Source organism: Bacillus sp. KICET-3, assembly GCF_033261025.1.
GTDB lineage: Bacteria > Bacillota > Bacilli > Bacillales > Bacillaceae > Bacillus > Bacillus sonorensis.
In genome coordinates this window covers 4,310,217-4,367,887 of record NZ_CP137345.1, presented here as the reverse complement: position 1 = coordinate 4,367,887, position 57,671 = coordinate 4,310,217, and the positions used below count along the sequence as shown (strand labels likewise).

Genomic DNA, 57,671 nt, shown 5'->3' with positions numbered 1-57,671 from the left:
CGCGCGCTCGAACTGCTCGGCCATCAAAAAGGGGAATACATTCACTTAAGTCCAAATACGCACGTCAACATGTCACAGTCGACAAATGACGTGTTCCCGACGGCCATTCACATTTCAACGCTGAAATTGCTTGAAAAACTGCTCGATACAATGGATTACATGCTGGACGCCTTTAGGAAAAAAGCACAGGAATTTGACCATGTCATCAAAATGGGGCGCACCCATCTCCAGGATGCCGTTCCGATTCGCCTCGGGCAGGAATTTGAAGCTTACAGCCGCGTGATCGAGCGCGATATCAAGCGGATTAAACAATCACGCCAGCATCTGTATGAAGTCAATATGGGCGCAACCGCGGTAGGAACAGGATTGAACGCCGATCCGCGCTATATTGAAAATGTCGTCAAGCATTTGGCGGATATCAGCGGCCTTCCGCTCGTCGGCGCTGACCATCTCGTCGATGCGACGCAAAATACAGACGCCTATACTGAAGTTTCGGCAGCATTAAAAGTCTGCATGATGAACATGTCGAAAATCGCGAACGATTTAAGATTGATGGCATCAGGTCCGCGCGCAGGACTTGCGGAGATTTCCCTGCCGGCCAGACAGCCGGGTTCATCGATTATGCCGGGGAAAGTCAATCCGGTCATGGCCGAGCTGATCAACCAGATCGCCTTCCAGGTCATTGGGAACGATCATACAATTTGCCTGGCTTCTGAAGCAGGACAGCTCGAACTGAACGTCATGGAACCTGTGCTTGTGTTTAACCTGCTCCAATCCATCAGCATCATGAATAACGGATTCCGTTCATTTACGGACCATTGCGTGACAGGCATTGAAGCAAATGAAAAACGGTTAAAAGCATATGTAGAAAAAAGCGCCGGCGTCATCACGGCTGTAAACCCGCACCTTGGCTATGAAGCGGCCGCAAGAATTGCGAGAGAAGCGATTTTAACGGGCCAATCCGTGCGTGATTTATGTCTTCAAAATGACGTGCTGACAGAAGAAGAACTCGATTTGATTTTGAATCCTTATGAAATGACAAAACCGGGTATTGCCGGGGCTGAACTGTTAAACAGGGATTAACGGCAAGCATGCGAAAACACTCTGAAACAAATTTTACCGGGATAGAAAAACAGAGTGTTTTCGCTCCCTCTAAAAACTTTAGGGAGAGAAAGATTAACAGCGGTGAAGTGCTACCATAATAATTAATTTCGTGGTATACTACTTTCAAGTTAGTTAAATTTTTAAGAAAAACTTGAACTAGATTTCATTATTTTTATGTAGCTTTTTTTGTAAGCGTTTCATTTATAAGGGGGATTTAGGTTGAAAAACGCACGGTTGCCATCAATGTTAGAAATCATTTGTGTATTAGGGGCTTTTTTAGCAATAGTTTGTTCTTTTACCGTTAAGTTTCATTTGCCGATTCAGCTGGCATTGTTCATTTCATGGTTTTTGGTGATTTTGCTCGGGCTGCGTCTCGGCCACCGATATGAAGATTTGCAAAAATCGATTACAACAGGCATTTCCAACGGACTTGAAGCGATATTGATCCTGATCGCCGTCGGCGCTCTGATCGGAACGTGGATAGCCGGCGGAGTAGTGCCGACTTTGATTTACTATGGACTTGAGTTTATTCATCCAAGCATATTCTTGCTTGCCACGCTTATTATTTGTTCGATCACATCTGTTGCAACAGGGACATCGTGGGGAACGGTTGGAACGGCCGGGATTGCGATGATGGCGATAGGGGAAGGCCTTGGAATGCCCCTTCCGCTTGTAGCCGGCGCTGTTTTATCAGGTGCGTATTTTGGGGACAAACTGTCTCCGCTGTCAGACAGCACAGTGCTTGCTTCATCTTTATCAAAAGTCGAAGTCATCACCCATGTAAGGGCGATGCTGTATTTATCGCTTCCCGCTTATGTGATCACCGCGGTGCTGTTTACCATTACGGGATTTATTTACGGGGGCAAAAATGTTGATTTGGAAAAAGTCGAGTTTTTGAAAAGTTCGCTGCGGGACACGTTTGATATTCAGATTTGGATGCTCATTCCGGCGATCATCGTCATCGCTTTATTGGCGATGCGAAAGCCTTCCATACCGACGATTGCGATCGGTGCTCTTTTGGGTGCCATCTGGGCCGCAGTATTTCAGGGGATGAATTTCGCCGATGCGATCGCTACAGCGTACAGCGGTTTTTCAATTGACACAGGCATCCAATTTATGGACAAGCTTCTGAACCGTGGAGGCATCGAGGGAATGCTCGGTTCTGTCACCGTCATTATCCTCGGACTCGGATTTGGAGGGCTCCTGGAGCATTTAGGCGTTCTCAAAGTGATTGTGTCAAAATTCCAAAAAAAGCTGACATCTGCAGGCAATGTGACGTTTTCGACCCTCATTGTCGCCTTCCTGGCTAATGTTTTTGGCTGCGCCATGTATGTCTCACTGATTTTAACGCCGAAAATCATGGAGAAAAGCTATGATAAGCTGCACATCGACCGGAGGGTGCTGTCAAGAAACGCGGAGGTTGGAGGCACGATGACATCCGGAATGGTGCCTTGGTCAGACAACGGGATTTATATGGCCGGAATTTTGGGCGTCTCTACCTTTGCTTACTTGCCGTTCATGTGGATGAGCTTTGTTTCGATCGGACTCGCAATTCTGTACGGATATACCGGAAAATTCATTTGGTACACGGATAAAAAGAAGACGCCGGCGCAGTAGCTGATATTGATTAAATCATGGGGGGGGATTCTGTGATGAATGGCAAAAATATTATTCGAAATTTGATGCTGGAAATTCCTTCAGCACCAGGAAACCTTGGAAAGGTGACCACCGCGATCGGCCTTGCCGGCGGAGATATCGGCGAGATTGAGACGATCAAGGTTGGGCCGCACTATACGATGAGAAACATCACCGTTCAAGTCGAGCATGAAGAACAGCTGACCGAGATTCTTGAAGTGATTCGCAATCTAAAGGAAGGCATTCATCTTCATACTGTTTCCGATGACGTGCTTTCCGCGCATGAGGGCGGGAAGATCCATATGAAAAGCAAAATGCCGATCCGGTCGCTCGCTGACCTGAGACGGGTATATACACCAGGGGTCGCCAACGTATGCGAAATTATTAAGGAAGAGCCGCAAAAAGCAAAAATCTACACCGGAATCGGCAATACGGTCGCCATCGTGACGGATGGAACCGCCATTCTCGGCTTGGGAGATATCGGTCCGGTTGCCGGAATGCCGGTTATGGAAGGGAAAGCCGCACTGTTTGATCAGCTGGCCGGAATCAGCGGCATCCCGATTCTGCTTGATACGAAAAATCCCGACGAAATCGTCCAAACGGTGAAGAACATCGCACCCGGATTTAATGGTATTCTACTCGAAGATATCGGCTCTCCGCATTGCTTTGAAATCGAGGAGCGCCTGAAAGAGCAGCTGAATATCCCGGTGATGCATGATGATCAGCATGGTACTGCCGTTGTTACACTGGCGGCGGCGATTTCAGCCGCAAAAAGCGCAGGTGTCGACCTGAAGCAGGCCCATGTCGGCCAAATCGGTCTTGGCGCTGCCGGCGTCGCCATCTGCCGAATGTTTATGGCTTACGGAGTAAAACGGGTAATCGGAACGGATAAATCAATGGAAGCGATGGCCCGCTTGGAGAATTACGGCGGTCATGCCGCTGAAAACATTGAGGAGCTCATGGAAAGCTGTGATATTATCATTGCGACGACAGGCGTGCCCGGACTGATCAATAAAAAATGGGTCCGCTCAGGCCAGGTGATTTTGGCACTGTCCAATCCGAAGCCTGAGATTGAGCCTGAAGAAGCGCTTCAGGCAGGTGCCGCCTATGCCGCGGACGGCCGGTCTGTCAACAATGTTCTTGGATTCCCCGGCATTTTCAGAGGCGCCTTACATGCAGGGGCTGAATCGATCACCCATCCGATGCTTGTTGCCGCAGCCGAGGCAATTGCCTCCTGTACAAAGCAGGGCGATCTGGTACCTGATCCGCTGAATCCAGATGTTCATGCGATCGTCGCTGAAGCTGTGGAAAGAGCCGCGCTTTCAAGTAAGAAATAAATGCAAACGGCTGCCGCTTTATCGCAATACAGATAAGGCAGCAGCCGTTTTTCTTGCAAATTGTAATGGCGGTTCAACAGATTGAAAATGAATATACAGCAGATTCGGTTTGGTAAAAATCCAATGATTGTGCAATGCGCTGATGATCAGGCCTTGATCGGCGAGCTTTTTCGTGAAAAGCGGAATTTCTTCCGCCATATTTAAGGCGACGCCGTTTTGATCAAGCGACTCAAACATGACCTCTTCCATCCCGACTCCCCGGCTCGGCCTCCCCTGAATGGTGACGTTTAAATTCCGGTTTACACTGACGGAACAAACGCCGTGTTCCACTTTCGCCTCTCCATTCAATATTTGTCCAAATTGCCGGCAGAGCGTTTGAAAACTTTGCATATCATACAGCCTCCATTTTAAAAGTAGTATGATTTTATGAACCGCGTCATCTTTTCATGATACTTTTATAAATGGAAGCAGGCGCTATTTGATGATTTCTTTCGCGCCGGGCTCGTTCGCATAGTAATACATAAAGCCCATCATAAATCCGCCGCCGACCAGATTTCCCAATGTTACGGGAATTAAATTGTGAACAGCGCCGTAAATAGAGATGGTGTCCGGATGTTCGGTCACCAAAGCGACGGCGAAAGTGGCCATGTTGGCGATGCTGTGCTCATATCCGGAAATAAAGAAACAAAAAACAAACAGCATCATGGAGAACATTTTTGCACCGTCGCCTTTTTGAGACATCGGAATAAAAAAGGCAAGACAGACGAGCCAATTGCAAAGAATCGCTCTGAAAAACAATTCCGGCATCGGCGTATTCATTTTATGATCGGCTGCATTCAGCAGAAAGCTGTTGACGGACGGGTCTTTAAATAAGCCGGTTGAAAAAATAAGACCTGCGAACAAGACGGCTCCCATTATATTTCCCGCATAACTGAAGATCCACAGCCTTAAAACATCAAACCAGCGCATCTTTTTGCGAAGCGCCGCAAATGTATAATAAAATGTATTTCCCGTGAATAAATCTCCCCCGCCATAAACAATAAGAATAATGGCTCCCCCAAAAGTGACCGCTGCGATTGGATATGTGAACGGAGACTGTTCAAGATAAAAAAAGTTCCCCGTTTTAAATGCGACAATAACGCCAAATCCGATGAACATGCTTGCCAGCATAGACCGCAAAAGATAGCGGAGCGGACTTTGCATAAAGATGCTGCGCTTTTTCAATGCGAGCTCTTCTACTAAAATGAGTGATTTGGTTTCCATGTTTTTCACCACCATCAAGAAAGGATCTATGATTACGGAATAAGTATAGCAGGGTATTGTGAAATATTTCACAAGATGTGTGGCTTTTATGTGAACAAAGATAAGGAAATATCATCCATAGGTATGAGAATCGTTTTGGTTTCGGGGCCTATTGAACGCTTTTCATTTCTGCGGCTTTTTTGTATAAAGTGAGGGAGGGGGTGATGGAATGGATCTGCAGAAAATCATTGATCAAGCGGTGGAATCATCAACCGGGAATTTGGCGGTTCGAAGAATAAAAGAAGTGGGAGGCGGCGACATCAACCGCTCTTTCCTTGTAGAAACAGATGAAACCCGCTTGTTCATCAAAGTCAATCATGGAGTGCCGGCCGATTTTTTTGAAAAAGAGGCCATGGGACTTGCAGAGCTGAAACAAACAAACGCCGTGAAGGTGCCGGAAGTGTTGGCGTACAACGGAAAAAGCGATGCCGGGCGTTTTCTGGTTCTCTCCTATATCAAAAGCACACTCTCTTTTCAGGCTGAGGAAAAGCTTGGCGTCCAGCTGGCCGGCATGCACCGGACGAAAAAGCCGTATTACGGTTTGGCGCATAATAATTATATCGGTACATTCCAGCAGGAAAACGGCAGATATGACAGCTGGAATACCTATTACCGGGAGAAAAGGCTGCTTACGCAAATCAAACTCGCTTGTGAAAAAGGTTTTTTGAATGAAAGACAGGCGGAGAAGCATATCAGGCTTGCAGAGTCGATCGGACGCTGGCTTCCGGACAACCCCCGCTCATCCGTGCTGCATGGAGATCTTTGGGGAGGCAATTGGATGACAGGCGGGGACGGTTCCCCATATCTTATCGACCCGGCCGTATTATATGGGGACTGCCAGATGGATTTGGCGATGACCGCATTGTTCGGCGGTTTTACTGAACGGTTTTACCGCGCTTATGAGGAAGCGTCGGGAGAAGCGCTCAATCGCGACATCTGGCCTTTATATCAGCTGTTTTATGTTTATATGCATTTGAATTCCTTTGGTGAGAGCTATTTGGCTCATACCGAAAGAATTGTCAAACAGTATATCGGATAAGTGACAGTCCAAAGGCAAAAATATCGATTTTGTGACAGAACAAACACCCTTTCAAGGGTGTTTTTTAGTTGATGGAACGGGCTTTTGCTCAACATCATGGTAAATAAAACCTATTTGTTGTCAAAAAAAGTTTGGTTTTTAGTCAAGGTTTGGTCACAAAATGATCCATTTTTTAGGTAATTAGATCTTTTTTTCTATAATCAAACGGTGTAAATTACTTATATAAGTAGTCTTTATGTTGTTTTATAAGTCTATTGTATTATTTTGAGAGCAGACGGCTTTGGGCATCTCAAAGCGTCACCTGTAAGAGCATTATTGTGAAGTGCTGAACAAATGGAGAAGCATGATTTTTGATCAAATGGAGGTAGCAGGGAATGAACGAATTAATCTTAGCCCGGTTTCAATTCGCTTCAACAACAATCTTTCACTTTATCTTTGTTCCGATGTCAATCGGACTTGTCTTTATGGTTGCTTTGATGGAAACCCTTTACGTTGTAAAGAAAAAAGACGTTTACCGGACGATGGCGAAATTTTGGGGGCACTTATTCTTAATTAACTTTGCCGTCGGTGTCGTCACCGGGATTTTACAGGAGTTTCAGTTTGGGATGAACTGGTCTGAATATTCGCGCTTTGTCGGCGACGTATTCGGAGCCCCGCTGGCTGTTGAGGCCCTTTTGGCCTTTTTTATGGAATCGACCTTCATCGGTTTATGGATATTCGGCTGGGACCGCCTTCCGAAGAAGGTTCATTTGCTCTCCATCTGGCTTGTGTCGATCGGTACGATGCTGTCTGCATTTTGGATTTTAGCCGCCAACTCGTTTATGCAGGAGCCTGTCGGCTTTGCGATTAAAAACGGCCGGGCGGAGATGACCGATTTCTTTGCGATTATTAAAAACCCGCAGCTGTGGGTGGAATTTCCGCACGTCATTTTCGGCGCGCTTGCCACGGGGGCGTTTTTTATCGCCGGTGTGAGTGCGTACAAAATGCTGAAAAAGCAGGAAATGGCCTTTTTTAAAAAGTCTTTTCAGATCGCCATGATTGTAGCGCTCGTTTCAGGAATCGGCGTTGCCTTCAGCGGTCATGAACAGGCACAGCATCTGATGAAGAGCCAGCCGATGAAAATGGCTGCAAGCGAAGCGCTTTGGGATGACAGCGGAGACCCTGCCGCATGGACGATGCTTGCCAATATTGACTCGGACAAGCAGGAAAACAAGTCTGAAATCAGCATTCCTTATGCGCTGAGCTATCTGGCTTATAAAAAATTCAGCGGCGATGTTCCGGGGATGAAAACATTGCAAAAACAATATGAAAAAAAATATGGGGAAGGAAACTATATTCCGCCGGTAAAAACGACATTTTGGAGCTTCAGGATTATGGCAGGCGCGGGAATCCTCATGATCATTGCGGCTTTGACCGGACTTTTCCTCAGCTTCCGCAAAAAGCTTGAGACTAGCAAATGGTTTTTGCGGGTGATGGTCGGACTGATCGCATTTCCGTTCATCGCCAACACGGCGGGATGGATTATGACAGAGATCGGACGGCAGCCGTGGACGGTTTTTGGAATATTGACAACCGCTCAATCTGTTTCACCGAATGTTTCAGCGGGAATGCTTCTGTTCTCGGTGATTGCGTTCACTGCGATTTATCTCATTTTGGCGCTGGTCCTTGTCTATCTGTTTGTCCGTGAGATTAAAAAAGGGGCTGGGCATCATGACCATCATCATGAGGCGCCCGTTTCGACAGACCCGTTTGATCAGGAGGTTTACCATGGTATCTCTTAATGAGCTCTGGTTTATATTAGTCGCGGTGTTGTTCATAGGTTTTTTCTTTCTCGAAGGCTTCGATTTCGGAGTCGGAATGGCGACCCGGTTTCTCGGGCGGAATGAGCTTGAACGGCGGGTGATGATCAATACGATCGGCCCTTTCTGGGATGCGAATGAAGTCTGGCTGCTGACCGGCGGCGGGGCGATTTTCGCCGCTTTTCCAAATTGGTATGCGACGATGTTCAGCGGATATTATATCCCGTTCGTGTTTGTGCTGCTTGCCTTGATTGGACGGGGTGTCGCTTTTGAGTTCAGAGGAAAAGTGGAAACGGCGAAATGGACGAAGACGTGGGATTGGGTCGTGTTTTTCGGAAGCCTTTTGCCGCCGTTTTTGTTCGGCGTTTTATTCACCAGCATTTTACGGGGGATGCCGATAGACGCCGAGATGAATATTCACGCCGGCTTCACAGATTATGTGAATGTCTATTCGGTCACCGGCGGGGTCACAGTCACGCTTTTATGCCTGCTGCACGGCCTGATATTCATTACCCTTAGAACGGAGGCGGACTTGCGTGACCGTGCGAGACAGCTGGCCGGAAAAGTTATTTTCGCCGTTTTGGCCGCGCTCGCTGCTTTTGTTGCGCTGTCCATTTTTGAAACCGATCTGTTCACAGGCCGCGGCCAGGTGACGATTCCGCTTGCCGCTTTGATTGTCGTCTGCTATGTGCTTGCCATCATGTTTATGAAACAAAAACGCGACGGCTGGACGTTTGCCATGACGGGAGCGGGGATCGCACTCACAGTGGGCACGATTTTTACGGCGCTGTTTCCGCGCGTCATGATCAGCTCTGTGAAAAGCGCATATGACTTGACGATCTATAATGCTTCCTCAGGCGACTATTCGTTAAAAGTCATGACGATTGTCGCGCTGACATTGCTGCCATTTGTGCTGGGCTACCAAATCTGGAGCTACTATGTGTTCCGGAAACGAGTCAGCAGTAAGGAGCCTATGATTTATTAATGGGAAAAGATCTCTTTCAATATAAAGGAATGAAACGGATTCTCGCGGTGCTGACCATGCTGACCTTGATGCAGGGCGCCGCGATCATCATGCAGGCGGAGTGGCTTGCGGAGGCGGTGACCCGCCTTTTTAACGGCGAACGAATCGATGCGCTGTATTCGTTGCTCACCTTCTTTCTTGCGGCGTTTCTGCTTCGCCATGCGATCACGCTTGTAAAGCAGCGGGCGGTTTATCATTACGCCGCAAAGACCGGGGCTGATATGCGGAAAAGCTTTCTGGAAAAGCTTTTTCAATCCGGACCGCTGCTTGCAAGACAAAAGGGGACAGGGCATGTGGTCACGCTCGCCATGGAAGGCATTGCCCAGTTCCGCCGCTATCTGGAGCTGTTTCTTCCGAAGATGGTCAGCATGGCTGTAATCCCGGCTGCAATTGTATGTTATGTCTTTTTCAAAGACAAATCGTCGGCAACGGTCTTAATTGTGACGATGCCGATTTTGATTGCGTTTATGATTCTGCTCGGGTATGCCGCTAAAAGAAAAGCCGACCGGCAGTGGAAAAGCTACCAGGTGCTATCCAATCATTTTACAGACTCGCTTCGCGGACTGGAAACATTGAAGTTTTTAGGTTTAAGCCGTTCACATGAGAACAATATTTTTAAGGTGAGCGAAAGATATCTGAAGGCGACGATGAGTACGCTCAAAATCGCTTTTCTGTCATCGTTTGCCCTTGATTTTTTTACGATGCTGTCCGTTGCGACTGTGGCTGTGTTTCTCGGATTGGGACTTGTAGAAGGGCATATAACACTCGGCCCGGCTCTTACGATACTCATTTTGGCTCCCGAGTTTTTTCTGCCTGTGCGCGAGGTCGGCAACGATTATCATGCAACATTGAACGGACAGGAAGCGGGAAAAGCGATCAAGAACATTTTGGATGCACCCGCTTTTCAAGAGGAGGAGCCGCTTGAGCTTGGTGTATGGTCTGATGAGGATCAACTGCAATTAAAAAACGTCTCTGTACAGCATGAGGAAGGGGAAAGCCAATCCTTAACAGATATCTCGCTTTCGTTTAAAGGAAAGAAAAAAATCGGCATCATCGGTGAAAGCGGAGCAGGGAAGTCTACGCTGATCGATGTGCTGGGCGGCTTTTTGCAAACGGCCGGCGGAACGATCGAAGTCGGCGGGGCGGAAAGAACCCACCTGCAGGCGGAGAGCTGGCAGCGGCAGCTTATCTATATTCCGCAGCATCCGTATATTTTTCCAGACACACTGAGCGCCAATATCCGTTTTTATCATCCTGATGCATCTTCAGAAGAAGTGGCACAGGCAGCAGCGGCAGCCGGACTGACGCAGCTGATTGCTGAACTTCCGTCCGGCGTTGATGAACGGATAGGCGAAGGCGGAAGAGCGCTGAGCGGCGGGCAGGCGCAGCGGACTGCCATAGCCAGGGCTTTCCTCGGAAACCGTCCGATTCTTCTGTTGGATGAACCGACGGCACACCTGGATATTGAAACAGAATACGAAATAAAAGAAACGATGCTGGAGCTGTTTGAGGACAAGCTTGTCTTTATCGCGACCCACCGGCTGCACTGGATGCCGGATATGGATGAAATCATCGTGCTGAAGGATGGGAAAGTGGCGGAAACCGGAACGCATCAACAATTGATCGAAAAACGCGGCGTCTACTACGGCCTTGTTGAGGCGCAGTCGTTTGGAGGTGCATCATGAAAAAGGAACAGTGGATACTGCCGTATATGAAGAAAAATAGAAAACTGTTGATCATTGTGGTTTTACTTGGCGGACTGACGGTATGTTCCGCCGCTTTTCTTATGTATACATCAGGCTATTTGATTTCAAAAGCGGCAACGCGGCCGGAGAATGTTTTAATGATCTATGTGCCGATCGTGGCGGTCCGCACCTTTGGTATACTGCGGGCTGTGGCAAGGTATGTCGAGCGGCTGACAGGCCATCACATGATTTTGAACATTTTATCCGATATGCGTGTCAGGCTGTACCGGCTGCTTGAACCGCAGGCTCTGAAATTGCGTTCGCGCTTTCGTACGGGCGATATGCTGGGGATATTGGCCGATGATATCGAGCATTTGCAGGATATGTATTTGAAAACGGTTTTTCCGGGCATTTCGGCGCTGCTTTTGTATATCATCTTTATCGCTGCCCTTGGCTGCTTTTCATGGCCTTTTGCCGGACTCGTCGCGATCTATGCCGCTGTTCTCGTTTTTCTTGTTCCGCTTGTTTCCCTGCTTGTCACAAGGGCGAAAAACATCGAGTTAAAAAGAGGGCGCAGCCGGCTTTACCGCCAGCTGACAGATGCTGTCATGGGTGTGAGCGACTGGATTTTCAGCGGCCGGCAAAACGACTTTATCCGCACTTATGAAGAGGCTGAAGACACATGGCTTCAAATTGAAAGAAAACGTCAGCGTTTCATCCGCTGGAGGGATTTCGCCGTCCAGTGCTTAACAGCCGGGCTCGTATTGATGATGCTGATTTGGGCCGGCGGACAAAGCGCAGAAGGCGCGTTGCCCCACACGTTCATTGCGGCGTTTGTCCTTGTGGTGTTTCCGCTGACGGAAGCGTTCTTTCCGCTTTCTGATGCAGCAGCGGCGATTCCGCAATACGAGGATTCGCTACAGCGTATGGAAGGGCTTAGGCCGGAACAGGAAAAAGATCATCCCGTTCCGTCAGAAAAGGCCGAGGCGGTCGGCTTACAAGATGTTACGCTCCGTTTTGAGGATGTTTCATTTTCATATGAATATGGACAGCCGGTATTGCAGGGTGTTTCTTTTACGGTAAGGCAAGGAGAAAAAATTGCGCTTTTAGGACCAAGCGGTGCCGGAAAGTCAACGATTTTGACCATGATTGAGGGGGTGCTTGCTCCGGATGCGGGGCATGTCATGTTTAACGGAGTCGCTGCCGCAGCCCTTCAAGATGACATTTCCCGGGTTGTCGGTGTTTTGAATCAAAAGCCGCATCTGTTTGATACGACGATTTTAAATAATATTCGGCTCGGCAATCCAGAAGCCAGTGATGAAGATGTGTACTGGGCGGCGCGACAGGTAAAGCTTCATGACTTGATTGAATCGCTCCCTGACGGATATCATACATCCGTGCAGGAAACGGGCAGCCGTTTTTCGGGAGGAGAGCGCCAGCGGATCGCATTGGCGCGCATCCTTTTACAGGGGGCACCCGTGATCGTTTTGGACGAACCGACCGTTGGACTTGATCCGATAACGGAGAGGGAGCTGCTTGTGACGATGTTTGAAGCGCTTGAAGGAAAGACCGTTCTTTGGATCACCCACCACTTGGCGGGAGCGGAAGCGGCTGACCGGATTCTTTTTCTCGAGAATGGAAGGATCGAAATGGAAGGAAGCCATCTGGAATTGTTGCAAGAAAATCAGCGCTATCAGCGGCTGTATAAGCTGGATGCGCCTGCGGTACGGCTATAGCATTCAAGGCAGCTTCAGTTGTGAAGCTGCCTTTATTTTCAGCAATATTTAAGGCGCCGGTTATCTGGGGTTAAGCTCGAACTGATACAATCAATTCATACTAAAGGCGAGGGAGAGAGAAACGATTGGACACTCAGCGGCTGCAGGTCGATAGAATGATTTGGTTGGATCAAGCGAGGGGAATCGCCCTTTTTGGCATCCTGCTTGCGAATATGCTTTTGTTTCAATATGGGATGTGGGAGGATTTAGCCTTTAAACCGCTGGCTTCTTATGATCATTGGGCTTATGAATGGACGAGGATTTTTGCTGTCGGCAGCTTTATGCCCCTGTTTGCTTTTCTATTTGGATACGGCATGGTATTAATGAGAGACAGGTTGGAACAAAGAGGAATGGTGAAATACCGTCGTGTATTCATGCGGCGCTTTCTGCTGCTGGCCGTTTTCGGCTATCTGCACAGCTACTTTATTTGGGATGGAGACATTTTGCTCAGCTACGGAATCGTCGGAATCGTCCTGCTGTTCCTGTTTATCAATCGACAACCGAAGACCATTTTGATATGGGCCGTCAGTTTATTTGCGGTTTATGTTTTGATGTGTTTTGGAAGCGGGGGAGTGGAGCCTGACTCGGAGTTAACGGCGTTTAATGAGCGGACAGCTGAGGTGATGCAAGGCGGGAGCTATTGGGAAATCGTTTCCCACCGGGCGAACGATGTCGTTCCATTATTTGATTTTGACGATTCGCTTCCAGAATGGATGGCAGGAGGATTATCCTTTTTGCTTCTTATGGTGCTTGCTCCTTTTTTTACTCTTCCACCATTCCTTATCGGTTTATATGCGGCGAAGAAAAAATGGCTCCATCAGCCCCGGCTTCATGTAAAGGGAATCCGGAGGGCTTTCTTTGCGGCGCTGACGATCGGCGCTCCATTAAAAGCACTGCCGCTTGTTTGGAGTGACCCAGCCGTTTATATGCTGAGTGAAGGCGTCGGACCGCTGGTGCTGACATGCTGCTATGTGACGGGAATCATGCTATTGACCCGGTCCGCATGGGGACAGCGCGTTTTAAAGCCTTTCGGAGCGGTTGGCAGATTGTCGCTGACAAACTATCTGATGCAAAGCATTGTGATGACCTCTGTTTTTTACGGATACGGCTTGGGGTTGTATGGAAAGCTTGGCGTATTGGCCGGCATCGGTATTGCCGTCTTGCTTTTCCTCTGTCAGATGGCCGCCAGCATGTGGTGGATCAAGAGGTTCCGGATCGGACCGTTTGAATGGCTGTGGCGGTTGGGAACATATTTGAAACCGCCGGCTTTTATCAAGAGGAACATGACAGCTAAGGGGCATTCTGTGGCAAAATAAATATATACCAAGCTTTTGTCAGTGTATGTACGAAGAAACAGGGTATATTCAGGTAGAGCTTAAATAAACGTTTGTTTAAAAGGGTGTGAAGTTAGATGGCTGAAGAAAAGCTGCCGATTTGGACGAAAGAGCGGGTAAAAGCTTCGCTGCCGAAAAGGGGAAGTGACAGCCATAAAGGAACATACGGCACAGGGTTATTGCTTGCCGGAAGCGATGATATGCCGGGGGCGGCTCTGATTGCGGGTTACGGCGCTATGAGAAGCGGCATTGGAAAGCTTGTTATTGGCACATCAGAAAGTGCTGTTCCTCTGATCGTTCCCGTTCTCCCTGAGGCAACCTATTGGCGGGATGGACTGGAAAAAGCGGCAAGGGGAGACGTTGAAGAGCATTATCGGGCGATTGCGATTGGACCGGGGCTGCTTCCTTCTGAAACGACGGAATTGGCCGTGCGCAGGGTATTGCAGGAAGAATGCCCGGTTGTGCTTGACGCCGGGGCATTGTCAAAACGGCTGTATCCCGATCGCAAAGCACCGATTATTGTGACGCCCCATCCCGGGGAATTTTCAAGAATCACCGGTCTGTCGATTCAAGAGGTGCAGACCCGACGGGCATCTCTTGCCAAAGAATGGGCGGTAAAACTCGGAGTAACCATCGTTTTGAAAGGAAATGAAACGGTCATCGCGTTTCCAGACGGAGAGTGCTGGAGAAATCAGACCGGCAATGGCGCTCTTGCGAAGGGAGGAACAGGCGATACGTTAACAGGCATGCTTCTCGGCATGCTCTGCTGCCACGAAAATCCGAAAGAAGCGGTGCTGAACGCTGTCCATCTGCATGGCGCCTGTGCAGACGCATGGATCAGCACCCGCTCGGCGCATACTTTGCTTGCACATGAGCTTTCTCATTGGCTGCCGGAGGTATGGAAGGATTATGAGGAATAAACATCGTGAAACGTCCGGGGGGAACCCGGACGTTTCCACTGACCTTTTTAAGGATTGATTTTGCCGACCCCGGCGTTTTGTGTGACGACCGCTTTGACATTGTCCACGCTGTCGAGCGAGTATTTGTAAGGCGGCTGATAGGTCGTTGTTGAGGAAGTCGGCATGCTGCCTGTCGAGTTTACAAATTTATTGTTGGACACGTCCCAATAGCCAGGTTTATCGCTGTACCAGGAGACGATCGGATCTTTGGCATTTTCAAAGAGATTGTTTTCGATTTTGATGCGTGCACCCATTCTTGAGTTGATGCCGCTTTCGATGATGTTGCTGTAGTAGTTGTTATAAATGTGGCCTTCACCGAATCTGAATGCAGGAACACGGGAATTCAAGTTTTCAAACCAATTATGGTGGAATGTAATGGTCCGATTGTTATTGTCGCTGTCAGAGTTGCCCATCAGCATCGATTTCCATGCATCATGTACATAGTTCCAAGAGAAAGTGATGTATTGGGAGTCTTTTTTGGCGTCGAATAATCCGTCATAGTGGTCTTTGTCAACATCTAAACTGTGGTAAAGCTCATTATGATCGACCCATATGTTTTTGGAAGGACCTTCAATGCTGATCGCGTCTTTATCGCCTGCGGCGACTTCATGAATTTTCAAATTGCGGATAATGATGTTGTTTGCCCGCCACACTTTAATGCCGACGCCCTTGAGTTCGCCTTTTGTCCCGGAGCCGAGAATCGATACATTAGAGACGTCTTTTACATTAATTTTTGATTCAGAGGTATTGGAGGTTGTAATTGTACCATTGACGTAAATTTTCAAAGGTGTATTCGAATTTTTGTTTTTCAAGGCGGCGTTCAGCTGGTCTCCGGTCGTGACGGTAACCGTCTGTCCGCCTTCACCGCCGGTTGTTCCCCCATTTAAAGAAGCAAAGCCGGTTAAACTGAAATCGGCAAGCGGACTGGCTTTTGGCGAATGGAGCACAGAAGCGGCTTCCGCAGAAACTGCCCCTGTTAAAGAGCCGATCAACCCGATGACAAAAATGAACATCACGCTTATTATTTTCTTCATTGTTTTCCTCCTCATTGTTTTTTTAAAACCCCTTAGAAAACGCTTACAACGGATTAAGGCGGCTGGCGGCAAATGCTCATCTCTCGACCTCCCTTTTATTGGAATTATGGAGAGCATAGCACAATGGACGGAATTATCTGAATAATCATGAAATTAGTTCAATTCGCGTATAAGCTGTTGATTATGACAAAAGACACAATTCTGAGGCAAAGCGTATGGAAGGGGAGAGCTTTTGTCATATCAATCTGCAAAAAAAAAGCAACTATGGAAATGATATTCCATAGTTGCCGGGTTCCTATATTTTGTCGGTTCAACGATTCACCTGTCCTCAGCATTGTGGCGGGCATAGGCTTTTTCGATTTGCCTGGGTGCGGTCAAGGGTGCAAACGATAAAGATTTTAAAAAGCAAAACCGGAGCGGCATTCATGTCAGCTCCGGTTTTGCTTGGCCGTTGACCTTTTGCAAGACGACGTCTGCAAGCACTTCAATCAAACGGGGATCGGTGTTGGGCATCGGCGGACGGTAATAGTTGGCGCCAAGCTCATCCGTTATCACTCTGCATTCATAGTCGTTATCATAAAGAACTTCCAGGTGGTCAGCCACAAAGCCGACTGGCGTATATATAAAGGATCTGTAGCCTTCCCGGAAAAGCTCCCGCGTTACATCCTGAACATCAGGCCCAAGCCATGGATCCGGTGTGTTCCCTTCGCTTTGCCAGGCGACTGTCACCTGATTAAATGGAAGGCGTTCAGAGATGAGCTGTGCTGTTTCCGCAAGCTGCTTCGGATAGGGATCGCCATGTTCGAGAATCTTTTCAGGCAAACTGTGGGCGGAGCAAATAACCATCGTGTTTTGCAGCTCATTCTGCGGCATCTGTCTTAATATCCTGCCGATTTCTTCCGCCCAATAGCTGATAAAGCCTTCTTCTTGATACCATTCACGAATGGAGGTGATCCGGGGACCGCCGATGTCCTGCGCCGCTTTTTTCGCCCGCCGGTTGTACACCTCTGTGCTAAAGGTAGAGTAGTGGGGGGCCAAGACGATGGAAACCGCTTCCTCGATCTGATCCTGCTTCATTTGTTCAACCGCATCCTCAATAAATGGAGAGATGTGTTTTAACCCGATATACATGATAAATTCAACATCATCTTGCCGGGCGTTCAACGCTTCTTCCAATTTTTTTGCTTGAGAGGCTGTAATTTCTGCAAGCGGAGAAATTCCGCCGATATGCTGATAGCGTTTTTTTAAATCTTCAATCATGCTGTCGCTCGGTCTCTTTCCATGGCGGATATGCGTATAATACGGGATGATATCCTCCTCCTTGTAAGGAGTGCCGTAAGCCATGACGAGTAGGCCGATTTTTTTTCTTGCCATGTTATCTTCACCTCTGCTGCTGGTCTTGGCATGCCGTACATGTTCCGTAAATCTCTAAATCATGCGTGTGAATCTTATAATTCGTTAACTGTGCAGCTGCGTGCTCGACCTCTTTTAGAAGGGGGTAGTCGAGATCAACGATTTTCCCGCACGACTTGCAGATCACATGATAATGGTGCCGTTTAACAAGCTCATACTTGCTTTTTCCGCTTCCATAGGGGAGTTCCTGTATCACTCCGAGCTTTACAAACAACTTGAGATTGCCGTATATTGTCGGCAAACTCATAAATGGAAGCTCCTGGTGGATATCCTCTGCTGATGGATGGCCATTGATCGCAATCATCGTTTTTAAGATCTGCAATCTTTGAGTTGTCACACGTAATCCGCTCTTTTTCAAAAGCGGGATGAGTTCTGTCATTTTTTCATCTTCCATAGTAAATCCCCCGCCAATGTGGATGAATGAACAGGCATCCGTATGAAACGAATGCCTTGTAATTGAGAAATGAAAGGTTGCCGTTTAAACTTCCTGTGGCACTGACAAGTTGAGCCCTTGTGCAACGCGTGTGCCATAATCAGGATCTGCTTTGTAAAAATGCTTGATCTGACGCAGTTTGATCTCGTCTTTTGTCACTTGTTTCATCGAGCCGACGATATTGCTGATCAGTCGTGAACGTTCATCTTCGCTTAACAGGCGGTACAGGTCGCCGGCCTGCGTATAATGGTCGTTGTGATCGTAGGCGACGCTGTCTGCAGACCCTGAAACAGGGTAAGCCGTTGTTTTATGTTCCGGTGTTTCCGCCGGGCCTCCGAAGCTGTTCGGTTCATAGTAGACGGAGCCGCCGCCGTTATTGTCAAAGCGCATTTGACCGTCGCGCTGATAGTTATGGACGTCAGTCTTCGGACGGTTGATCGGCAGGCTGTTGTGGTTGGCTCCGACACGATAGCGATGGGCATCGGCATATGCGAACAGCCGTCCCTGAAGCATTTTGTCAGGTGAAGGTTCGATCCCCGGCACAAGCGTTCCAGGAGAGAACGTCGCTTGCTCAACCTCAGCGAAATAGTTTTCCGGATTGCGGTTTAATACCATGCGGCCCACTTCAATCAAAGGATAATCCTTTTGAGACCATACCTTTGTGACATCAAACGGATCAAAACGGTACGTATCCGCGTCTTCTAAAGGCATGATTTGTACGTACAGTTTCCATGCCGGGAAGTCGCCCTTTTCAATGGCCTCATATAAATCTTGCGTGTGGTAATCCGGATTTTCGCCTGCAATCCGTGTGGCCACTTCTTCAGTCAAATTTTTAATGCCCTGTTCGGTTTTAAAGTGGTACTTAACCCATACGCCGTCACCTTCTGCGTTCACCCATTTGAATGTATGGCTGCCGAAGCCGTGCATGTGACGGTATGTGGCCGGAATCCCGCGGTCAGACATGAGGATTGTGACTTGATGCAGTGATTCAGGGGATAAAGACCAAAAATCCCATACGGCATCAGGGTTTTTCAAATGTGTTACCGGATGGCGCTTTTGTGTATGAATAAAATCAGGGAATTTAATCGCATCGCGAATAAAGAAAACCGGTGTGTTGTTGCCAACCAGGTCGTAATTCCCTTCCTCTGTATAAAATTTAACAGCGAATCCGCGAGGGTCGCGAACGGAATCTGCTGAACCGTTTTCGCCTGCTACAGTGGAAAAACGGACAAATAAAGGTGTGCGTTTTCCTGTTTCAGATAAAAATTTGGCTTTTGTATATTTGGAAACATCATTTGTGACTTCAAAATAACCATGTGCACCGGCGCCTTTTGCATGCACAACCCGTTCAGGCACACGCTCTCTGTTGAAGTGGGCAAGTTTTTCAAGGAGGTGGACGTCTTGAATCAGAGTCGGTCCCCGGGAACCTGCCGTCATTGAGTTTTGATTATCTCCAACCGGAGCGCCCCAGCTGGTTGTAAGGTTGTTTTTGCTTGTCGTCATAAAAGGATCACCTCGCGTAAAATTTGATTACAAAAATAATGATAACATTTCTCAAGAAAAAAACAATATTTATTTATAATAATTATAAATAAAAAAATGGAATCTTTTTTTAATGATTATTAATTAGGGTTCATCTGTATATATTTTCCTCTTTGGGATAAGTTAAAGATTATTCCAAATAAAGGAGGATTCATATGGGGTATCAAGAGCATCAGAAAAAATCGGATATGGAAACGGACGATACCTTAACCAATCGGCAAGGACATCCAATAACGAACAATCAGAGCATCAGAACCGTCGGAAACAGAGGTCCTTCAACATTGGAGAACTATGATTTTTTGGAGAAGATCAGCCACTTTGACAGGGAGAGGGTTCCGGAGCGGGTCGTTCATGCCAGGGGAGCCGGAGCGCACGGCTATTTCGAAGCTTATGGGACTGCAGGCGATGAGCCGGTCTCAAAGTATACGAGAGCAAAGCTGTTTCAGGAAAAAGGAAAAAAGACACCCGTATTTGTCCGTTTTTCAACGGTTACGCACGGAATATCCTCTCCTGAAACGCTCCGCGATCCTCGCGGTTTTGCTGTGAAATTTTATACGGAAGACGGAAACTGGGATCTGGTCGGAAATAATCTGAAGATCTTCTTTATCCGTGATGCGGTGAAGTTTCCTGATTTAATCCATGCATTTAAGCCGGACCCTGTTACGAATTTGCAGGACGGCGAAAGAATTTTTGATTTCATTTCCAACACGCCTGAAGCCATGCACATGATCACATTTTTGTTTTCGCCTTGGGGCATTCCGGCGAACTACCGGCAGATGCAGGGGTCCGGTGTCAACACGTACAAGTGGGTGAACCAAGAAGGAAAAGCCGTCCTTGTGAAATATCACTGGGAACCGAAGCAGGGAATCAAAAACTTAACGCAAAAAGAGGCGGAAGAGATTCAGGCGAAAAACTTCAATCACGCCACACAAGATTTATATGAAGCGATTGAGCGGGGAGATTTTCCGGAGTGGGAGCTGTTCGTTCAAATCATGAGTGATGATGAGCACCCTGAACTCGATTTTGACCCGCTTGACGACACAAAGCTGTGGCCTGAGGATCAATTTCCTTGGCTGCCTGTCGGCAAAATGGTATTAAACAAAAATCCGGAAGACTATTTTACAGAAGTCGAACAGGCGGCGTTTGGAACAGGAGTGCTGGTCGACGGTCTTGATTTTTCCGATGACAAAATGCTTCAGGGACGTACGTTTTCCTACTCCGATACACAGCGCTACAGAGTGGGAGCCAACTATCTGCAGCTGCCGATTAATGCGCCGAAAAAAAGGGTGGCAACCAATCAGCGGGGAGGCCAGATGCAGTACAAGGTCGATTTAGGCAAAAATCAAAGCCCGCACATCAACTATGAACCTTCAACCATCAACGGGCTGAAAGAAGCGAAGCAGGACGGCAAAGAATACACGCCGCATGTGGAAGGAAATCTGGTCCGCGAAAGTATCGACAGGCAGAATAACTTCAAGCAGGCCGGGGACACTTACAGGCATTTCGATGACTGGGAAAAGGACGAGCTGATCACGAATCTGGTCAATACTCTTGCGCCATGTGACAAAAGAATCCAAACGAAAATGATCGAGATGCTGAAGCAATGCGACAAGGAATATGGAAGCAGGGTCGAGGAAGGTTTGAAAAACGACTCAAGCCAAAATACATCCAGCCGGGAGCCGATTGGGGCAGAAGGCGCTGAAGATGCGCCAAAGCAAGCGGAAGAAAAAGGCCATTCTCAAGACCCGTATTAAAGCGGAAAACAGCGATGATCCCCGGGATTCATCGCTGTTTCACTTACAGCGGGGCTGACAGGTCCTTTGGCGGTTGAACGATTTTAAGGATTTACCCCCGTCTTCCTGCTGCAAATATACGAAACTGTTTTGAAAAGAGCATGATACATGCAGCGGCTAATGACAAAGCCGCCGCAAACCAAAATACTTCCCGCAGCCCCAATTGTTCAGCCATCTTTCCCGCCGCAATCGGGCCGAGAAAAAAACCGAGCGCATAAAAAGATTGATAGAAACCCATCACAGACATTTTGAGCTGAGGCGTACCAAGCTGAACGACTTTGCTGACCAAAAGCGGAAAAATAAATCCCAATGTCAATCCTGTCACAGTGTGGATCAAACACACCGCGAAAAGGGACTCGGCAAACGGCAGCAAGCAAAGGAAAACAGCCGTTATCACATAAGATATCCATATCAGTGCATCTGCGGCCTTTACTTTGTAAAAGATGCACCATACGGATGCAAGTGTTTGCGGAACAAAAAAAGCGCACATGACCCAAAGCAGCTGTTTCTCATCGATTCCGACCGTCTCCGCGTAAATCGGCGTGAAGCCGAACACGGTCATAAATAACACGGCGTGGGCTAAAAACGATAATGTTGTAATCGCTTTTAAATCAGGGAGGCGCACAGTCTGTTTGACATAGTCTGACAAAGCCATCCCTTTGGCCGTATGGCGGGGCCCGTTATCTTTAATGTAAAATGACAGAACCAGTCCGATGCATGATACGGCAACACCGATCCAAAACGGAAACATCCAGCCGAACAAGTGGACGAGGTATCCGCTGACAGCCATGCTGATAAATTGGGGGAGAACCGTTAAAAACTGCAGGATGCCCATCGCTTTTGACGATTGGTCTTTTGTGAAATACTGCGAGTATAATACGGTTGCCATCACCCACATCGCCGCAGTCATACCGGCAAGCAGCCTGGCCGTGATCACCATGATAAACGAATCGAATAACAGAAATATAAAGCAGCTCAACAAGGACATTGCAAAGCCGCTGATCAACAGCTGTTTTCTAAGCGGTGAAAGAACATCTGACAGGATGCCGAACGGAAACCGCAGTAATATCTGCGTGACACCGTAGCTTCCCAGCACGATTCCTATCGCTGAGTAAGAAAATCCGATGCTGTCCAAATATATTCCGAAAACCGGGACATAGATGTATGTAGCAAACCAGAAGCAAAAAACGGCACCCCAAAAAATCACATGATCTTTCCTTAAAATTTGTTTTTCTTCATAGACGAGTTGTTTTTGCAGCTCCATCCCTTTTTATTCACACCCCTTTAAATTCAAGTACATCATAAATCCTTGCCGGAAAACAAGATGATTTTTTATCTTATTGAAATAGAATTGAACGGTTTGCCTGCGGCTGTCGTCGTAGATACAGAGACAAAAAGAAAGGGGGTTGGCGTTTTAGTGGATCAAGCAGATGAAAAAGAACTGATCATGCAGGCAAAAGACGGGGAAGATGCCGCTTTTACTAAACTGTTTCAGCTTCACTACTCTTTTGTATATCAATATGTGCTGAAATTAACGCTAAACCCTGATCTCACAGAGGACTTGGTCCAGGAAACGATGCTGAAAGCGTATATCGGCCTTCAACAGTTTCAGGGTAACGCGAAATTTTCAACATGGCTGATTTCGATTGCTTCCCGGCTGTTTATCGACCATCAGCGCCGGAAAAAACGCGAAAACCGCAAAACCCAGGCCGCAGGAGAAGCGGCCGTGCGAAAAATGAAATGGGAGTCTTCCCTTCACGGCCATGAATGGAGCGAATTCTTGGAACTGTTCGCTGCACTTGAGGCTGAAATCAGAATGCCAATCTTGTTAAGACATTACTACGGGTTTACTTACCCTGAAGTGGCAAACATGCTGAAAATAAAAGAAGGTACCGTCAAATCGCGCGTGCATCACGGGTTAAAGAAAATTCGAAAGGAGTGGGAACAGTGAATGAACGAGATAAAAAAGAAACGGTTGCGCATTTGAAACACGAACTCGAAAAGCTTGATGATACTTTTGTTCCGCCGGTTCCTCAAGCATTTGAACTGAATCAGCGTTTAGCCCGGTTTAAACAAGAGCGCAAGCGGGCGCTCAAAAAGGAATTGCTTTGTTTTATCGTCATGGCGCTGGTGATTTTATCGGCTTACTTGACAATTTCCGTTCAAGTTCCGGCTGTTTTTATCATGGTGCAAGGAGCGGCGCTTATATTGCTGCCTGCGCTCGCCCTGTTAGAAAAAAGGCGGCGTACGGCTGACGGGGAGGCTGATTAAATGAATCTTGACATGACCCAGGAAAAACTGCTTTTGCTTCTTTGCATTTCGCCGCTTTTATTTGCGCAGAGCATCTTTCTGTTTCTTGATGCGAAGAAAAAGGGAACCAATGCGTGGTTCTGGGGAATATGGGGCTTGATCCAAACACCGATGCCTTTATTATTCTATTATTTGTTTGTTGTAAGGCCGTTTCATAAGAAAAGGAGGCCGTCGTCATGACTGAAAGAGCAGATATACCTTGGGCGCTGATTGCCCCTTTCATTGTGCTGTATATCATTTTAGCGGTGTCCGCGTTGGTCAGTTGCATGAAACAGGAGAAAACGAATGGCCCAAAGTGGATGTGGATTTTGATCATTTTAGGGATCAGTTTTGTCGGTCCCGTCTCTTACTTTATCATCGGTAAAAAAACATATGAGAGGAGGCGTGTGTGATGCTGTCCGTCAATGGCTTAACAAAAATATATCAGCAGCACCAAGCTGTCCAAAATGTCAGCTTTGACCTTGAATATCAGCAATGCGTTGCCCTTCTCGGGCCAAACGGAGCGGGAAAAACGACGACATTGCAAATGCTTTCCGGTTTATTGGCGCCTACATCAGGACACATCCGTTTTTTGGGGAGGGAATCGATAAACAGGCTGGAAATCGGATATTTGCCTCAGCATCCTGCGTTTTTTTCATGGATGACGGCTTTAGAATATATGTTGTTCGCCGCAAGGCTTTCCAAGCTGAAACACCGTGAAGCCATGGAAAAGAGCCGGTCCGCTTTGCGCTATGTCGGTCTGGAAAAGGAAGAAGACCTGAAAATCGGCGGTTTTTCAGGAGGGATGAAGCAAAGGCTCGGACTGGCACAGGCTTTGGTTCACGAGCCAAAGCTTTTGATTTTGGATGAACCTGTTTCCGCGCTCGATCCGGCGGGACGGCGCGAAGTACTCGAGATCATGAAGAATTTAAAAACGAAGATGACGATTCTCTTCTCGACGCATGTCCTGCATGATGCCGAAGAGGTATGCGATCAAGTGATCATGCTGAAAGAAGGGGCTGTCAAATGGTCCGGTCCGCTTCATAAATTGAAGAACCGGCATCTAAAGCCGTCTTACATTCTGACAGCTGAAGAAAGCCTTGAAGGATGGCTGGAACACCTGCCTTTTGTCAGCAAGGTTGCGTATGATAAACCTTCACAAGCTAACATTGTTTTAACTGATCGGTCTGACAGCCGCCGATTGTTGGCTGAATGCTTGAACAGACATGTATCGATTCTTCGTTTTGAACAAAAAACGCAGTCTTTGGAAGATATGTATATGAAGGTGATGGGGCTATGAATTCATTTTATATGTTATTTCAAAAAGAATGGACGGAAAGCTGGAAGGACGGCAAGCTGTTTTGGCTGCCTGCCGTTCTGATCCTTCTTGGCTTGATTCAGCCGCTCAGCCTGTATTATATGCCCCAAATCATCGATATGGCCGGGAATTTGCCTGAGGGAGCAGTGATCGATATACCAAGGCCTAGGAGTGAGGAGGTTATGGCGAGTACCTTGTCCCAGTTCAGCACGGTCGGTACTGCGATTTTCGTTTTCAGCGTGATGGGCAGCATTGTCAATGAACGAAACCAAGGATCTCTTTCATTGGTGATGGCGAGGCCTGTCAGCCCGCTGCAGTATATCGGCAGCAAGTGGCTCCAGCATGTGCTGCTCGTATTGGCTTCATTTGCTGTGAGCTACGGATTGGCTTTCTATTATACAAATCTTCTATTCGGCAAGGTTGAACTTGAACGGTTTTTATTCAGTTTATCCGTGTACAGCATATGGATTATATTTGTTATGTCGGTTGCGATGTTTTTCAGTGCTTTGTTTCGCCATATTGGGGGGATTGCCGGCATGAGCATCAGCTTCATCGCCTTCGTTTCGCTGGCGGGTTCCTTGTTCCCCCGCTTTACCGAGTGGATGCCTGATAAGGCGAAAAGCCAGGCCGATTATTTTATTATGCATGGTTCATGGGACCATGCTTTCGGCTGGATGGTGTTTTCGTCTGCGGGAATTGTGTTTCTTTTGTTCATGTGCACCGTTTTTGTTTTTAAAAAATATGAATCTTACTAATCAGCCGGGCTTGCCCGGCTTTTCTGATTGTCAACATCATGACTTAAGGTATACAATACACTGGAGGGTTTTCGGGGCGGTTTTTAATAATATGAAAAAAGGAGTGATCCAATGGGTACGGTGAACAGCCAGGCAGATCTTGCCGCACAGTCGAAAGCTAAGCCAAACAGGATATGGATCGCTGTCATATTGGGCATTTTATCGGGAATCGGTCCGGTTGTGATTGATTTGTATTTGCCTGGGCTTCCGCAGATGGCTGATGATTTACATACGAGCGCTTCCATCGTCCAGCTTAGTTTAACATCGTGTTTATTAGGGCTTGCAATCGGACAAATAGTCATCGGCCCTTTTAGTGATGTGTTGGGCAGAAGGATACCGCTGATCGTTTCATTGGCCGTTTTTGCCGCGGCATCTTTTTTATGTGCATTAACATCATCTGTCTGGGTATTGATCGCCATGCGGTTTATCCAAGGTGCGGCCGGGGCGGGCGGCATCGTGATATCGCGTGCGATTGCCCGTGATTTATATTCGGGTACGGAATTGACGAAATTCTTTTCGCTGCTGATGCTGGTAAACGGGATTGCTCCCATCGTATCCCCGGTAGCGGGCGGACAGTTGATGAAGGTTACGACCTGGAACGGCGTGTTTTTTATGATCGGCGTCTTTGGGATCATCATTATTCTGTCTGTCATAATTGGAATTAGAGAGTCGCTGTCTCCGGACAATCGGACGAGAGGCGGTTTCAAGGAGACGTTCGTATCATTCGGAAGGCTTTTCGGCCAGCGGACTTTTATGGGATACGCTTTGGCGCAGGGACTGATCACAGCGGGGATGTTCGGCTATATATCAGCTTCTCCATTTGTTTTGCAAGACATTTACGGGCTGTCTGCTCAGGCCTTCAGCTTTTGTTTTGCGGTAAACGGCCTGGGCATTATCATCGCTGCCCAGATTACGGGAAGGCTGGCCGGCCGGTTCGGTGAAGCAGCTTTATTGAGATGCGGACTGATGATATCGTTGGCCGCCAGTCTGGTCTTGTTCGTGTCCGTCGTCTTTCATGCGCCGCTCATGTTTGTTTTGATCCCGCTCTTTATCGTCGTCTCCTGCATTGGAATTGTGACGACGTCGAGCGGTTCTCTGGCCATGCAAAGCCAGGGGAAGTCAGCCGGGAGCGCATCGGCGCTTTTGGGGCTTTTGACGTTTATTTTAGGCGCAGGCGCAGCGCCGCTTGTAGGTATCGCCGGAAGTCATACGGCTTTACCGATGGCCGTCGTCATTGTATGCTGCAATATTAGTGCACTGGTTTGTTTTAAGATGTTGGTCGGGCGCCGGGCGTCCAAGTGAAAAACCTCCGGAGCTTCAAGCCTCCGGAGGTTTTTCATGCAGATGAGGATTAACGGGGAGCGATTTCCACTGTTGCTTCTGCATGGTGATAATGTCTTCCGAATTTTTGCAACTCAGCGGTGACTCTGTGGGTGCCGGCATTCGGAAGCGTTTTTCGGACCATCACCAGCTTGAATTGAGAGGAGCTGAACGCATAGACGGGAACCCGGACGGTTTGTCCGTCATTTAGAATCTGCGTATAATTTAATGTTCTGCCATTTAGTGAATCCCTTGTGTTCGCATGGAAGCGATACGGGAAGTTAAATTCCACATAGCTGGCACCGACGAAAAAATTCGGTTTGTAGGTGACTTCAATGTCAGAGGTTGTCCATTCTTTATTGCTGTCAACGGTTTCGACATGAAGAGTCGGTTCGCTTCTAAAAAAAGTCGCGTGTGCTTCCTGGGAAGGAAGAATAAATGAAAATAAAGCTGCAGAAGTTAGCAGACCAATACTGATTTTACTGATGATATTACGTTTAAGCATCTGCAAGTTCCTCCTAAATGGCGATTAAGTAGAGGACGTCCGGAAAATATCAAGAAAAGGCAAAAATACGATCGCGATCAACTAAATTCCTTTTCTTGCTCCATTAATCTATCACCATTTACCAGACAAGTAAATATTTTTAGGTAAATTTCTTGAAGAAATTTAAAATATTTAATAGTTTTCTGTCAATTAATAGACGTTTTTATAGAAAAAGAGCCGTATAACGAACAAAATGGTTAAAAAAGTATTTTTGTTGCCGTATATTGATTTCCATCCTAATATATAAAAAAGAGCATGAGGGGGATGGACGATGAAACATATGCAACTGTTTTTGGCGGGGGATTCAACAGTATCTAACTATGATGCTTCTTCTGCGCCGAGAGCCGGCTGGGGGCAGAAAATAGGAGAATTGTTAAATCCGGGCATCCTCGTCCGGAACGAAGCGGTGTCAGGAAGAAGTTCAAAAAGCTTTGTAGAGGAAGGCAGATTGCAGCGCATTTTGGAATACATACGATCCGGAGACTATTTATTTGTCCAGTTCGGACATAACGATCAAAAGCCGGATGAACGTTATACCGATCCTTATGGAACATATCAGGCTTATTTGCGCCGATATATCGATTCCGCCAGACTGAAAAACGCCCATCCGGTGCTGATCACACCCGTTCAAAGAAGGTCGTTCGATTCTGAAGGCCGGCTGCGGAATACCCATGGCGATTATCCGGATGCCGTGAGACAGCTTGCAGATGAGCTTCATGTCCCGCTCATCGACCTTACAGAAACAAGCGGCCGGCTGCTTCAGTCCATGGGAGCTGAATCGGCGAAGAAGCTGTTTTTGTGGCTTAAGCCTGGAGAGCATCCCAACTACCCGGATGGAGTTGAAGACAATACGCATTTTTGCGAATACGGCGCTGGGGAAATCGCCGGGCTCGTGGCAGAGGGAATGAGGGAAGCCGGGCTTCCTTTATGCATCGGTCAGTAGCATCCGTGCTGATTTGAGAATGTTTTTCAATTATTTTTCAAAATTTTTGCACTTCATCCTTTAAACTGTGATACGATCTATTTCATAGAGCCTTTAAAAAAGGAGTGCACATCTTAAAATGATTCGCCGCTTTTTTTCATACTACACACCACATAAACGGCTGTTTTTCATTGACTTTACCAGCGCGATTATCGTCGCCGTTTTAGAGCTTGCGTTTCCGCTGGTTGTTCAGTGGTTTATCGATACATTGATTCCGGGAGGCGATTGGACAGAAATTGTCTGGGTAAGCATCGGGCTTTTATTGATCTACCTGCTCAGCACCGGGCTTCAGTATATCGTCAATTACTTCGGCCATAAACTGGGGATCAACATTGAGACGGACATGCGCCAGGAGCTTTTCCAGCATGTACAGCGCCAATCTTTCCGCTACTTTGACAATACGAAAACAGGACACATCATCAGCCGCATCACAAACGATTTGTTTGATATCGGAGAGCTTGCCCATCACGGGCCTGAAGATCTGTTCATCGCGGTCATGACCTTTTTGGGCGCGTTTTGGATCATGCTGACGATTAATGTGAAACTGGCGCTGGTCGCGATTTTGTTCGTGCCGTTATTAATCGGGCTGATCACATATTCAAATATTAGAATGAACCGGGCCTGGAGGGAAATGTACAGCGAAATCGCGGATGTAAACGCAAGGGTTGAGGACAGCGTATCAGGTGTCCGCGTCGTACAATCCTTCACAAATGAACGCTTTGAGATTTCCCGTTTTCTGAAAAACAATCAAAAGTTCCGCAGGGCAAAGCTGAAGGGCTATAAAACAATGGCTCTGACGACTGCGGGGACATTTTTAATGACGCGCTTGATGATTCTTTCGGTTCTTGTATTCGGGGCGTGGCTCAGTTTTTCAGGAAGCCTGACATATGGGGAATTCGTCGGGTTTGTTCTGTATGTCAACGTGTTGTTTAAGCCGATTGATAAAATCAGCGCGATACTGGAGCTCTATCCAAAAGGGATGGCCGGCTTCAAGCGGTTTACCGAGTTGATCGATACAAAGCCGCAGATTGTCGACCGCAAAGATGCGATTGATGTACCAGCCTTAGAGGGAAACATCGTCTTTCACAATGTAACGTTCGGCTATGAAGAATATAAGCCTGTTTTAAACGGGATTGATTTATCGATTAAAGCGGGCGAGACGGTTGCGTTTGTCGGTCCGTCGGGAGCGGGAAAAACGACGATCAGCTCGCTGATTCCGCGTTTTTACGATGTTGACGGAGGTTCGATTACGATTGACGGCATTGACATTCGCAAGATGACAAAGCGGTCTCTGCGTTCACAAATCGGCATTGTTCAACAGGATGTGTTTCTGTTTACAGGGACACTGCGTGAAAACATTGCATACGGGAAATTGGATGCAACTGATGAAGAAATTAAACGCGCGGCAAAAATGGCTCATTTGGAGCAGCTGATTGAGTCGCTCCCCGACGGCTATGAAACACAGGTCGGCGAAAGAGGACTGAAGCTGTCCGGAGGTCAAAAGCAGCGGATTGCGATCGCGAGGATGTTTTTGAAAAACCCGCCGATTCTCATTTTGGATGAAGCGACATCCGCTCTTGATACAGAAACGGAGCAGATCATTCAAAATGCTTTGACAGAGCTTGCCAAAGACCGGACAACGCTCATCATCGCCCACAGGCTTGCCACGATCCGCAACGCCGACCGGATTGTCGTGGTGACGGAAAACGGAATTGCCGAAGAAGGCTCACACGATGAATTGGTTGAAAAGGGCGGAATATTCGCCAGCCTTCACCGTGTTCAGCACCAGTCATGATATGAAAAAAACAAGTCCATATGCGGGCTTGTTTTTTTGTCTAAAACTCTTGTAAGAGGATCTTGCTGATGATACAATATCGAAAACCGATATTGAATTTCGATATTAGGAGGTGCCGCATTGGAAGACAAAGTGCTGCGAAAATTATTTCTCGGATTTATTCAGATTCACATTTTGCATCATGCCAGTGAACATCCGATATTCGGCTTATGGATGCTTGAAGAGCTAAAGGAGCACGGGTATAACATCAGCGCGGGAACATTGTATCCAATCCTCCATTCGATGGAGTCTGACGGACTTCTGGACAAAGAGGAAAAGAATGTGGACGGAAAGATCAGGAAGTATTATTCGGCCACAGAGAAAGGGATTCGCGTGCTGAAGGAAGCGAGACTGAAAGCGTATGAATTGTTTAAAGAAATAAAAGAATAAGCGGAAAGGAGTGGAAGGGTGACCAAACATCATGCGGACAGAAGCTGGAAAACGCTGCTCGAGATTCTTATCGTATCGACGAGGCTCGGACTGACATCGTTTGGCGGGCCGATCGCCCACTTGGGATATTTTCATGCCGAATATATCAGGAAGAGAAAATGGCTCGACGAAAAAAACTATGCCGACCTGGTTGCCTTATGCCAGTTCCTCCCCGGTCCAGCCAGCAGCCAGGTCGGGATCGGGATCGGCGTGATGCGCGGAGGCCTGCTTGGCGGTATTCTCGCATTTCTCGGATTTACGCTGCCATCTGTTGTCGCCCTGATTGTATTTGCGTTGATACTTCAAGGATGGGACGCCGAAACGGCGGACTGGATTCACGGACTGAAAATCGTTGCCGTCGCAGTTGTCGCCCACGCGATCATAGGGATGGCGCAAAAACTGGCGCCGGATGTAAAAAGAAAGTCCATCGCCTTGTTTGCACTGGTCGCCGCGCTGTTGTGGCAGACGGCTTATATCCAGGTTTGCGTCATTTTAGTGGCTGCTTTTCTCGGCCTTCTTTTTTATAAGAATCAAAAAGCAGCAGAGCATTCTGTCATACAATTTCCGATATCACGGAGGTTTGCGGTATGCTGCCTGAGCTTATTTTTCGGACTGCTTATTCTTCTACCGGTATTAAGGGAGATGACGGCAAACGGCTGGATTGCGCTCTTTGACAGCTTTTACAGATCGGGTTCATTGGTGTTTGGCGGTGGACATGTCGTTTTGCCTTTGTTGGAACGGGAATTTGTACCTTCCGGATGGATGGGCGAGGAAGCGTTTTTAGCCGGTTATGGTGCGGCACAGGCTGTTCCGGGTCCTCTGTTTACTTTTGCGTCATATCTCGGCGCTGTCATTAGCGGCTGGCAGGGCGCGTTACTTGCGACTGCGGCGATCTTTCTGCCGGCATTTCTCCTTATTTTAGGAACGCTGCCTTTTTGGGATTCCCTGCGCCGCAATCCGAAAGTAAAAGGGGCGTTAATGGGAGTAAATGCAGCCGTTGTCGGAATTTTGATTTCGGCGTTTTACCATCCGATTTGGACCAGTTCGATATTGGCTCCGATTGATTTTGCGTTTGCAGCGGTTTTATTCAGCATGCTTGCCTACTGGAAGCTGCCTCCTTGGGTGGTCGTTTGTACGGGTGCTGCTGGCGGGTCGCTGATGGCGCTGATATAGGTCTGCAAAAGGCTGCCGATAAGTTCGGCAGCCTTTTGCTTTAATGGTCCGTTGCGGGATTCCCCGCCTAGCGGCTTTCTTTCCCGATTTCGGGCAGTACGGTTTTTGCAATCGATTCGTCGAGCTGCTCATAATCATAGTAATGAATGGCATCATATAGTTCTTCACGGGTTTGCATATCCTTCAGTACGCCTTTTTGCGTTCCTTTTTCATATATTTCCGCAAAGACCCGTTCATACGCTTTTGCCGCGGCACGCAGTGAAGTGACTGGATAAATCACCATGCTGAAGCCGAAAGATTGAAATTCCTCAGCCGTAAAATAAGGCGTTTTTCCGAATTCCGTCATATTAGCGAGCAAAGGCGCATTGACCGCTGAAGCCATGTCCTGAAAATCGTCTTCGCTTGTCAGAGCCTCGGGAAAAATCGCATCGGCCCCGGCCTCTGCGTATAGATTGGCCCGTCTGATTGCCGCGTCTCTGCCTTCAACCGCTTTTGCATCGGTGCGGGCCACGATGACAAGGGACGGGGCTGTCTCTTTGATTGCCTTAATTTTAGCGATCATATCTTCTGCGGGGATAAGCGATTTACCATTTAAGTGCCCGCATTTTTTGGGAAGCTGCTGATCTTCGATTTGAACAGCCGCGACTCTGCTTTCCAGCATTTCCGCCGCCGTTCGCGCAGCGTTCAGCACACCGCCGTAGCCTGTATCAATGTCGACCAAAACCGGAAGATTTGCGGCTCTGACCAGCTCGCGGGCTTTTTCCGCCATCTCTTGAGAATGAATCATCCCCAGATCAGGCAGTCCGCGGCTTGCCGTATAAGCGGCCCCTGAGAGATAAAGAGCCTTAAACCCGACGTTTTTGGCGGTGATCGCTGCCATTCCGTCATGAACGCCGGGGATTTTCAGGATATCCGGTGACCGGATAAGCTTTTTGAACGTTTCCGCCAGCTCTTCCTGACTCGTTTGTTTTGTGACAATCCACATGAATAACACCTCCTAGATCACAAACAGTTCCATAAAGTCCGGGACAGATGTGTCTTTTAAAATGTGCGGATCATTCAGCAAAGAATTGATTCTCTCCGCTTGTCTGGCCGGAAAACGGGTTTTCAAATTGTTGATGAATTTTTCTTTTAACAGCGGGATGCCTTCATTCCGCCTGCGCCGATGGCCGATCGGGTACTCGATTGAAATGTTTTCTGAATGTGTGCCGTCTTTATAAAATACTTGGACAGCGTTTGCGATGCTTCGTTTTTCCGGGTCAAGATAGTCGGCGGAATATTGTTTGTTTTCCACTGTTTTCATTTTCGCGCGGAGGCGGTCGATTTCCGGGTTTTGCGCGATTTCGTCCTCATAATGCTCAGCGGTGATCTCCCCGTAGATCAGGCCGATCGCCGTGATATACTGCAGACAGTGGTCACGGTCTGCCGGATTGTGTAATTCTCCGGTTTTGTCGATGATCCTGATGGCGGATTCATGCGTCGTAATAACGATGTGATCAATGTCATCAAGTCTGTCTTTTACTTGGCCGTGTAGCTGAATCGCCGCTTCCGCCGCCGTTTGGGCATGGAATTCAGCCGGGAACGATATTTTAAAGAGGACGTTTTCGATAACGTAAGAATCGAACGGTCTTGCAAGCGTTAATTCCTTTCCTCCAAACAATACATCCTGAAATCCCCACATCGGCGCGGATAATGCCGTTTGATACCCCATTTCGCCTTTTAAAGTCATCAGCGCGAGCCGGACGCCTCGGCTTGTGGCATCACCTGCCGCCCAGGACTTTCGCGAGCCGGTGTTCGGTGCGTGACGGTATGTCCTCAGGCTCGAGTTGTCAACCCAGGCTTGTGAAACGGCATTGATGACGTCCTGTTTTGTACCGCCTAAAAGAGAGCAGGCGACGGCCGCGGAAGCGACTTTCACAAATAGAACATGGTCAAGTCCGTTTCTGTTCAGGCTGTTGTTGAGAGCGAGAATTCCTTGAATTTCATGAGCTTTTACAATCGCTGTGAGGACATCATCCATTGTGAGCGGATCTTTTCCGGCGGCGATCCGCTGTCTGCTCAAAAAGTCCGCAGAGGATAAAATGGCCCCCAGGTTATCAGACGGATGACCCCATTCGGCTGCAAGCCATGTGTCATTATAATCGAGCCAGCGAATCATGCAGCCGATGTTAAATGCACCTTGCACAGGATCGAGTTCAAACTGGGTGCCGGGAACGCGGGCTCCGTTCGGGACAACCGTTCCAGGTGCGATCGGTCCGAGGTGTTTGGTGCATTCGGGAAATCTGAGCGCCAATATGCCGCAGCCGAGCGTATCCATTAATACGTAACGGGCCGTCTCGAACGCTTCTTCACTCGTAATGTTGGCATTTACCGCATAATCGGCAATTTCTTCAAGCAATCGATCACATGATGTTTCAGTCGCTGCGCCTTGCATGTTCATGAGTATCCCTTCCTTTCAAATAATATGGATTATGGATGAAGACCCCGCGGTCCTGTATAGTGGACCCTCGGCCGAAACAGCCGATTGTCGGCATGCTGTTCAATCACATGGGCGCCTAAGCCGACCGAACGCGCCGCAAAGAAAATAGGGGTGTAGAGCTCGATCGGAATGCCAAGCAGATAGTAGACAGGCGCGGCATAATAATCAAGGTTCGGATAAAGCCCCTTTTCTTCGCGCATCAGCGTTTCCCCGGCATCACACATTTCGTATAAATCCTGTCTGCCCGTCTTGTGGGAAAGTGTAAAAAGAGCTTTTTTCAATAAGGCGGCTCTAGGGTCCATTTTTTTCATATAGACGCGGTGGCCAAACCCCATCACCTTTTCTTTTCTCGCTAATTTCTGCTGAATCAGCTTGAGAAAGCCGGACGTTGTTTTGCCTTCGAGCAGCATATACATGACCGCTTCATTGGCCCCGCCGTGCAAGTTTCCTTTTAAAGATGCTGCTGCACCCGTAAAGGCTCCGTATATATCTGAATGGGTCGACGCGATCACCCTGGCGGTAAAAGTGGAATTCGGCATTTCGTGTTCGCTGTACAGCATTAAGGTTTGATCAAAGACAGCCGTTTCCTGTTCGCTCGGGTCATTTCCCGTCAGCATGTATAAAAAGTTCTTGCTGTAGGACATTTGTTTATCCGGTAAAATCGTCTTTTGCTGGTGTAAGATGCGGTAGCTGTTTGCGACAATATTCGGCACTTGTGCGATCAGCCGCAGCGCTTTTGCCTGATTTGCCGCTTTAGACCGGTCATTCAGCTCGGGGTCATACCCCGCCAAGGCTGAAATTCCGGTTCTGAGTGCATCCATTGGGTGAGTATCTTGTGGAAGTGTGGATAGAATCGTGTATATTCCGCTCGGAAGGCCGTAAGCATTGTTTAAAGCGCTTTCAATCCCTTTCAGTTCCATTGCATCCGGGAGTTTGTTTTGGATCAGGAGATAGACGAGATCCAAATATGTTTTTTGTTCGGCAAGCTCTATTAAATCATAGCCTTTGACAACGATTTCTTCAGCCTCGGTATCTAAATAAGAAACCCTCGTTTCAGCGGCGATCACGCCCTCTAATCCCGGTTTAAATACATCTTGTTTGCCCATTTTTCCACCCCATATTCGTTTTTTAACATGTGTGTAAAAAACGTGATGTGAAATTGGCATCGGCTTTTTGAGCATGTTAATACAAATGTTTGAGCGTTTCTTCAATCGAATGTAGGCTGCGTCTAATATGGGAACGCATGGCTGCTTCTGCCAGACAGCTGTTTTTTTCTTTTACAGCATTGAAAATCTCCACATGTTCATTAAAGGATACGGATGATTTGTAATGTGGATTTTTGTATCCGCTGATCCTTCGATACCGTTCGATTCTGCTTTCTAATTGTTCAAGAAAACGCTTTGCTGTCGCATTCGCACTAATGGAATGCAAGATGGAATGAAAGTCAGATCCGTATTTGACCGTATCTGTATGGCGGTCTTTTGCTGCAGCCATTTTCATTAATTCGAGCCGGTCTTCAAGCTGATGAAGCTGCTCTGTCGTCGCAAGCTGGGCAGCCTCTGCAGTCAGCAGTCCTTCCAGCGCTTCGCGAACCTTAAAAACCTCTTTCGCTTCTTCTGGTGAAATCGGACAAACACGAAGCCGGCCGTTTGGCTGCTTACTGACCAATCCTTCAAGCTCCAGCCGGTAAAGAGCCTGCCGCAGCGGGGTTCGGCTGATGGCCAAGTCTTGTGCGAGATTGTCCTCTACGAGCTGTTCAGAAGGTGAATATTCCAGCTCAATGATCTTTTTTCTGATTTCATTGTAAGCGTAATCACTTGCAGACTGCCTTCTGACTGGATTTGAAGAGTGCATGAAAAAATTCTCTCCCCTCCTTTTGTCTGAATATAAATATAATTGTATACAATTATACGGTTTTGTCAATGTCATCCAGATCAGCAAAAGTTTTGGACATGAAAAAACAAACACCGTCCCTCGTCTTGTAAGAGGCGGGTGTTTGTTTTTTTATTCATATTGATATAAGTACGGCCTGTCATCCATCCATTGTTTTAATTCAACAAGCATTTGTTCGTAGCCGATGGGCTGGTACGGCACATCTTCCCTTGTCATGACAAGGCTTTTATCAAACCGCATGTGATCATCGGGAATGATCGCAACACCTCTGGCAAAGATCTTATTTAGCAGGAGGAGCAGCTCGTATTTGGAGATGAAGCGATTTCCGGTGAGGTGAATCAGTCCGGTTAACCGCGATTCCAGCAGCCCCTCAATCGCTTTCGCCAGCTCGAGAGTCGTCAGCCCGTTCCAGAACACGTTGCTAAACCCGCGTATTTGTTCCTTTTGATTCATGAACCAATGGAATAAACCGATGCCGTCTTTCAGCTCGGGTCCTATAATGGACGTCCTGATGGTTAGATTTTGATCATCCAGGACTTCACCAAGACTTTTGGTTTGTGCATAGGCTGAACTCCCGTCTTTTGCATCAGTTTCCATATATTTTCCTTTTGAGCCTGAGAACACGCAGTCTGTGCTGATGTGAATCAGGTAATATTGATAATCGCCGCTCATGTCTGACAGCAGGTGGGGCAGAATGCTGTTAACATGGATCGCCTGCAGCAGGTTTTGACGTGCGGCATCATTTAAAATTCCGGTTGCATTGATAACGATGTCGGGTTTGACTTGTTGGAGCAGCTTTTTTAATTCATCTGTGTTTGTTACATCCAAAAAAAAGCAATGTGGATCATCGGACAGTGAATGGCGCTGTGTCCAGAATACTTCATATTGCGATTTCGCAGAAAAAAATTCCTTTAATACATGGCCGGCCATTCCCGTTCCGCCTAAAATCAGCAGTCTCACTGAATAAATCCTCCTTCCCTTAACAGGGCTGCAATTTCGGATTTCGACATTAACAGATCGTTTGATTGGTATTTCTGAAAGTTTGCTTTTTCGAATTTTCGATAATGCTTGCGCAGCTTTTCCGAAGGATGGGAAGGCAGTATCACATAATGCTCGGAGTCAAAGAGGTAGGTATACGGTGCTTCATGATCTGAGACCAGTACTTCATGAAGCTTCTCTCCAGGCCGGATTCCGATTTCTTTCATTCCGACGGAGCTTCCCATCTCTTCTATCAGAACCTCCGCAAGATCCACTATCTTGCACGCCTTCATTTTCATGACGAAGATCTCACCGCCTTGTGCATCTTCTGAAGCTTTAAGCAGCAAGTCTATCGCTTCGCCGACCGTTAGAAAAAACCTTGTCATTTCTTTTGACGTCAGCGTGAGGTCCTCCCCTTTTTGTATTAAATGTTTAAAGAGCGGTACGACGCTTCCGTTTGTTCCGAGTACATTTCCGCCTCTGATGCAGACAAAATCCGTATGCTCGCTGTAATCGTTGGCACGGATCATCAGTCTTTCTCCCAGCGACTTTGTCATTCCGTAAAAGTTGACCGGGTCAGCCGCTTTATCGGTTGAAACATCAATAACTTTCTTTACGCGATGGGCAAGGGCCGCACGTATGACATTCTGTGTTCCGACAACATTTGTTTTTAATGCTTCTTCAGGCTGTTCCTCACAGATCGGCACATGCTTCAATGCCGCAAGATGAAATATATAATCGACATCCCGGCAGGCAGACTCCAAAGACAGATAGTCTCTTACATCACCGATGATAAACTTTAATGCAGGATGATGATTGAACTCCCGCTGCATGCTGATTTGCGTGAATTCGTTTCTTGAAAAAATCCTGATCTCCTTTGGTTTGTATAATAATAGTTTTTTGGTAAGCTCCATACCCCAGGAACCAGTTCCTCCGGTAAGCAGTATTCGGGCGTTTTTAAACATACTTCTCCTCCTAAAACAGATCGTTTGATAGACTGTCAAAACTAGCATATAAATGTATATGTTTTGTAGAAATATTTGTGTGATAGAACAGCCTGATTGAAGAAAAATAAACCAGATTGAGAGGTTGGCCCATTCAAACTGCACACCTTTTTAGAGACGCGAATATATATATAAAGGTTTTCAGCCGTCATGATGATGGCGGAAGACGAGGTGTAGATAACAAAATAGATCTGTGCCGTCTTATGAAAAGACAGCGATTTGATCAGCAGCATAAAAGGAGTCAGATGGATGAAAATCATGACGATTATCGGGACCAGGCCGGAGATCATCCGCTTAAGTTTGATCATCGGCAAGCTTGATCAATTTGCCGATCAGCATATATTGGTCCACACCGGTCAAAATTATGATGAAAAGCTGAGTAAAATTTTTTTTGATCAATTAAAGGTAAGGATGCCGGACTATCACATTAAACTGTCGGGGCATTCAACAGGCGCTCAGATTGGTGAAATATTTACGGAAGTCGAAAAGCTGATATTAAAGCTTCAGCCTGACAAACTGCTTGTGCTCGGCGATACCAACAGTGCGCTTTGTGCTTTTCTGGGCGAAAGGTATGGAATTCCCGTCTACCACATGGAGGCCGGAAACCGCTGTTTTGACAATGCGGTCCCGGAAGAGATCAACCGCAGGGTCATCGATTCGATCGCCTCTTTTAATTTGCCCTATACAAGGATTGCCAAAGAAAATTTGGAAAGGGAAGGCATGCATCCGCAAAGAATTTGGGTGTCAGGAAATCCGATTTATGAAGTCATGAACCATTTTCGTGATGACATTTCACAAAGGAAGATGCTTGACACCTTGAATGTGAAGAGCCAATCCTTTATTTTGGTAACAGCGCACAGAGCGGAAAATGTAGATGTAAAAGAAAGGCTGCAGCATATTGTTGATGCGCTGACATCGCTTGCCGGCACACACAAAATACCGGTGATTTGCAGCATCCATCCGAGAACGAGGGATCGTTTGCAAAAATTCGGTATTCAACATCATGAAGAGCTGCTGTCATTTTGTGAACCGTTTGGTTTTTTTGACTTCATCCACCTTCAGCAGCATGCGAAATGCGTCATAACGGACAGCGGAACGGTCCAGGAAGAGAGCTGCATCCTCAAAGTTCCTTCGGTTACCATCAGGAACAGTACAGAACGGCCTGAAACAGTGATGTGCGGAAGCAATGTGGTATCAGGGCTTGAAACGGAGCGGATCGTTCAGGCGGCGGAGTTAATGATGGAGGCGAAAACGGACTGGGAGCTGCCTGAAGGGTATGCAGACCCGCATGTATCAGACAAGGTTGTCCATTTTATCTTAGGCGGCTTGAGGCATGTTTAATATGGTAAACTGAGCATTCAACTCCATGTAAAAGCCTTCTATTTCTCGCAAGGTTCTTGAAGACATGTTAAAATCATCACAATTCATATATCGTTTTTACCATCAAAAGGAGGCTTCCCCATATGAAACAAGCTTGCAAACCCCTTCCGCCCGAATTTTACCGTAAGCCGACCCTTGAGCTTGCACAGTCACTGTTAGGATGTCTGTTGGTGAAAGAAACGGATGAAGGGACTGCTTCAGGGTATATTGTAGAAACCGAAGCTTATATGGGACCAAAGGACAGGGCGGCCCACAGCTTCGGGAACCGCCGGACGAAACGGACAGAAGTGATGTATCAAGAGGCAGGCCGCGCCTATACGTATACGATGCATACGCATACGTTGTTCAATGTCGTGAGCGCCGGCATTGATGAGCCTGAAGCGGTCCTCATCAGGGCGGTTGAACCGCATGAAGGGCTCCTGCTGATGGAGAAAAGAAGAAGCGGAAAAAAACCGCGTGATTGGACGAATGGGCCGGGAAAGTTGACAAAGGCGCTCTCTATCACAATGGATGATTACGGAAGGTGGCTGACAGAGCCGCCCCTGTATATTGCAAAAGGGTATGTCCCACACGACATTTCCTGCGGGCCGAGGATCGGAATCGAGAATTCGGGAGAGGCGAGAGAATACCCTTGGCGGTTTTGGATGAAAGGAAATCGGTACGTGTCGAGGTGAAAAAGGACTGGTTTGGCTCCCTGTCTCCCCGGGTAAAGGTGATAAAAATGGGAAGGGAGTCATGCCGGTCATGAAAAAACTGTTTAAAAATGTCGTAAAGTTGACACCTGTCATTTATCCGATCGCACGGAAAATCATCAAAGACAGAAAAGCGAAAAAGACTTGACAGCCGGCTGATCCGGCTGTTTTTCCAGATTGGAGGGCTTCACGTAAAAACGCTTTTCCAAGGTGCCGCTCCGCATGTAGGCAAATTGACTTGAAAACGCAATCATAATAGAATTTACTAATATGAGAGAAATTTCACAAAATGAATGAATATATGTTAAACAGCAGGAAAGATTCTGGCTGTTTGTTCATTGGTTCAAGCGATACCTTTATGAGGGGGGCTTTTTTATGCTCAATGCTCGGCTTAGCAGTATTCTCAGCGAATTAATGACAGCGGAATCACCCTTGACCAGCACTTATTTGGCCAACGGATTGAATGTCACCTCCAGGACGATCAGATCAGACGTAAAAGAATTAGACTATCTTCTCTCTAAAAACGGGGCTTCCATCACATCCATCAGAGGCGCCGGTTACAGGTTGTCCATCCATCATAACCACCTCTTTCGCCAGTTTCTGCAAAATACGTTTCAAGAAGAATTGTCAAACCCCGTTTTTCCAAATGAACGTATTCTCTATCTATTAAAAAGACTGCTGTTAACAGACGGCTATCTCAAACTTGAAGATTTGGCTGATGAGATGTTCATCAGCAAATCGACCGTTCAAAACGATATGAGGGACGTTCGAAAAAGGCTGAAACCTTACGGCATTGAATTAGAAATCAAACCAAATTACGGCTTTAAGTTGAGGGGAGATGAAGTAAAGCTGCGCTATTGCATGGCGGAGCATATTTTTCCGAAAAGAGAGAGCGAAATGGACATCCTGAACACCCGGATTTCGATCCTTCCGAAAGAAGAGCTGGGCATGATCCGCCAGACGATTTTGGAAAGGATAAGCGAGGATGAAATTTCCCTGTCTGACATTGGCTTGAACAACCTCCTGATTCATATCGCCATCGCCTGCAAACGAATTCGCAATGGAAAGCATGTCTCGTTTTTTTCAGAAGACATAAAGGAGATTATGAATCATAAAGAATATGAAGTATCCCGGTCGATTGTCCGGACGCTGAAAGAAAAACTGAAGGTGGCGTTTCCGGAAAAAGAGACGGCTTATATTGCCATTCATCTGATGGGAGCCAAAAGAACGGCAATGGCGAAGATCCCCAGCGATAAAATGGAAGGCTTTATTGATGAAGAGACAGATAGACTGACAGATTTGGTCATGGAAACAATCGATGAAAAATTCAGGCTGGGCATTAAGAATGACAAAGAATTAAAAATCGGCCTCTGTCTTCACTTAAAGCCGGCACTGAACCGCTGCCGCTACGGAATGAACATCAGAAATCCGATGCTGGACGCCATTAAAGCAAACTATCCGCTTGCATTTGAAGCAGGAATCCAGGCCGGAGAAGTCATCAAAAAGGAAACGGGATTCGACATTCAGGAAAGTGAAGTCGGCTATCTTGCTTTACATATCGGCGCCGCGCTGGAAAGAAGGAAAATGAAAACCCCGTCAAAGCGCTGTATCATTGTCTGCGCTTCAGGAGCGGGAAGCGCCATGCTGCTTCAGGACAGACTGCGGTCAAGATTCGGCTCAAAGCTTGAAATCATTGGAACGGTTGATTATTATAAACTGAATCAAATGCCGCTCCATGCCCTCGACTTTGTCATCAGCACCATTCCGCTGCCCGACGGACTCCCAATCCCGGTTGTTAAAGTGAATGCGATATTGGGAGGAGCAGATTTAACAAAAATAGAGCACGTCCTTACGGCAGATACAGAGCTGGCTGCAAGATATACGAGAAGACAGCTTGTCTTTTTGCAGGAACACTTTCAATCGAAAGAGGAAGTGCTGCGTTTTTTGTGTCATCAAGTAACAGCGCTTGGCCTTGCGGATGAAGGTCTGGAAGCCTCAGTCTTGGAAAGAGAGGCTGTTGCGCCCACGTGCTTTGGCAATCTTGTGGCGATTCCCCATCCGATGACACCGCAAACAGATACAACATTTTGGGCGGTATGTACGCTGCAAAAGCCGATAGAATGGGAGGATAAAAGAGTCCAATTCATCTGCCTTCTTTGCGTTGAAAAAGACAATACCTCCAATCTGCAGGGGATGTACAAGTTATTGGGCAATGTGCTGGATAATCGGTCGATTGTCCGGGAACTGCTGAAATGCAAAACGTATGAAGAGTTTATGGCTGTTTTCAGAAGTCCATTTTCCGGATAAAACATGTTCCCCTGTCTTTTTTCCGGAGGGAAGAGGAAAATCATTAAGTCAATATGAAAACGGTTTCATTGTATGATGAAACTGTAAAACAGATTCGAATTCATTGCAAAAAGGGGGATATATAAACATGAACATCTTATTAGCTTGTGCAGCAGGTATGTCAACTAGTTTGCTTGTTACGAAAATGGAAAAAAGCGCAGAGGAACAAGGAAAAGACTATAAAATTTGGGCCGTCTCCGGAGGAGAAGTCCAAAATCATATTGATAAAGCCGATGTATTGCTCCTCGGCCCGCAAGTCCGTTATATGCTTCCGCAATTGAAGAAATTGGGGGAATCGAAAGGGGTGCCTGTCGACGTCATCAACACGGTCCATTACGGGACTTGTAATGGGGCAGAAGTGCTGAAATCCGCAGAACAGCTTGCCGGTGTTTGAAGGAGGGCGGAGGGGTGAATAAGTTCAACCTGTTGTTAGAGGAGAAGGTCATGCCGATCGCCGGCCGGATCGCCGCCCAGCGCCATTTGCAGGCGCTCAGAGACGGGATCATCCTGACCATGCCGCTGATTATCATCGGTTCGCTGTTTCTCATCTTAGCCAACCTGCCGATTCCAGGGTATGCGCAATTCATGGCTGGGATATTCGGCGACCAATGGGCTGAAAAGCTGAGCTACCCGGTAAACGTCAGCTTTGACATTATGGCGCTTATCGCAACGTTTGGAATCGCATACCGACTTGCCGAGAAGTACGGAATTGACGCATTGTCTTCAGGTGCGATCGCCGTAGCGGCTTTCCTGCTCGCCACTCCTTATCAGATTCCTTTTACACCTGAAGGCTCTACCCAGGAAATTATGGTCTCGGGGGGTATACCGATTTCCTTAATGGGAAGCAAGGGTCTGTTTGTCGGTATGCTGATTGCGATGTTTTCTACTGAAGTATACCGTTGGGTCGTTCACAAAGACATTGTTGTCAAAATGCCTGACGGTGTGCCTCCGGCCGTCAGCAAATCATTCATCGCCCTGATTCCGGGGTTTGCCGTCATCGGTTCGATCTGGATCGCCCGCCTTTTGATTGAAATCACGCCTTTTGAAAGCCTGCATAATGTCGTCAACGTGCTTTTGGGCACGCCGCTTTCCATTCTCGGAGGCAGTCTCGGGGGAAGCCTTGTAGCCGAAACCGTCCAACAGCTTCTGTGGTCTTGCGGTTTGCACGGGGCGAACATCGTCGGCGGGGTCATGTCGCCGATCTGGTATGGCGCAATGGATGAAAACCGTCTTGCTTTTCAAGCCGGAGAAGTTCTGCCGAACATTTTTACAATCCAGTTTTTCGAAATCTTTATCAATATCGGCGGAAGCGGAGCTACATTGGCGCTGGTCATCACCATGTTTTTCAGATCGAGAAGCAAGCAGATGAAGCAGTTGGGGAAACTTGCAATCGGACCGGCCGTTTTTAACATCAATGAACCGATTATTTTCGGGATGCCCATCGTCATGAACCCGATGCTTTTGCTTCCGTTTATCGTATCACCGCTTCTGATGATGATCGCAACCTATATCGGAATGAGCACCGGTCTCGTCGCAAAACCTGCGGGAATTGCAGTGCCTTGGACAATGCCGCCGCTTTTTTCAGGATACTTGGCGACGGGCGGAAAAATTTCCGGAGCTGTCATGCAGCTGATCAACCTGTTCATCTCGTTTGCCGTTTACTACCCGTTCTTTAGAATGTGGGATAAACAAAAGCTGAAAGAAGAAAGCGAGCTGGAAGCTGGGCCGCCTGCAAATGAAAATCAGCAGATCGGCGTATAAAAAAGGGGGTGCACTTATGACTGAGGAGTTGGAACAGACGATTTTTCAAATCATTCTCCACGGAGGAAACGGCAGAAGCTTTTGCATGGAAGCCATTGCCGAAGCCAAGAAGGGCGATTTTGCCGAAGCAAAAAAAAAGCTTCAGTCAGCGGATGAGGAATTGATAAAGGCTCACCACTTTCAAACGGCTCTCATTCAAAATGAAGCAAAGGGGACAAAAACAGAGCCGTCACTATTAATGATTCATGCGCAAGACCATTTAATGAATGCAATGACAATGAAAGATTTGGCATCGGAAATTGTTGATTTATATAAAAACATAAATATTCGCGGAGGTGTCAACTGATGAAAAAAGGCTTGAAAATCGTAACAATTGGCGGAGGTTCAAGCTATACGCCCGAATTGGTTGAAGGATTGATCAAAAGACACGAGGAGCTGCCTGTAAGCGAGCTATGGCTTGTCGATATTCCCGAAGGAGAAGAAAAGCTCAATATCGTCGGAACGCTGGCAAAACGGATGGTTGAAAAGGCGGGAGTTCCGATTAAGGTGCACCTGACGCTTGATCGCAGAGAGGCCTTGAAAGACGCTGATTTCGTCACCACTCAATTCCGCGTCGGTCTGCTTGAGGCAAGAGCGAAAGATGAAAGAATCCCATTAAAATACGGTGTCATCGGTCAGGAGACGAATGGTCCCGGGGGCTTGTTTAAAGGACTTCGCACCATTCCGGTCATACTCGATATCGCAAAAGACATTGAAGAGCTTTGTCCTGATGCCTGGCTTGTCAATTTCACAAATCCGGCCGGCATGGTGACAGAAGCGCTGCTCCGCTATTCAAATCTGAAAAAAGTCGTCGGTCTGTGCAATGTGCCGATCGGCATGAAAATGGGAGTGGCAAAAGCGCTTGATGTTGACGAAAGCCGCGTGGAAATCCAATTTGCCGGGTTGAACCATATGGTGTACGGCCTCGATGTCTTCCTTGACGGTGTCAGTGTCAAAGACAAAGTGATTGAAGCAATGGCAGATCCGGCAAATGCAATGACCATGAAAAATATTTCCGGCGAGTCATGGGAGCCCGACTTTATCCGCGGTCTTGACTTAATTCCATGCGGATATCACCGCTACTACTATAAAACCAAGGAAATGCTTGAGCATGAAATAGAGGCGTCGCAAACGGAAGGAACCCGTGCTGAGGTCGTTCAAAAAGTAGAAAAAGAGCTCTTTGAATTATATAAAGATCCAAACCTGGCCATCAAACCGCCGCAGCTTGAAAAACGCGGAGGCGCATATTACAGCGACGCGGCCTGTAACCTGATCAGCTCGATTTATAATGACAAACACGATATTCAGCCTGTCAATACGATGAACAATGGTGCAATCGCAAGCATACCGGATGATTCAGCGGTGGAAGTAAACTGCGTCATGACGAAGAACGGTCCAAAACCGATCGCAGTCGGGGACTTGCCGGTCAAAGTCAGAGGCCTTGTCCAGCAGATCAAATCGTTCGAACGAGTCGCCGCCGAAGCCGCTGTGACCGGCGACTACAACACCGCTCTTGTGGCGATGACGATCAACCCGCTCGTACCGTCCGACAAAATCGCTAAGCAAATACTGGATGATATGCTTGAAGCGCATAAAGAGCATCTTCCGCAGTTTTTTAAATCAATAGAAGCATAGATTGATTGCCAAGGTTCCGGCCGTCTCCGCCGGAACCTTTCGTTGTAGGAGGAATTGCCACTAAAGGCGGCCAATCTGAAGCGGCGGCGTCCGGTCCGGCGGCAGAGGACAAATCTGTGTCTGAAGCAGATTGCCGTCCGCAGCGTCACGCCAATTGAACAGCGGAGCCGCATGGCGGACCGCCTCTGTCAGCTGTACCCGAATATCCTGCAGCCGACGCGGTCCGAATGCTTTACCAAGGCTTGGGGTTACATATGGGCGCTTGCTTCTTTTTCCTTGATAAGATCTGAGCGGCGGGCTTTCGCAAGCTGAGTAAACAGCAAAATTCCGACGCCGGCAAGGATTTCGATGAAACCGCCGATTGCGATGACTTTGCCGGCTCCGAGCGCCTGTGCAGCATATCCGCATGCCAGCGCGCCTAAAGGAAGCGACAAATTTGTGATCATATGAATGACAGCAAACACCTGAGGCTGGTCATCCCCTTCCACAGACGTCTGAATGATCGTGAATTCTGGAACATTGATCGAGCTTATGGCCGCACCAAATGCAAAAGCGGCGAGAAATACAAGGGGCAAAAAGGTATTCAACCCCGTAATGAAATAAGCCATTCCTTCAAAAATTCCGGCCGCAATAAAGAGCAGCCCGTATCTGTTGACTTTTACTTTGGCGAGGATAAAGCCCAATAAAAAAGCCCCTCCGGCTGTCGTAGCCTTCAATAAGGAATGGATGAACGGCGTACCGTTTAAATCTTCGTCAACATACACCGCGGAAAGCGCCTCCCATGGCGATGCCGCCAAATTCATAAATATACAATAAATGGCTAGCGGGAATAAAACCTTATGATGCCTTACAAGAGTAAATCCTCTTTTTAATCTTGAAAAATATGTACCCCTCGGTTTGCCGGTATTGGATTCAGTAAGTTGCTGGGCCGTTTTACTTTTAATACAAAGGACAAATATCCCTGATATGATGTAAAGTGTGAACGACATAATCATCGTCGGCGCCGGGCCGATAAAAGTCAGAAGCACCCCGCACAATGTGACAGCACCAAGCCTTACAATTTCCGAGGAAGACTGGAGGATTGCATTTGCTTTTTGAATCAGCTCTTCGTCGACAATTTGAGGAATCAGTGTAATGGATGCGGGATTATATGTCGCTCCCGTTGCTGAATGGATAATCATCAGCCCCAGGACAAACCACATCGGTGAAAAGCCGTTATAGTAGCATATCGGGATAGCCAGTACAACCGCCGCTCTCGTTAAGTCCGAAAAATACATCCAGAATTTTAGCGCGCTTCTTTTTACCAGAGGCCCTGTCAACGGTGCCAAAAAAGCTTCTGGAAGGAAGGTGACGGCGAGCAGAAAAGCGGTGCCGATTGCGCCTTTTCCATCAAAGATCAGGAACCATAAAATAGAGTTGAAGGCGAAGCAGTCGGCTGAAATTTTAATGAGCCTGGAGAAGAAAAGAAGCGTAAAATTCTTTTTCCAGACACTCAATGCTCCATTAGTTTTCTCCATCTTCAAAGTCCTTTCTTTTACATCGCGGTAGTCGTTTTTTTGATGTCTCCTTTCATAATGTTTAATAGGAATGATTTTATATGTATATAGATGATTTTAACATAGTTTATAGAAAATGGAATCGAATCTGGTGAGTCATTTTCATGAAGGGATCTTTGAGAGGCATGCCTGCCCGGGGGTTGGCCGCCATCCGGCCCGGAAATGGGCCGGCCCTCTTGATTTTAGAGGGGCCGGATGGTTCAACATGATTGGGTGACAGTGTCGACTTCTACTGTCCAGCCGAATGGGTCTGGCAATGCGCCTTTTTGAATTCCTGTGATCGTGTCATAAAGTTTTTTAGCGATTTCTCCGGTTTCTCCGCCGTTAATGACGAGGCTTTCATCTTTCCAAATCAGCTCTCCGACCGGGGAGATGACAGCTGCGGTTCCAGTGCCAAACGCTTCTTCAAGCAGCCCGTCTTTATGGGCCTGGATCAATTCGTCAACGGAAATTTTCTTTTCGGTGACAGGAAGGCCCCATTGTTTTAAAAGGTAGAGGACGGAGTTTCTCGTAATGCCTTCCAAAATGCTGCCGTTTAGCGCAGGCGTGACGATTTCTCCGTCGATTTTGAAGAAGATATTCATGCTTCCCACTTCTTCAATGTATTTCTTCTCAACTCCGTCCAGCCATAATACTTGGGAAAATCCTTTGCTTTCGGCAACTTCCTGCGCCTTCAGGCTGGCCGCGTAGTTCCCGGCCGTTTTTGCGTTTCCTGTGCCGCCTGTCACTGCCCGGACAAATTCACTCTCAACGGCGATTTTTACAGGTTGGATGCCTTCCTTGTAATAAGAGCCGACCGGCGACAGGATAATCAGCAGTTTATATGTCTTGGATGGAGCGACACCGAGGTAAGGCTCCGTTGAAATAATGAATGGCCGGATATATAGCGATGTTCCTTCTGCGGCCGGAATCCACTCTTTTTCGATCTGAAGAAGCTGCTTAAGTCCGTCCAGCACCGTATCCGGATCGACCCGCGGAATGCAGAGGCGGTCGTTTGATTTGTTCAGCCGTTCAACGTTTTTTTCCGGTCTGAACAAAAGAACTTTTCCATCGTCTGATACATAAGCTTTTAATCCTTCAAAAACGGATTGGCCGTAGTGATATACCATTGCAGCCGGGTCCATTTCGATAGGCTGGTAAGGGACGATCCGCGGATCATGCCAGCCGTTTTCAGCCGAATAATCCATGACGAACATGTGGTCGGTAAATACACGGCCGAATTCGAGCCGGTTCGGATCAGGCTTTTGTTTTTTCGTTTGACTGAGCTGTACGCTGATGGTTTGTTTTGTCATAATCATTCTCCCTGCCGTTCTAGTCTTTTTTCCAAAAAATATTTATATTCTATTTTAAACCTTATATTCATAATCGCAATAGATTTCAGAGAAATTTGCAAAATAGAATTTTTGGAAATATTTAAAACCTATATTGTTGATAGAGGCCGTAAAATAAAAAAAGATCCCCTCGCAAGGGAATCCTTTTTCATAATTTGTTTTGATAAAAATCTTCGATTGCTTTGTCGACGTAAACCCAGCCTTTCCAGCCGAGATGGATCGTATCTTTCAGGAAATAAGGGTCGTATTCGTGATTTGTTAAATCAGCTACCTGAAAACCTTCTGCTTCAATCTGTTTTTTGATCTTAGCATAGTAATCGGTCCGCCCTTTTTTAGGGAAGCCGGTATAGTCATACCATTTGCCGTGTACAGGAACCGAAATGAACAAAGGTTCGGCGCCCGACTCCTTCAGAACATCCATCATCATCTGAAAGTCGTTGAACTCCACGGATTTTACATAAGACATATGTTTCTTGCTGTTTTTTAATTTCTTCAATTTCGGTTTTATCTTTTTAAATGCGTTATTGACCAATTTAAACTGATTTGAGCGGGATTCCTTCTCTCCGACCTGCGCCGCCATCTGCTTCAGCTCACCCCAGGATTTATTCTTCACACTTTGTGAAATGGTGCGGTCGGGGGCGGTGCCTTCAGCCATTGAATAGTATAGATCCTTTTTCTGCAGCACGTTTCGATAAGCTTTGGCAGCCGGCGTGAGAAGGGACAGTGTCATATGATCCTGCTTTAGCTCAGCTTTATATATCGCTGCGAGCAGGGCGTCATTTTTGACAGCATGGTATTTCAGCATGCGTTTGATCATTTTTTTCTTTAAATTTTGGTCGATATGTTGATTGAATAATAGATCATAGGCCTGTAAGGCTGAGAAATTCGGCGCGAAATGGGCTTCATCAGACCCTTTTTTCTGAAACCACTGCGGGGAAATGATGAATACCAGTTTCTTTCCCTTTAATTGATCCGCATGAGCTGCGAAATTGACAGCGTGGATCAGGGATTGTGAACCGCCTTTTCCGACCAGGTATGGAGTAAATCCTTTATTATTTACTTTGAAATAATTAGACGGATGAAATTGATCCAACCGGGACAGTTCGGATGATCCATAGATCGGGAGGTACTTTGGATCTTCAAGCATTTTGCTTTGAAGGTACGTTCCCTGGAACATCATCGGATTCAGCTCCGTCGCCGATGTCTCCACCCGGTCTTTAGGAACAAACGCCGCCAGCCATGAATTTGGGATCATGATCATGGTGAAAAAAAGTAAAAATGCCAAAATGATTGGCCCGAATAAAAAACGCTTTTTCATTATCTCAACTCATTCAGCTGCTTTATGATTTGATTTGGCGTGTTCCATGCATCCCGGTCAAATTCTGTAATCGGCACAGTGATGTTAAAGCGGCTTTCAAACGCGAGCAGCAGCTCTACCGTACCAAAGGAATCGAGGATTCCTTCTTCAAAAATATCGATATCAGGATTCTCCTTGACGATATCGTCCTGACAAACTTCTGCTATAACTGAAAGCACTTCTTGATTAAAGTCCATTGTAAAATTCTCCTTTTAATGAATTAGTTTTCCTGAGAAAATAAAGAATCCAAAGCACACAAAATGGAAGGTCACCACTATTGAGACTGCTGTCGTCCACTTGTTGTTTGGCCACCATTTAAACTTCTTATTCCATTTTTCAAAGAAGTTGAAGCCTACCATAAGCAGTGCGTGATAAAGTCCGTAGATGATGTACTGAAGGGCAAGGCCGTGCCATACGCCCATTAAAAGAAACAGCAGCACATATCCGATATTTGAAACCGCCATCCGGTTTTTGATCCATTTTTTCTTTGTCATCCAGAAGACAAAGCGCATAAACACGTAGTCTCTGAACCAGAATGAAAGAGACATGTGCCATCTGTTCCAGAAATCTTTAATATTGCGGCTGATAAACGGCTTATTAAAGTTTTCCGGAGACTTGATCCCCATGATATAGCTGATGCCGACCGCAAAAGCCGTATAGCCGGCAAAATCGAAGAACAAGTAAAGGCTGTAAGCGTACATGTATCCGAGTCCGTGAGAGATGCTGCCGGACGTGATGTGCGGCAGATTTAAAATAATGTACGTATTAATGCAATATCCAATAATGAATTTGTACAAAAAGCCGAGAAAAATCTTGTTGATTCCCTTATACAGCAGCTCTTCATACTGCTCTTTCGTCCAGACCGTCTGTTCATCCTTTTCAAAACGGCGGTACCTGTCAATCGGCCCTGATGAAATGGTCGGGAAAAACAGAATGAAATACAGCAGTCTGCCGACGGGAATCTGGTTTTTGATCAAACCGTCGCGGGTTTCAATTATGAGCTGAACCCCTTTAAAGGTTAAATACGAGATTCCGAGAAAACTTGCCCAGTTGTTCAGGCCAAGGAACGGCAGCAGCTTCGAAACCGCCAGGGGCAGAATGGAAGCTGCTGCGGCCAAACAAAATACAAAGCCGCTGTTCGCTTTGGAACGGTAGGCAATATAGCCTTTGATCAGCACCATTTGCCAAAGCGTAAACAAGATCAGAGCAATGAGCCCGTGCAGGCTGTTTGAAAAAATGAGCGCCAGCACAACAACGGAAACCGCCATATTGTAGAGCTGAAATCTTTTTCCGTTGAGCCCAAGGATGATGGTCGGCGCCAATAAAATAGCCAATATGATAAAGAAGAGAAATGAACCGTACGGCGTCATACTGATACCTCTTCTTTTAGCCGTTTTCTGTCAATTTTACCGTTTGCAGTCATCGGAATCTCTTTTTGATACACGAATTTTCTCGGTATCATATAAGCCGGCAGCGTGCTGCCAAGATCTTTCTTAATGGCGCTCGTCAACTGGTATTCCTTTTCAAAATCGTGTTCAGCAGGCACGATCATCGCGATCAAATACTCGATTTTCTCTTCACGGTAGTATGGAATCACCACGGCGGACTGAACGTATTTGGATTGATTAATTTGGTATTCAATCTCTTCAAGCTCGATGCGGTAGCCGTGCAGCTTAATTTGAAAGTCGAGTCTTCCCTGGAAGAAAAGCTGGCCGTTTTCTTTGTAGCCGGCGTCTCCAGTACGGTAAGCCGCTTCTCCGTTATATGAGAAAAATGATTTTTCCGTCAGCTCTTTTTCGCCTAAATAGCCTTTGCTGACGCTTTTTCCGGTGATAATAATTTCGCCTTTTTCACCATCTTTAACAGCTTCCCCGTCTTCGTTGACGATGACGATCTCTGTGTCAGGCTTCGCTGAACCGACAGGAAGGGAAGAGTATTGAGCTAACACTTCGTCTGTCACTTCAATTGAAGTCACTGCCACTGTTGCTTCCGTCGGGCCGTACGTATTGAAGACCCGGGCTTTCGGAAATCGTTCTTTCAGCTGTCTGGCGACTGATGCAGGGAGCGTTTCTCCGCAGAACATAAATACACTCAGGCCGGGGAGAAGCTCCTCTGAAAATGACGGATCCATCAAGCACATTTGGGCAAATGAAGGCGTTGAAGTCCAGACATTGACGTTTGATTGTTTCAGCGCTTCAAATAAAAGCTTCGGTCGATTAATCATATCTTTCGTGACGGTCCAGAGAGTGCCTCCGGCCTGCAGGCAAGGATAAAGATCCATCACTGACAGGTCAAAGGAAAACGGTGCCTGGTTTAAGAACACATGACCGTTTTTTACCGGGAAATCCCCGGTAATCCAGTTTGTGAAGCTTTGCAGGTTATCGGCGGAAATTTGCACGCCTTTTGGATTCCCTGTGCTTCCGGACGTATAGATAATGTAAAATGTCTCTCCGTCCTTCACCCAGTTGTCAGGATTCGTCTCAAGCTGTTCTTCGCTGTCAAGCAGCTCCGGTGTGAGCACGGAAATCAGAGCATCCCCTGTATCCAGGTCGGTTCCGGAGTTGTTGATCACAAGCTCTGCTTTTGAGCTTGTGATGATTTTCATCACCCGGTCAGCCGGTATGGAAACATCAACCGGTATATACGGATGGCCGGATTTCACGCAGGCAAGGAAAGATACCGGCATTTCCGGCTGCATATGGCCGTAGACGATGATAGGGGAACGATCGCTGACCGCTGCTTTTTGAAGCCGGGAAGCAAGGCGCTCCGACTGTAACCACAGTTCTCTGTATGTCAGCGATTTGTCTTCATTCACAAATGCAAGTGTATCGGGTTGTGTTTGAGCATAATTTTTAATCGTTTCTATCAGTTTCATTTTGATTCTCCATTAAAAGTCGTTATAAATATATGAACCTGTATTTGCTGTATGGAATCCGTAAATCAAAAACAACAGCACCAGAATCAGAAAGTAGTAAGAAGTGTTGAGCAGCCACTTCATTGTTGTTTTTTCATACAACATTTTAAGCTTGGTTAACATTGATCTGTTCCTTTCCCTAATAAAATTGCCGTGACAACAGTATAAGACGAATTTGATTTATAAAAGTTTCATTTCTTCTAAAAAAGTGGAAAAAAATTTGTGTGATTTTGTTCAAAATTGCTGAAAACTTGAGTCCTATCAGCCTATTATAAACATTTTATGCTGAATATCAATCCAATAATATTTTTCTTTTTGGAAATTAGCGCCATCTTTTGACGCGTGAAAAAAATAAAATTGCATTCTGCTGCCGTATGAACAGCGCAGCTCCTAAAATGCCGTGCCGGCCATGATAGCAAAAAAAATGGTCCGGCGATCAGAACATTTAAAGAAAATGTTATAATCTTATTAGTGAAAACAGTTTTCTCTTGTTCGAAACTTTAGCAGAAATGACAACGTCTATTGTGTTGAAAAGACATTAATTTGACATAAGGAGAACCAATATGGAGACTTCAATAGATCAAATAACAAGTTTGCCGCAGCATCAAATAGAAGATTTCAGGCAGCTGATGGAAGATTGGAAAAACGAGCTTTTAGTTTATAAATTCGCTTTGGATCAAATGGATACGAAATTTTCGATTATCAGTCAGGAATACAACTTAATTCATGGACATAATCCGATTGAACATACAAAATCCAGGGTGAAAAACTTTGAAAGCCTGATTAATAAGCTTGTGAGAAAAGGCTGTGATATTACAACGACCGCCGCCAAAGAGCATATCAACGATATCGCGGGACTCAGGATCGTTTGTTCATTTGTATCGGATATATATAATATGGTCGAAGTGCTGAAAGAGCATGAAGATATTAAAATTTTGAAGGTGAAAGATTATATTAAAAATCCGAAGCCGAACGGTTACCGCAGCCTCCATTTAATAGTAGAAGTACCCGTTTATTTGACAAACCGGGTGGAGCATGCCAAGGTGGAAATCCAAATCAGAACGATTGCCATGGATTTTTGGGCGAGCCTTGAGCATAAAATCTACTATAAATTAAATAATGAAGTGCCTGATCGGCTGACCGACGAGCTGAAAGAAGCCGCCGATATCGCAAATTATCTCGATGAAAAGATGCTTCATATCAGATCAAAGATTGATCAATCATAAAGCCGGGCCAAGATTTTCCCGGCTTTGCTTTTGGCGGTTCGTTCTTTCTGTTTGAAGATCATGAATGGAATTGCCGGTATGGCGTGTGGGGTTGACCATGTCATACGACGTTGGCTTTCCTCCGATTCCCTGTCTTGTTACACTTTCTCCGCAACAAGCCGCCCACCATATATTCCAGCTTGATAAGCCGCTGATTTCCCTTTTTGTTTTGCCCTGTCACCGATCCGAAACCTTCAAGCATTTCCTCTCCTTTTGTGTGGCATGTCCAATCCTACTTTGAAAGAAATGACGGCGGGGCTGTTTCATTTTCGCTGTTTTTCTTACCTGTTCACCTGTTGTGACGCCAAACCTCAAGAAATGATATATGATGGCCGCCGGAGAATATATTCATGTAAAATATTTCATAAGCGCTATACATATGTTTTAAGAGCTCCCGCTGATTCATCCGGCAGGGATGCGTACTTTTTGCGAAACGATCATGAATCGAATAAGCGAATCGAGAAAAAGATAATCACAATGAGGAGGTCTTGATATGAACGGACTGCATATTGATTTCAATAAAACGGCTCTTGTCTTAGTCGACTTGCAAAAAGGGATTGTCAAAATCCCCGGGGGAGATGCCGTTGTAAAGAAAGCGGTTAAATTAATCGACGTGTTCCGGCAAAAACAGGGGTTTATCTGCTTTGTAAATGTCGCGTTTCATGATGGGAAAGATGCGCTTATGCCGGAAACGGACGAGCCTGCGCAAACTTCAGCCGAACGCCCGTCCGATTGGGCGGAGTTTGTACCTCGGCTCGGCGTCGGAGAAGGCGATTACATTGTAACCAAGCGTCAATGGGGCGCTTTTTTCGGAACGGATTTGGATCTTCAGCTTCGGCGCCGGGGGATTGACACGATTGTGCTGTGCGGAATCGCCACGAATATCGGCGTTGAAAGCACGGCCCGGGAGGCGTACCAGCTTGAATATCAGCAGGTCTTTATTACAGATGCGGTGACAACATTCAGCGAGGAAGAACACGAAGCCTCAATCCGCTTTATTTTTCCCAGAATCGGCAGGCTTCGGACGGCGGAAGAGTTTTTATCACAGTTCTCATGAAAATCTCTAAAAAGAGCAGGGCACTGTTTTTGACGACCGTCGCATCTGGAACCATGCTGAACCCGCTGAATTCCTCGATGATCTCATTGGCTCTTCACAGCATACAAAAAGAATTTGAATTGTCGTTTTCAACGGTATCCTGGTTGATTTCATCTTTTTATTTGGCCAGTGCGGTCGCCCAGCCTGTTACAGGCAAGCTTGGAGATATAATCGGACGGAAAAAGCTGTTTTTGTTCGGTTTGATCCTTGTTGCCGTTTCGGCGCTCGGCGCTCCTTTAGCCCCCGCGTTTATGGTTTTATTGGTCATGCGTTTATTCCAAGCGATCGGGAGCAGCGCGATTTATCCGTCCGGAGTGGGGCTGATCAGGAGCCATATCCATGATCGCCAAGCCTCCGCCTTGGCCGTCCTTTCCATTTTTGCTTCTGCCATGACGGCACTGGGTCCGACCGTGGGGGGCTTTTTAATCGTTTGGGGCGGATGGCCGGCCATTTTTACGGTCAATTTTCCGTTTATCCTGTTCAGCTTTTTGCTTGGGATGTACATGTTTCCAAAGGATGAGAAAAAGCCCGGCTTAAATGCCAAGGCCGTCATCAGGCAGCTCGACTTGACGGGAATCCTTTTATTCGCCGGCGGAATCGTCCTTTTATTGTCTTTCTTGCTTTCTTTAAGCACAGACCCCCATTATGCCGAAGGGATTTGCGGATTTGTTCTGCTTTTCATCTTTGTATGGTGGGAGCTGCGCACGGATCACCCGTTTATTGATATGCGGCTGTTTGTATCCCATCGGGCGCTGTCATCGGTGTATGTCCAGTTTATTATGTTGAACATTTTTAATTACTGTCTGTTTTTCGGACTTCCAAGTTATTTTCAGGATGAGATGCAACTTTCTGTTCAAACAAGCGGATTGCTGATGCTGTTTATGTCCGGAATGAGCATCATCGTGTCTCCGCTTGCGGGAAAGTGGATAGATCGCTCAGGGGAGACACAGCCTGTATTGGCCGGGGCTTGTTTAATGATTGCCGGAGCAGTGCTCATGACGCTCTTTTTCGTGCAGGCGCCGATGATCTGGAAAGGTTTGATTCTTTCTTTGCTGGGAATCAGCTACGGCCTCGGCAATGTAGCCCTGCAGTCAGCCATGCTGACGGCAAGCCCTTCCGACATGATCGGCACGTCTTCAGGCCTCTTTCAAACGTGCCGTTATTTAGGCTCAATCCTTTCCTCGGTCATTCTTGGCTTGCTGTTCGGGCAAGAAATCACCGCCGGTCATTTCCGGGATTTGGGGATGATCATGGTGATCGTCGCCATCGGAAGCCTGATCTTTAGTTTCCGGTTTGTCAAATTGGCGAAGGATCTGGATTGATTAAAATAGAGCTGCGGGGTGCGGCTCTATTTTTTGTTATGACGATTCATTCAAAACCGAACAAAAAATGAGTATTGGACTTATTTGGAGATCGGGAAAACGATGGTCATTGCACAACAGTTTGTCCAAACTTAGGTAAGGATAAAGTAGGGCGAACGAAGAAAAAAACAAAAAAACAGATATTAAATACTTATGTTAAATTAGTAATAAAGTTACAAAATTGTGATAAAAAAATAAAATCACATAAAATTGGTTGAGAAAAACTATGATAAATGAAACAATATTATGGAAATAATTAATAGAGAGGTGCTTTATTTATGTTAAGAAAGATGTCTATCATATTTTTGGTAGGAATTTTTATGGTTGGATTTATGGTTCCTAAAACTAGTTTTGCTCAAGAATCTGCGAAAGAGGGTAATGTAAAAGATCATGATCAGGCAATACTAAATGCTGAACAAGAAAAATTAATTAATACTATTAAACCTTACGTACATGTAGATGCTGATGGAAAGTTATTTTTGAAAAATGTCCCTGAAGATTTATACAAGGAATATAATCTCAGTGCCTTAGAGGAACATTTTGAGTACATAAATAAAGGCGTAGAAAATAATCAATTGGTTATAGATAATCAACTCAATATAAAACCAACAGGATTTCAAATCATGGCTACTTATGGTAAGTGGACTTACCATTGGTGGGGTTATGACAGAAAATTCACTCATAAACAAGCAA

At 46.7% G+C, this 57,671-nt stretch carries 54 protein-coding genes (2 of these 54 cut by a window edge); 33 read left to right on the top strand and 21 right to left on the bottom strand.

What is annotated here, in order from left to right; translation table 11 throughout:
* The 3 genes from aspA to R5H20_RS22285 all read left to right on the top strand — a co-directional run.
* A protein-coding gene (gene aspA / locus R5H20_RS22295) for an aspartate ammonia-lyase (RefSeq protein ID WP_006639604.1) crosses the window boundary here: on the top strand, positions 1-1,083 show its 3' portion. It extends 342 nt beyond the left edge of the window; 1,083 of the gene's 1,425 nt are visible here — the last part of the coding sequence; its start codon lies beyond the left edge, outside the window; its stop codon occupies positions 1,081-1,083.
* A gap of 240 nt (positions 1,084-1,323) precedes the next feature.
* Positions 1,324-2,721, top strand: a complete 1,398-nt coding sequence (gene nhaC, locus R5H20_RS22290) for a Na+/H+ antiporter NhaC (protein WP_006639603.1) — start codon at positions 1,324-1,326, stop codon at positions 2,719-2,721.
* 35 nt (positions 2,722-2,756) lie between these two features.
* Positions 2,757-4,076, top strand: a complete 1,320-nt coding sequence (locus R5H20_RS22285) for an NAD-dependent malic enzyme (protein WP_006639602.1) — start codon at positions 2,757-2,759, stop codon at positions 4,074-4,076.
* Positions 4,077-4,094: 18 nt separating this feature from the next.
* Here the strand turns inward: R5H20_RS22285 and R5H20_RS22280 are convergent, their stop codons facing one another.
* On the bottom strand, positions 4,095-4,466 hold the full coding sequence (locus tag R5H20_RS22280; protein WP_006639601.1) for a DUF1259 domain-containing protein: 372 nt from the start codon (positions 4,464-4,466) through the stop codon (positions 4,095-4,097).
* 84 nt (positions 4,467-4,550) lie between these two features.
* Positions 4,551-5,339, bottom strand: coding sequence for a formate/nitrite transporter family protein (locus R5H20_RS22275; protein WP_006639600.1), 789 nt, complete (start codon positions 5,337-5,339; stop codon positions 4,551-4,553).
* Between the two features lie 208 nt (positions 5,340-5,547).
* Here R5H20_RS22275 and R5H20_RS22270 point away from each other — a divergent pair, with 208 nt between their 5' ends.
* The 7 genes from R5H20_RS22270 (at position 5,548) to R5H20_RS22240 (ending at position 14,954) form a co-directional block, all read left to right on the top strand.
* Entirely contained in the window at positions 5,548-6,417 is an 870-nt protein-coding gene (locus R5H20_RS22270) for a fructosamine kinase family protein (protein ID WP_006639599.1), read from the top strand.
* Positions 6,418-6,791: 374 nt separating this feature from the next.
* Complete coding sequence (locus R5H20_RS22265; protein WP_006639598.1) at positions 6,792-8,198, top strand: cytochrome ubiquinol oxidase subunit I; 1,407 nt, start codon at positions 6,792-6,794, stop codon at positions 8,196-8,198.
* Positions 8,185-9,201, top strand: a complete 1,017-nt coding sequence (cydB, locus tag R5H20_RS22260; RefSeq protein ID WP_006639597.1) for a cytochrome d ubiquinol oxidase subunit II — start codon at positions 8,185-8,187, stop codon at positions 9,199-9,201. Before R5H20_RS22265 ends, cydB begins: the two co-directional genes overlap by 14 nt.
* Complete coding sequence (gene cydD, locus R5H20_RS22255; RefSeq protein ID WP_006639596.1) at positions 9,201-10,925, top strand: thiol reductant ABC exporter subunit CydD; 1,725 nt, start codon at positions 9,201-9,203, stop codon at positions 10,923-10,925. The genes cydB and cydD overlap by 1 nt, the downstream gene beginning before the upstream one ends.
* A complete protein-coding gene (gene cydC, locus R5H20_RS22250; RefSeq protein WP_006639595.1) occupies positions 10,922-12,661 on the top strand; it encodes a thiol reductant ABC exporter subunit CydC in 1,740 nt (579 codons plus the stop codon). The genes cydD and cydC overlap by 4 nt, the downstream gene beginning before the upstream one ends.
* 125 nt (positions 12,662-12,786) lie before the next feature.
* Positions 12,787-14,016: a DUF418 domain-containing protein gene (locus R5H20_RS22245; protein ID WP_006639594.1), complete on the top strand. Its 1,230-nt coding sequence runs from the start codon at positions 12,787-12,789 to the stop codon at positions 14,014-14,016.
* A gap of 95 nt (positions 14,017-14,111) precedes the next feature.
* Entirely contained in the window at positions 14,112-14,954 is an 843-nt protein-coding gene (locus R5H20_RS22240) for an NAD(P)H-hydrate dehydratase (RefSeq protein WP_006639593.1), read from the top strand.
* 47 nt (positions 14,955-15,001) lie between these two features.
* On the opposite strand, the gene R5H20_RS22235 is transcribed toward R5H20_RS22240, so the two are convergent.
* The 4 genes from R5H20_RS22235 to katA all read right to left on the bottom strand — a co-directional run bounded on the left by R5H20_RS22235 (position 15,002) and on the right by katA (position 19,376).
* The gene (locus R5H20_RS22235; RefSeq protein WP_006639592.1) at positions 15,002-16,027 is read right to left on the bottom strand and encodes a pectate lyase family protein; all 1,026 of its coding nucleotides are present in this window, start codon (positions 16,025-16,027) and stop codon (positions 15,002-15,004) included.
* Between the two features lie 423 nt (positions 16,028-16,450).
* A complete protein-coding gene (hemH, locus tag R5H20_RS22230) occupies positions 16,451-17,401 on the bottom strand; it encodes a ferrochelatase (protein WP_006639591.1) in 951 nt (316 codons plus the stop codon).
* A gap of 7 nt (positions 17,402-17,408) precedes the next feature.
* The gene (locus R5H20_RS22225; RefSeq protein WP_006639590.1) at positions 17,409-17,834 is read right to left on the bottom strand and encodes a Fur family transcriptional regulator; all 426 of its coding nucleotides are present in this window, start codon (positions 17,832-17,834) and stop codon (positions 17,409-17,411) included.
* Positions 17,835-17,918: 84 nt separating this feature from the next.
* Positions 17,919-19,376, bottom strand: a complete 1,458-nt coding sequence (gene katA, locus R5H20_RS22220; protein WP_006639589.1) for a catalase KatA — start codon at positions 19,374-19,376, stop codon at positions 17,919-17,921.
* 194 nt (positions 19,377-19,570) lie between these two features.
* Here katA and R5H20_RS22215 point away from each other — a divergent pair, with 194 nt between their 5' ends.
* Positions 19,571-21,169 carry a catalase gene (locus R5H20_RS22215; protein ID WP_006639588.1) on the top strand — a complete coding sequence of 533 codons (1,599 nt, stop codon included), beginning with the start codon at positions 19,571-19,573 and terminating at the stop codon, positions 21,167-21,169.
* Between the two features lie 91 nt (positions 21,170-21,260).
* Here the strand turns inward: R5H20_RS22215 and R5H20_RS22210 are convergent, their stop codons facing one another.
* On the bottom strand, positions 21,261-22,472 hold the full coding sequence (locus R5H20_RS22210; protein WP_155011474.1) for an MFS transporter: 1,212 nt from the start codon (positions 22,470-22,472) through the stop codon (positions 21,261-21,263).
* Between the two features lie 183 nt (positions 22,473-22,655).
* Here R5H20_RS22210 and sigY point away from each other — a divergent pair, with 183 nt between their 5' ends.
* The 7 genes from sigY (at position 22,656) to R5H20_RS22175 (ending at position 26,911) form a co-directional block, all read left to right on the top strand.
* Entirely contained in the window at positions 22,656-23,159 is a 504-nt protein-coding gene (sigY, locus tag R5H20_RS22205; RefSeq protein WP_241748831.1) for an RNA polymerase sigma factor SigY, read from the top strand.
* Entirely contained in the window at positions 23,156-23,479 is a 324-nt protein-coding gene (locus R5H20_RS22200; protein WP_006639586.1) for a YxlC family protein, read from the top strand. The genes sigY and R5H20_RS22200 overlap by 4 nt, the downstream gene beginning before the upstream one ends.
* Positions 23,480-23,698: a hypothetical protein gene (locus R5H20_RS22195; protein WP_006639585.1), complete on the top strand. Its 219-nt coding sequence runs from the start codon at positions 23,480-23,482 to the stop codon at positions 23,696-23,698.
* A complete protein-coding gene (locus R5H20_RS22190; protein ID WP_006639584.1) occupies positions 23,695-23,910 on the top strand; it encodes a PLD nuclease N-terminal domain-containing protein in 216 nt (71 codons plus the stop codon). Before R5H20_RS22195 ends, R5H20_RS22190 begins: the two co-directional genes overlap by 4 nt.
* Entirely contained in the window at positions 23,910-24,797 is an 888-nt protein-coding gene (locus tag R5H20_RS22185) for an ABC transporter ATP-binding protein (RefSeq protein ID WP_006639583.1), read from the top strand. Before R5H20_RS22190 ends, R5H20_RS22185 begins: the two co-directional genes overlap by 1 nt.
* Positions 24,794-25,570 (top strand): ABC transporter permease, encoded by a 777-nt coding sequence (locus R5H20_RS22180; RefSeq protein ID WP_006639582.1) that lies wholly within the window; start codon positions 24,794-24,796, stop codon positions 25,568-25,570. Before R5H20_RS22185 ends, R5H20_RS22180 begins: the two co-directional genes overlap by 4 nt.
* Before the next feature lie 111 nt (positions 25,571-25,681).
* Positions 25,682-26,911, top strand: a complete 1,230-nt coding sequence (locus tag R5H20_RS22175) for a multidrug effflux MFS transporter (RefSeq protein ID WP_006639581.1) — start codon at positions 25,682-25,684, stop codon at positions 26,909-26,911.
* Between the two features lie 49 nt (positions 26,912-26,960).
* Here R5H20_RS22175 and bslB read toward each other — a convergent pair whose 3' ends face one another.
* Positions 26,961-27,434 (bottom strand): biofilm surface layer hydrophobin BslB, encoded by a 474-nt coding sequence (bslB, locus tag R5H20_RS22170; protein ID WP_006639580.1) that lies wholly within the window; start codon positions 27,432-27,434, stop codon positions 26,961-26,963.
* Between the two features lie 310 nt (positions 27,435-27,744).
* Between bslB and R5H20_RS22165 the strand changes: the two genes are divergently transcribed.
* The 4 genes from R5H20_RS22165 to R5H20_RS22150 all read left to right on the top strand — a co-directional run bounded on the left by R5H20_RS22165 (position 27,745) and on the right by R5H20_RS22150 (position 31,891).
* Positions 27,745-28,416, top strand: a complete 672-nt coding sequence (locus R5H20_RS22165; protein ID WP_006639579.1) for a rhamnogalacturonan acetylesterase — start codon at positions 27,745-27,747, stop codon at positions 28,414-28,416.
* Between the two features lie 118 nt (positions 28,417-28,534).
* Positions 28,535-30,250 (top strand): ABC transporter ATP-binding protein, encoded by a 1,716-nt coding sequence (locus R5H20_RS22160; RefSeq protein WP_006639578.1) that lies wholly within the window; start codon positions 28,535-28,537, stop codon positions 30,248-30,250.
* A gap of 120 nt (positions 30,251-30,370) precedes the next feature.
* Positions 30,371-30,679 (top strand): PadR family transcriptional regulator, encoded by a 309-nt coding sequence (locus R5H20_RS22155; RefSeq protein ID WP_006639577.1) that lies wholly within the window; start codon positions 30,371-30,373, stop codon positions 30,677-30,679.
* 18 nt (positions 30,680-30,697) lie between these two features.
* Positions 30,698-31,891 carry a chromate transporter gene (locus R5H20_RS22150; protein ID WP_006639576.1) on the top strand — a complete coding sequence of 398 codons (1,194 nt, stop codon included), beginning with the start codon at positions 30,698-30,700 and terminating at the stop codon, positions 31,889-31,891.
* A 67-nt stretch (positions 31,892-31,958) separates the two neighbouring features.
* Here the strand turns inward: R5H20_RS22150 and prpB are convergent, their stop codons facing one another.
* The 6 genes from prpB to R5H20_RS22120 form a co-directional block, all read right to left on the bottom strand.
* Positions 31,959-32,876, bottom strand: coding sequence for a methylisocitrate lyase (prpB, locus tag R5H20_RS22145; protein WP_006639575.1), 918 nt, complete (start codon positions 32,874-32,876; stop codon positions 31,959-31,961).
* A 12-nt stretch (positions 32,877-32,888) separates the two neighbouring features.
* The gene (locus R5H20_RS22140; RefSeq protein WP_006639574.1) at positions 32,889-34,331 is read right to left on the bottom strand and encodes a bifunctional 2-methylcitrate dehydratase/aconitate hydratase; all 1,443 of its coding nucleotides are present in this window, start codon (positions 34,329-34,331) and stop codon (positions 32,889-32,891) included.
* Positions 34,332-34,360: 29 nt separating this feature from the next.
* Positions 34,361-35,476 carry a citrate synthase gene (gene mmgD / locus R5H20_RS22135; RefSeq protein WP_006639573.1) on the bottom strand — a complete coding sequence of 372 codons (1,116 nt, stop codon included), beginning with the start codon at positions 35,474-35,476 and terminating at the stop codon, positions 34,361-34,363.
* A 76-nt stretch (positions 35,477-35,552) separates the two neighbouring features.
* Positions 35,553-36,224, bottom strand: coding sequence for a GntR family transcriptional regulator (locus tag R5H20_RS22130; RefSeq protein WP_006639572.1), 672 nt, complete (start codon positions 36,222-36,224; stop codon positions 35,553-35,555).
* A gap of 150 nt (positions 36,225-36,374) precedes the next feature.
* Positions 36,375-37,223, bottom strand: coding sequence for a dTDP-4-dehydrorhamnose reductase family protein (locus R5H20_RS22125; RefSeq protein WP_006639571.1), 849 nt, complete (start codon positions 37,221-37,223; stop codon positions 36,375-36,377).
* On the bottom strand, positions 37,220-38,206 hold the full coding sequence (locus tag R5H20_RS22120) for a polysaccharide biosynthesis protein (protein WP_006639570.1): 987 nt from the start codon (positions 38,204-38,206) through the stop codon (positions 37,220-37,222). Before R5H20_RS22120 ends, R5H20_RS22125 begins: the two co-directional genes overlap by 4 nt.
* A gap of 288 nt (positions 38,207-38,494) precedes the next feature.
* Here R5H20_RS22120 and wecB point away from each other — a divergent pair, with 288 nt between their 5' ends.
* From wecB to licH, 7 genes are all read left to right on the top strand, one after another.
* Positions 38,495-39,586, top strand: a complete 1,092-nt coding sequence (gene wecB, locus R5H20_RS22115; protein WP_006639569.1) for a non-hydrolyzing UDP-N-acetylglucosamine 2-epimerase — start codon at positions 38,495-38,497, stop codon at positions 39,584-39,586.
* Positions 39,587-39,708: 122 nt separating this feature from the next.
* The gene (locus R5H20_RS22110) at positions 39,709-40,299 is read left to right on the top strand and encodes a DNA-3-methyladenine glycosylase (protein ID WP_006639568.1); all 591 of its coding nucleotides are present in this window, start codon (positions 39,709-39,711) and stop codon (positions 40,297-40,299) included.
* A gap of 393 nt (positions 40,300-40,692) precedes the next feature.
* Positions 40,693-42,624, top strand: a complete 1,932-nt coding sequence (locus tag R5H20_RS22100; RefSeq protein ID WP_006639566.1) for a BglG family transcription antiterminator — start codon at positions 40,693-40,695, stop codon at positions 42,622-42,624.
* 127 nt (positions 42,625-42,751) lie between these two features.
* Positions 42,752-43,057, top strand: a complete 306-nt coding sequence (gene licB / locus R5H20_RS22095; RefSeq protein WP_006639565.1) for a PTS lichenan transporter subunit IIB — start codon at positions 42,752-42,754, stop codon at positions 43,055-43,057.
* 14 nt (positions 43,058-43,071) lie between these two features.
* Entirely contained in the window at positions 43,072-44,424 is a 1,353-nt protein-coding gene (celB, locus tag R5H20_RS22090) for a PTS cellobiose transporter subunit IIC (protein ID WP_006639564.1), read from the top strand.
* Positions 44,425-44,440: 16 nt separating this feature from the next.
* Positions 44,441-44,770 (top strand): PTS lactose/cellobiose transporter subunit IIA, encoded by a 330-nt coding sequence (locus R5H20_RS22085; RefSeq protein WP_006639563.1) that lies wholly within the window; start codon positions 44,441-44,443, stop codon positions 44,768-44,770.
* Positions 44,770-46,098: a 6-phospho-beta-glucosidase LicH gene (licH, locus tag R5H20_RS22080; protein ID WP_006639562.1), complete on the top strand. Its 1,329-nt coding sequence runs from the start codon at positions 44,770-44,772 to the stop codon at positions 46,096-46,098. Before R5H20_RS22085 ends, licH begins: the two co-directional genes overlap by 1 nt.
* Before the next feature lie 248 nt (positions 46,099-46,346).
* Here licH and R5H20_RS22075 read toward each other — a convergent pair whose 3' ends face one another.
* From R5H20_RS22075 to R5H20_RS22045, 7 genes are all read right to left on the bottom strand, one after another.
* Positions 46,347-47,615 (bottom strand): MFS transporter, encoded by a 1,269-nt coding sequence (locus tag R5H20_RS22075; protein ID WP_029419690.1) that lies wholly within the window; start codon positions 47,613-47,615, stop codon positions 46,347-46,349.
* A 239-nt stretch (positions 47,616-47,854) separates the two neighbouring features.
* Positions 47,855-48,946: a branched-chain amino acid aminotransferase gene (locus R5H20_RS22070; RefSeq protein WP_006639560.1), complete on the bottom strand. Its 1,092-nt coding sequence runs from the start codon at positions 48,944-48,946 to the stop codon at positions 47,855-47,857.
* Positions 48,947-49,133: 187 nt separating this feature from the next.
* Positions 49,134-50,303, bottom strand: a complete 1,170-nt coding sequence (gene dltD / locus R5H20_RS22065; RefSeq protein ID WP_006639559.1) for a D-alanyl-lipoteichoic acid biosynthesis protein DltD — start codon at positions 50,301-50,303, stop codon at positions 49,134-49,136.
* Complete coding sequence (gene dltC / locus R5H20_RS22060; protein ID WP_006639558.1) at positions 50,303-50,539, bottom strand: D-alanine--poly(phosphoribitol) ligase subunit 2; 237 nt, start codon at positions 50,537-50,539, stop codon at positions 50,303-50,305. Before dltC ends, dltD begins: the two co-directional genes overlap by 1 nt.
* A 15-nt stretch (positions 50,540-50,554) precedes the next feature.
* Complete coding sequence (dltB, locus tag R5H20_RS22055; RefSeq protein ID WP_006639557.1) at positions 50,555-51,712, bottom strand: D-alanyl-lipoteichoic acid biosynthesis protein DltB; 1,158 nt, start codon at positions 51,710-51,712, stop codon at positions 50,555-50,557.
* Positions 51,709-53,217 (bottom strand): D-alanine--poly(phosphoribitol) ligase subunit DltA, encoded by a 1,509-nt coding sequence (gene dltA / locus R5H20_RS22050; RefSeq protein ID WP_006639556.1) that lies wholly within the window; start codon positions 53,215-53,217, stop codon positions 51,709-51,711. Before dltA ends, dltB begins: the two co-directional genes overlap by 4 nt.
* Before the next feature lie 12 nt (positions 53,218-53,229).
* A complete protein-coding gene (locus tag R5H20_RS22045) occupies positions 53,230-53,379 on the bottom strand; it encodes a teichoic acid D-Ala incorporation-associated protein DltX (RefSeq protein WP_006639555.1) in 150 nt (49 codons plus the stop codon).
* A 440-nt stretch (positions 53,380-53,819) separates the two neighbouring features.
* Between R5H20_RS22045 and R5H20_RS22040 the strand changes: the two genes are divergently transcribed.
* The 4 genes from R5H20_RS22040 to R5H20_RS22025 form a co-directional block, all read left to right on the top strand.
* On the top strand, positions 53,820-54,482 hold the full coding sequence (locus R5H20_RS22040; protein WP_006639554.1) for a GTP pyrophosphokinase YwaC: 663 nt from the start codon (positions 53,820-53,822) through the stop codon (positions 54,480-54,482).
* A 532-nt stretch (positions 54,483-55,014) separates the two neighbouring features.
* Complete coding sequence (locus R5H20_RS22035) at positions 55,015-55,578, top strand: isochorismatase family protein (protein WP_006639553.1); 564 nt, start codon at positions 55,015-55,017, stop codon at positions 55,576-55,578.
* The gene (locus R5H20_RS22030) at positions 55,575-56,939 is read left to right on the top strand and encodes an MFS transporter (RefSeq protein ID WP_006639552.1); all 1,365 of its coding nucleotides are present in this window, start codon (positions 55,575-55,577) and stop codon (positions 56,937-56,939) included. Before R5H20_RS22035 ends, R5H20_RS22030 begins: the two co-directional genes overlap by 4 nt.
* Before the next feature lie 317 nt (positions 56,940-57,256).
* On the top strand, positions 57,257-57,671 hold the 5' portion of the coding sequence (locus R5H20_RS22025; protein WP_006639551.1) for a hypothetical protein. It continues 209 nt past the right edge of the window; the window shows 415 of its 624 coding nt (coding positions 1-415); its start codon is at positions 57,257-57,259; its stop codon lies beyond the right edge, outside the window.

Excerpts from the sequence above, each read along its gene's own strand:
- R5H20_RS22120 (WP_006639570.1), bottom strand. The coding sequence starts at position 38,206 with ATGTTTAAAAACGCCCGAATACTGCTTACCGGAGGAACTGGTTCCTGG.
- R5H20_RS22140 (WP_006639574.1), bottom strand. The coding sequence starts at position 34,331 with ATGAACATGCAAGGCGCAGCGACTGAAACATCATGTGATCGATTGCTT.
- cydB (WP_006639597.1), top strand. The coding sequence starts at position 8,185 with ATGGTATCTCTTAATGAGCTCTGGTTTATATTAGTCGCGGTGTTGTTC.
- R5H20_RS22175 (WP_006639581.1), top strand. The coding sequence starts at position 25,682 with ATGGGTACGGTGAACAGCCAGGCAGATCTTGCCGCACAGTCGAAAGCT.
- R5H20_RS22280 (WP_006639601.1), bottom strand. The coding sequence starts at position 4,466 with ATGCAAAGTTTTCAAACGCTCTGCCGGCAATTTGGACAAATATTGAAT.
- hemH (WP_006639591.1), bottom strand. The coding sequence starts at position 17,401 with ATGGCAAGAAAAAAAATCGGCCTACTCGTCATGGCTTACGGCACTCCT.
- R5H20_RS22190 (WP_006639584.1), top strand. The coding sequence starts at position 23,695 with ATGACTGAAAGAGCAGATATACCTTGGGCGCTGATTGCCCCTTTCATT.
- prpB (WP_006639575.1), bottom strand. The coding sequence starts at position 32,876 with ATGTGGATTGTCACAAAACAAACGAGTCAGGAAGAGCTGGCGGAAACG.
- R5H20_RS22130 (WP_006639572.1), bottom strand. The coding sequence starts at position 36,224 with ATGCACTCTTCAAATCCAGTCAGAAGGCAGTCTGCAAGTGATTACGCT.
- licH (WP_006639562.1), top strand. The coding sequence starts at position 44,770 with ATGAAAAAAGGCTTGAAAATCGTAACAATTGGCGGAGGTTCAAGCTAT.
- cydC (WP_006639595.1), top strand. The coding sequence starts at position 10,922 with ATGAAAAAGGAACAGTGGATACTGCCGTATATGAAGAAAAATAGAAAA.
- R5H20_RS22035 (WP_006639553.1), top strand. The coding sequence starts at position 55,015 with ATGAACGGACTGCATATTGATTTCAATAAAACGGCTCTTGTCTTAGTC.
- dltA (WP_006639556.1), bottom strand. The coding sequence starts at position 53,217 with ATGAAACTGATAGAAACGATTAAAAATTATGCTCAAACACAACCCGAT.
- R5H20_RS22215 (WP_006639588.1), top strand. The coding sequence starts at position 19,571 with ATGGGGTATCAAGAGCATCAGAAAAAATCGGATATGGAAACGGACGAT.
- R5H20_RS22235 (WP_006639592.1), bottom strand. The coding sequence starts at position 16,027 with ATGAAGAAAATAATAAGCGTGATGTTCATTTTTGTCATCGGGTTGATC.
- sigY (WP_241748831.1), top strand. The coding sequence starts at position 22,656 with ATGCAGGCAAAAGACGGGGAAGATGCCGCTTTTACTAAACTGTTTCAG.
- R5H20_RS22070 (WP_006639560.1), bottom strand. The coding sequence starts at position 48,946 with ATGACAAAACAAACCATCAGCGTACAGCTCAGTCAAACGAAAAAACAA.
- R5H20_RS22225 (WP_006639590.1), bottom strand. The coding sequence starts at position 17,834 with ATGGAAGATGAAAAAATGACAGAACTCATCCCGCTTTTGAAAAAGAGC.
- wecB (WP_006639569.1), top strand. The coding sequence starts at position 38,495 with ATGAAAATCATGACGATTATCGGGACCAGGCCGGAGATCATCCGCTTA.
- R5H20_RS22265 (WP_006639598.1), top strand. The coding sequence starts at position 6,792 with ATGAACGAATTAATCTTAGCCCGGTTTCAATTCGCTTCAACAACAATC.
- dltB (WP_006639557.1), bottom strand. The coding sequence starts at position 51,712 with ATGACGCCGTACGGTTCATTTCTCTTCTTTATCATATTGGCTATTTTA.
- R5H20_RS22100 (WP_006639566.1), top strand. The coding sequence starts at position 40,693 with ATGCTCAATGCTCGGCTTAGCAGTATTCTCAGCGAATTAATGACAGCG.
- R5H20_RS22045 (WP_006639555.1), bottom strand. The coding sequence starts at position 53,379 with ATGTTAACCAAGCTTAAAATGTTGTATGAAAAAACAACAATGAAGTGG.
- R5H20_RS22085 (WP_006639563.1), top strand. The coding sequence starts at position 44,441 with ATGACTGAGGAGTTGGAACAGACGATTTTTCAAATCATTCTCCACGGA.
- licB (WP_006639565.1), top strand. The coding sequence starts at position 42,752 with ATGAACATCTTATTAGCTTGTGCAGCAGGTATGTCAACTAGTTTGCTT.
- R5H20_RS22030 (WP_006639552.1), top strand. The coding sequence starts at position 55,575 with ATGAAAATCTCTAAAAAGAGCAGGGCACTGTTTTTGACGACCGTCGCA.
- R5H20_RS22185 (WP_006639583.1), top strand. The coding sequence starts at position 23,910 with ATGCTGTCCGTCAATGGCTTAACAAAAATATATCAGCAGCACCAAGCT.
- R5H20_RS22270 (WP_006639599.1), top strand. The coding sequence starts at position 5,548 with ATGGATCTGCAGAAAATCATTGATCAAGCGGTGGAATCATCAACCGGG.
- R5H20_RS22160 (WP_006639578.1), top strand. The coding sequence starts at position 28,535 with ATGATTCGCCGCTTTTTTTCATACTACACACCACATAAACGGCTGTTT.
- R5H20_RS22240 (WP_006639593.1), top strand. The coding sequence starts at position 14,112 with ATGGCTGAAGAAAAGCTGCCGATTTGGACGAAAGAGCGGGTAAAAGCT.
- R5H20_RS22210 (WP_155011474.1), bottom strand. The coding sequence starts at position 22,472 with ATGGAGCTGCAAAAACAACTCGTCTATGAAGAAAAACAAATTTTAAGG.
- R5H20_RS22165 (WP_006639579.1), top strand. The coding sequence starts at position 27,745 with ATGAAACATATGCAACTGTTTTTGGCGGGGGATTCAACAGTATCTAAC.
- dltC (WP_006639558.1), bottom strand. The coding sequence starts at position 50,539 with ATGGACTTTAATCAAGAAGTGCTTTCAGTTATAGCAGAAGTTTGTCAG.
- cydD (WP_006639596.1), top strand. The coding sequence starts at position 9,201 with ATGGGAAAAGATCTCTTTCAATATAAAGGAATGAAACGGATTCTCGCG.
- dltD (WP_006639559.1), bottom strand. The coding sequence starts at position 50,303 with ATGAAAAAGCGTTTTTTATTCGGGCCAATCATTTTGGCATTTTTACTT.
- R5H20_RS22075 (WP_029419690.1), bottom strand. The coding sequence starts at position 47,615 with ATGGAGAAAACTAATGGAGCATTGAGTGTCTGGAAAAAGAATTTTACG.
- R5H20_RS22285 (WP_006639602.1), top strand. The coding sequence starts at position 2,757 with ATGAATGGCAAAAATATTATTCGAAATTTGATGCTGGAAATTCCTTCA.
- katA (WP_006639589.1), bottom strand. The coding sequence starts at position 19,376 with ATGACGACAAGCAAAAACAACCTTACAACCAGCTGGGGCGCTCCGGTT.
- R5H20_RS22110 (WP_006639568.1), top strand. The coding sequence starts at position 39,709 with ATGAAACAAGCTTGCAAACCCCTTCCGCCCGAATTTTACCGTAAGCCG.
- mmgD (WP_006639573.1), bottom strand. The coding sequence starts at position 35,476 with ATGGGCAAACAAGATGTATTTAAACCGGGATTAGAGGGCGTGATCGCC.
- R5H20_RS22040 (WP_006639554.1), top strand. The coding sequence starts at position 53,820 with ATGGAGACTTCAATAGATCAAATAACAAGTTTGCCGCAGCATCAAATA.
- R5H20_RS22180 (WP_006639582.1), top strand. The coding sequence starts at position 24,794 with ATGAATTCATTTTATATGTTATTTCAAAAAGAATGGACGGAAAGCTGG.
- R5H20_RS22195 (WP_006639585.1), top strand. The coding sequence starts at position 23,480 with ATGAATCTTGACATGACCCAGGAAAAACTGCTTTTGCTTCTTTGCATT.
- R5H20_RS22275 (WP_006639600.1), bottom strand. The coding sequence starts at position 5,339 with ATGGAAACCAAATCACTCATTTTAGTAGAAGAGCTCGCATTGAAAAAG.
- bslB (WP_006639580.1), bottom strand. The coding sequence starts at position 27,434 with ATGCTTAAACGTAATATCATCAGTAAAATCAGTATTGGTCTGCTAACT.